Genomic DNA, 57671 nt, shown 5'->3' with positions numbered 1-57671 from the left:
TCCGTATATAGTTTACAGAGTATGATAAAGCGTATTGTATTTCGCATGAATGGTAAAAAGGCAAGGCTAAAGGTCCAATTATGGATATTAAATTCTGTCTATCCGTACATTAACAACAGAGTTCATCTTAACCTGCCCGGACTTCAGAGGAAATGTAAAAAAATGATTATTAATGCTATGTTCTTTCTTTTACTCGGCGTGGCGTGTACTTCCAATTACTATAAAAAAGCCGGCAATTTGCCGGCTTCTTATTCTCTCTAATTGATCCTTACAGGATTTGATTGATCAAATCTGGCGTCAATGCCACATCATAGATGGCAAAGTCATCGATCTTTCCTTCAAAGTGTTCCCCACTGCAATAGATTGTCTTGCCTATGAACAAATCCAGAGTGGTCGTAAAATCTGCACCAGCAGCAATTGTCATGGTTTGCTCCAAATTTCCGTTTAGATACAATGAGAGCGTATTTCCCTCACGAACCATTACGCCATTGTTCCATAATCCGTCACTGACCGAACCTTGAGAATAAAGCCTGTATTCCCCGGATGATCTCGCGAATCCTGTAAATGTGTTTCCATTGGCCAAATTGGTCTGCGCAAAACCTGTTGTTGGACCAGAGGCGGAACCGCAACTACTTGTATTGCGTTTATTCCAAATCACTGCCTCCTCTGTCGTTGTACTCAAAAACCAAACGGAAACAGTCCAATCACTACTCGTAAAAAGATTCTGAGAAGCTGACGGCACTTGGATGAAGTCATCCATTCCATCAAATGAATAGGCGCTATTGGAAAATCCAAACCGATCCGTGGCAAGTGCCGCCCCGAAGACAGTTCCGTGGTTTCCATAGCCTGATTCATCATCTGCGTTCCCATTAAAGGGGTACCAGGCCAAACGATGTAGTTCATTAATACTGTTGGCTAATGCACCTTCCTCAATGCGAAACTTTATTGATAGCGTACGGTTATCCGTTAATGGGATATATTCATTGGTGTCTACATTCTTAAGTTCACTTCCATTAGCTACTATATCCACATCCGCAAATCCAAGGACTAAATTTGAAACCTGTATTTCGATTCGATAGGTTACCTGCGGGTCAAGCTCATAATCGCGTAAACTCCAATTAACACGGTAATGTTCCTCCTCCAGGCTCACGACCAGCCCGCTATTAAGATCAAACGTTGCCAGAGGAGTCTCTGTGGGAACCCCATTATCCAATACAATAATCCTTACCTCCGGACTTTGATCCGCGTCAAATATCCCACTGGTTGTTGGACTAGGCACCATAGGTGGTAAGAAGTAAAAGTTGCCATTTCCGAGATTAGCGCCATCGCTTATGAGTGGAATCCCACGCAATTCATTCTCAGCGGTCATGTCATCTCCGTAGTCCTTTTGACAGGAACTAAAAATGAGTAATAAACCCAGCAAAGCAGCCCAGGTACTTTTTTGTAAATGCTTTTTCATGAGGTGGTATTTAGATTAAACATAACTTTCAAAACACTTTTTTGTGCCTTGAATTCTATCAAATCTAAAAGCCCCCTATTGGAGAGTATTCACTATCTACTGGTAATCTTGGACATAACAACTGAGTATTTTCATTACTCAATTGCTTGCACCACTTAGCGCATAGGCGATAAGTTCTGCTGTGTTTTTGCAACCTGCTTTGGAAAGCATGCGTCGTCTATGCGTATCAATCGTGTGCTTGCTAAGATGTAGTTTCTGAGCAATCAGGGCACTGCTATCTCCTTTTTGAAGAAGTTCGATAATTTCCAATTCCCTTTCGGTGAATGCCAACTTCTTCTCATCCAAATATCGTAATACCGTATTCTTGAGTTTATCGAGTCCGACTGGTTTGACCAGATATCCAAAAGCAGAAATATTAATCGCTTCAATGGCATAATCCTTATGAGCCGTTACAAAAACAACCTTAGTCTTAACCCCAAGTGAATTAATTTTTTGTGCCAAATGGATCCCATCCATATGGGGCATCTCAACATCAACGAAAGCTAATTCAGGATTCGTTTTTGATATAAAAGACAGAGCTTCTTCAGGACGCTGAAAGCCACCTATACACTCCAGGTCATCGATGTACCTTATAAGTATTTTAAGCCGATTGATCGCCCGGTTTTCATCATCAACGATTACTACCTTCAGCTTACTCTTCATATCAGTATTCGATTGTCTTCTAAATTTCCCCAGAATCTTTAAAGTTTCATTACTCATTAATGAGTAAATGCGCTTTCCTTTTGGAAAAAGTCAACGTTACCCTCGTACCATATTCTTTTTCAGACTCAGGAAATTCAACGGTTTGAACTTCTACCTGAACTTCAATATTGTTCAGTGATTTATGCAAATCGAAAACATCCTGCATGATCTTAATTCCTCGACCAGACGTTTTCATGTCATTGGTTTGAATGGTTTGATACCCGCCCCCATTATCACTCACAATCATTTGAATGAATCCACTGTCAACAATACCCTCAATCCGGATCCTTAGCACACCAGTGGGTGGCGCACCATGTTTTATGGCGTTTTCCACATAGGTAAATAGCATGTTTTTCGGGACGTGTATCTTCTTGTCTAGACCAAGGTCCATCTTAAAGTCATATTGGATTTCACGATCCATACCACGGGCTATAAGGTCCAGATAATTCTTAACATAATGGAGTTCGTCTTCCAAAGTATGCGTAATTTCATCTGAGCTTCTAAGGGTGTGACGCATGAAATCGGTCAAATTACAAAGTAATTTATCGGCTTCGAGTTCATTGCCTGTTAGATTCATCTCGCTTAGGTTATTCATGATATTAAAGACAAAATGGGGATCAAACTGATTTTTTAAGGCTTTGATTTGCAAGGAAGTTATCTCCCGCTGTAATGCGGCCTTTTTCCTGTCCTTATAGGACTGGATACGCATGATTCCCCAAACGATGATAAAAACCAGTGCATATAGCCCAATGTAGATCGTATACTTAGTATAATAAAGCGGATTAAAGGCATAGCCTAAAGTAAATAGCTGATCTCCCTTTTGAATTCCCAAAAGTAATTCGGAGCTGGTCTGATCAAGGATGTTGAAATATATATTGGAGGTATTATCTGTTTCAATGGTATAGCTAACTGGGTTTTCAAATTCAGAGTCATAGATGGTTAGCCTATCAAATCGATTAGAAATGATTACCCATCGCCTTTCTGAAAGCAAATGGGCATTAATGATTTCATCCCCTTCTAGAAGAGTAAATGTGTTGCGCAAATTTAGGTCGCTATCAAACCCCTGTATTGTCGATCCACCTATTGTATTGATATAATATTCCTGATCTTCTGGGACATAAAACATGTAATTGGATGGAAAGGGAATGGTCCTTCGAGCAACTATCTTTCCTTCAGAGTTCATTTTGAGCAATGCCGAAGGGATTGAATCGATCTTTGACTTGTATCCAATTATAAAATTTGAATCATCGGAGTAGATTCCGTAAACGGCAGAATAAGGTCCAGGGAGCTCCATTTGCGGCAGATAGAATTCCAAATCCTCATTCAAGATTGTTAGATACACCTTGTAATCTGATTTTTGAGACAAACTGGAGTCAATGGAATTGGCTGCAGATATTGTCCTAATGAGGATTTCCTTTTTACTGTCCTCATCTATGTCGGAGAACCCATATACCCCGGAAGTATTTGTAAGAAAGGGTGATCGGCGTATCACACCGCTAAAGGGGTTATAGGCATAGGTGTTCCTTGGATATTGCGAGTAACCCGCATTCAAAGTAAACACTAGGCTTCTGGTAGAGTCGGCAGAATGTTTTGTGACCCAGGGATCAGATATTTCATTTAGATCAGACATTCCATTGTAGGAACCGATTGAATCCAGAAAGACATCGAGCTGCTTAAATCCATTCTTATTTAGCGGCTCAATACCATTTATTAGCACTGAATCGCCTTGGGTAGTAAATGCCCATACTTCTTTAAAACCGTTTTGATCGAGATCCGTAAAGAAGAGGCCTGGTCCTTGGTCAGGGTATCTGGAATCAAAATTCCACTGGTCTACTAGCGTCTTATTCGTATTGTATACAATAAATGAAGAAAGTCCCAAACGATTGTCCAGAGCAACGATTCGTTCTCGCGAGCCGTCACCATCCAGATCTTCAAAATAGAGCCGGGAACCTTCCTGTAATTGTTCTTGCTGGACTTTACTTATTTGGTATTTGGAATGCGTTATTGGCAGAAAATAACCAATAAAAATCGCTAGGATCAAGGACACAAAAATGGGACTCAATGCCACCGTTTTCACCGTAGGTATTCCCATATTATAAAATAATGCCTGGAGGATAACTTCTAATTTAACAAATTTTAGAAACGTGCCAGGATTCTATCTTGTTGATGCGAGTGCGAATCAATCCAGCTTCATCCCCCCCGTCTTAGTGTTTTGGGGATATCCCCCCGAGGTAGTAATAACTTTTAAAATGTAGTACTATGGTAACAATCAAAGGATTTAAGACCGTGCAAAAGGATGATGGGGAAACTTTCAATGTGTTGCTCGTCCAGGGAAAGACCGAAGCTGTAAAGAGTCAGCTAACCGGAAAGATCTATGTGACAGCCCGCGTAGCGCGGGTCCCTACAACATTGGATGCAGAGGCTTGTGAGAAGCTCATCGGAGTTGAACTGGAAGGATCTGTGGAACGCATCCCCTGCGAGCCCTATGACTATACCAGTGAACAAACCGGTGAGATGCTCCGGTTAAGCCATCGCTGGGAATATGTAAATCCCAACCTGTTGGCTGCGGGTTCCAAACAGAAAGTACCCGATATGCTCGCTGTCTAGGTCAACCGACCCATTAGCAACCTTAAAAGCCTCCCTTATCCGGAGGCTTTTTCATTTCTGCTATCAACCGGTAGCACTTCTATCAATTAATCGTATAAAATCAAACAAAATGAAATTACACATCGCTAAAAAAAATGTAGTGAAGCTTCGAGTCGGTATATCCGGGGCTTCCGGATTCGGGAAGACCTATTCTGCCCTTTTGCTAGCCCATGGGATTACTCAGGACTGGTCCAAAATTGCCGTTATCGATACCGAGAACGCCAGCGCGAACCTGTATTCGGACCTTGGTCCCTATCACGTACTTCCTCTGAGAGAACCGTATGCTCCTGAGCGGTACATCCAAGCCATTGAAGCTTGCGAGAAAGCCGGAATGGAAGTAGTCATCATCGATTCGATCTCCCATGAATGGATTGGGGTTGGTGGATGCCTGGAGATCCATCACTCCCTGGGAGGTCGATTTCAGGACTGGGCCGTTATTACGCCACGCCACCAGCGTTTTATTGAAAAGATCCTTTCTAGCCGCTGCCATATCATCACCACTACGCGACGCAAGATCGATTACTCCCTGGATTTAGGCCAGAACGGAAAGACCCAGGTGGTCAAACATGGCACCAAGGAAGTAACCCGGGAAGGATTCGAATACGAGCTAACGGTGAATTTTGAGCTGGTCAATGATCAGCACTTGGCTAAAGCCTCCAAGGACCGTACAGGTCTTTTCATGGGCAAGCCGGAGTTCGTCATCAATTCAGCTACGGGCAAGAAACTCCTGGAGTGGTCCGGGGATCATGGATTGCTTGAGCAGGTTGAACAGAAAATCAGCCAATGCCAGGATTTGGAGGAACTAGCGAATCTCTATCGGAAGCACCCGGCAGTCCAGCAATCGCTTCAAGAATTATTTAAAAAACGAAAAATCGAACTCTCCCGGCTCAATGGACAGGTCACCAAAACGAACGATTAACTTATAAAACAATAACTATGGAAACAATCAATAATCTACTGGATACCCCACCTGTGACACAGCCAAATAAAGCTAACGTAGGAGAAAAACCCTTTATCGTGGCCAATACCAGAGAAGTGAGCCTGGATCATTTGCGCGACCAGTGCATCATCCCCGTATTTAGCAAGGACAACGAGACCACGATCGCACATCACGAGTTTATCGAGGTGGTCTGCAAGGCTGCCCAAGCCTATTGGCCCGGACTGGATATCAGTATCCCACAAATACGCGTATCCCATGTGGTCAAGGGACGCATCCCTTCTGCCATCGGTAAACCGGCATCTGCACTACTCGATCACGAAAAGACGATCTATTATGAGCGGTGCGCCTTTCAATTCGAGATATCGGGCGAACACGCCATGGTAGCTGGTAATCCGATGCGATTATCCATCGGTGGTGTTCGTGCCTACAACCAGGAGAACCTGTACAGCCGGAAATCGTTGGAGCGCTTTAAGGTGTTCGTGGGTTATCGAAATCAGATCTGCATGAATCTCTGCGTAAGATCGGATGGATTTGTGGGGGATTTACGGGTTGGATCGAAGGGAGACCTGCTCAATGCGGTATTTGAGTTGATCGCTGGCTACGATCCGCAAGGGCATCTGGAGGAATTGGGCGACCTGGAGGCTTTCGAACTGAGCGAGGAGCAGTTTGCCCACCTGATCGGAAAGCTTCGGATGTACCCGCACCTGAGCAGCGAGGAAAAGGATGGATTGCCCGAGATATCCCTGACCGACGGCCAGATCAACACGGTAGTCCGCGATTACTATAGCTCGGAAGCGTTCGGCAGGGATACCGATGGACAAATCAACCTCTGGCGGCTCTATAACCTGCTTACCGAGGCAAACAAGAGCTCCTACATCGATAGCTTCCTCGTCCGGAGTCTGCAGGCGCACGGGCTGGTGAATAATCTGGCCAAAAGCCTCAGAAATGGCGTAACAAATTGGCTATTAAATAATTAAATGATCAATAAAACCACAGTTTCTGCCATCCCTGTGCAGGTAAACAGTTAGAATTACCCCCCCCCTGTCAATTTCAAAAAAATGTTGTCAACTTGTCAACTTTTGCTGAGATATCTGATAGGGAGGGGTGATTTAACCATTAATTTTTTTAATGTATATTTGTTTTTGCATATATATTTATTTATATTTGTATGAATGTTAGAGATGGCTACGCGATTACGATCCTGTGGCTGGCACTTCACTGTTATGTCCCCGTCCGGGGAAATTTTCCACCCTTAAGCTAACGACAGCAGGATAGACTGCGGATTACACGCCCGCTTTGGGCATCCCGGTTCAACCCGGGCTTAGAGACAAGCAATCTTAAAAAAAAGAAAATGAAGATTGTAAAGGGAGCAAACGCTCCTAAAATACCGGTTTTCTGGGCGAAGGATGCCAAGGGAAACCTAACGATCCGCCACTACGAACTGAAGGTGGCGTTAGAGATGATGGGGGTAGCCAACATGGAGCTATCCAATGGGAATACCTGCCTGGTATATACCAAGAATAATCGCGTGAGAAGGATCACGCAAGATGATGTTGACCGGCTGATTATCAGCTACCTGGAGGAGAATGGGGAGATGGAGGTCCTGGAGAAATACCTCAAGGGGATAACCACCTACGCCTCCAGCCGAAAACTCAGTACGTTAAAGCGAATTCCACAGCTAACCCCCGCTGATGACCGAGGTGTAATCTGGTTTTATTTCCAGAATACCGCTGTTGCGGTTACCAAAACGCGAATTGAGCCGGTACCTTACGAAGACCTGCCCCACCTAATCTGGGAGGACGAGGTCCTGCCAAGACCATTCGTGATGCGGGTAAGCAGGCCTGGTCAATTTGTCAAGTTTTTGGAAAATGTATCCGGGGGGGACCCTAAGCGGAATAAAGCTCTACGAACCGCCTTGGGTTATATGCTAAGCGGATATAAAGATCCCAGCATTACCAGAGCGATCATCTTGCAGGATGAAGTCTACACCCCTGGAGTGGCCAATGGTAGAACGGGGAAATCACTGATTGCAAAAGCCCTTGGGGAAATGCGCAAATCGGAATCCATTGATGGAAGGCATTACCGGACTTCCGATCCGTTTGCCCATGCCAGCCTTGAGTTGGATACACGGATCATCAATTTCGATGATGTGGGCCGAAAATTTACCCTAGAGGACATATTCTCGATGCTCACCTCAGGAATCACCGTAAACCGTAAATTCAAGGACGCGTTTTACATTCCCTACGAACGGTCTCCTAAGGTTCTGGTTACCAGCAACTATCCCATACGGGGAGTTGAAGGGAACTCTGGCAGGGACCGGTCCTGGTTTTTTGAACTGGCGCCACACTACGGACTGAGCCACAAACCCGAACATGAATTCGGAAACCCATTCTTTTCGGGATGGGATGATCAGGAGTGGAACCGATTCTACGGATTTATGATTTACTGTGCGCACGAATACCTGAAATACGGGTTGCTGGCAGTATCCAATAAGTTCCTTCAGCAAAATCAACTGGCAGCTGAAACTTCACCAGAATTTGTGGATTTCATGCAGCGGGAGTTGGTGCTAGGGACCCGGATGGATAAACGTAAGCTTGAAGACCAGTTCCGGGCCGAATATGGCTTCAGCAAAAAGCAGTTCTCCAATAAGTCCTTTGGGATGAAATTGAGGGCGTACGCACGGATATTGGGTTACCAATATGATCCGGCATCTTCTGGTGGAGGATATTTCTTCACCATTTCTGACAAAAACACTGAAAACAGTGGTCAGGATGAGCCAGATCAACGGGATTCTCTACAAAGCGATGAACCGGATAACCGGTGAGGTTTATATCGGTGCAACCACCTCCACCTTGGAAGCCCGCAAGCAAGATCACCTGCAGAAGGCATCTCAGGGAAAAGGAGGCATCTTCCAGGAGGCTATCGGGACCTATGGTCCCGATGCCTTCACCTGGGAGGTGATCGATTCATCAGGTAACCTGGATGAACTGGCTGAGAAGGAACGATACTATATCGAGCACTACGACTCCCAGAAAAAGGGCTACAACCGCGATCAGGGAGGAGGATTTGCCAAAACCATCTACCAGTACTGCCCGGAAACAGGAAGGCCTTTAGGGAACTTTAAATCGCTCGAGGAGGCTGCAAAGGCAGTGGGATCATGTACCAGGACCATCAGCAACGCCTGTCTGGGGTATAACCGCAGCTGCAGTGGATATTTTTGGAGTTATTCCGAGTATACCTCCTACCCTATTTCAAGCGATCAGCGGAAGAAATCCGTGATCCAGCTTACAATGGAAGGACTTTTGGTAGCCAGCCACCGATCTGTTGCCGAGGCAAGCCGGGCAACAGGACTGAGCAAGACCTGCATTGCAAGGGCGTGCCGAGGCGAACGCGATCATTCCGGAGGATATCGATGGTATTACATCAAATAAGGAAGAAAGGGCTGCAGCGATGCGGCCCTTTCTATATTACCTGGCAAACGTAATGCGGCTGGTTAATGCAGATAATCTCATGATTTACCGTAATTAGCAATCCCCCTATCGGGACAGGACCTGGCTTCGGACGATCAGCAGATTCAAGCGGTGCATCTTTAGCAATAAAGTAGCCTTGCTCCTTACTCATTGCCAAACAGACGTCCCTGGGTTTATTAATTCGCTTTCCATAGCTCCAAAATCGGGCAAGCGCCTTTAGGGACGCCTCGGAATAGCCCATATCGGCTTCTTCCTCCTCATCTAAAAAGTATCCTTCGTCGAATTGATCCTGTAGGTTTGCGCGATGCAAGGGGACCTGGACATACAGGGCTGGCTTTACACGAATAATGAAATACGGGAACATGAGGTATCCCCGCTCCTGGAAATGGATCAAGGGTTTGGTTTCCATTGCGTTATGCGTTTAAGGTTAACGCATCTAGAAAGCAGAACGAAATTCATGAGATCATTTTTTTGACGATCGTCCGCATGCTAAACCACCGTGGCTTCTTTGCTCGGTTGGTACGCTAAAAGCGTTCCGGATGCCCTATAAATATATTATTTCTTATCTAAAAATAAATGATAACTATGTTCAAATCTCCTTGTAAATTAAATCTTACACCTATATTTTTCGGAAACCTGCTCAATTCGCATTAGGCCGCAATAGCCGAACTTTACATCTTAATGACCACATGATCAAACTGAATCAACAAAAAAAACAGCTCGAGTTAAAGAACATTACGATCTCCAACGAACTGGTTTTCGAATTCTTTGACAAAAAAGTAAAGAAGGAAGATTATCAGGAGGTTTTCCTAAAGGCCTTTTATATAGGGGTCCTTGCACTGATGGAGGATCGCCTTTCTGCCTTCCTAGCCAAGACGCAAAGCGAGCTGGGTGTTGAACTAGAAAGCCTCAAGCAGATCTTTGACCTCAAACAGGAACTTTTCTACAAAAGCACGATCAAGGGAGTAGCGGCTGAAGAGGATGTGGCGGCATTCCTGAACGATTACTTCGATCAAAAAAAGATCAAGGATGATGCCTTTCTGACGGGAGGCGACGCCGGAGCCCTGCCAAGAAATAAGACTGGGGATATCCTGGTCCATATCGACGGCACCCAAGACCTACGCATTGGGATCGAATGCAAGTTTGATAAGAGTATCAAGTTGGGTGATATTGCAGATAAGGACGTGTTCACTCGAAAAATGGATACGGCATGGTCCCAACTAATCGAAACACAAGCGAACAGGGAATCCAAGGTTTCCATAATGGTCTTTGATCGCTCTTTAGTAGATAAGTCGATATTGGATTTTACAGAAAATGTGGGCTTTATTCCTTCTATAGGTTTCATTAGCGTGATTGATGTACAGCGGGGGGATTACAGCAATTTGGTGATTGCCTATAACCTGGCTCGAGACATTGCTGTAAATGCCTCCACCCCCGACTTGGATTTGGATTTACTACTTGTGATTATAAAACGAATCATTCACACAATTGATGAGTTTAAATCCATTCGTAAGCTCGTAGAATCCAATATCAAGACCAACGAGAAGATATTACAGCAGCTTGAGAAATCCTTTTTACTAATGGATTTCAACCAGAAATACATGGAGAAGCTCCTAAAAGAAAAGACGCTCACTTCAGCAGATCTATTGGCTTTTTACATGGCGGAGGATGTAAGGGATAAATATTCGGTCATCGAAAAGGAGATAAATGATTTATCCGGTTCTTAGCCTAGAAGAGATTATTTTCGAATATTGGTTTTCCATTTTCTTAGTATTTTTTGAATCATATCCCATAAGAATTCACACACTAAATGATTGACCTTACTTCTAGTGAACTTGGTTATCCCTGGCTTGCCCGATTAACACCACAGCAATGGGATCATGCCCTAAATGCATGTAAAAGACTTCTTGAAGGAATAAAACTTTCACGAGAAGATGAAAGGATAGCTCTTACACTTAGATCGGACAGTTCCAAAGAACGCCTCGGGATAATTTTAGGAATGAAATACATCGGAGGATTCTACATTGACAAGGATGAGGTCTATCTACGGTTTTATTTGGGTACCGACATACCAGCGAGTGTACTTCCCAAAGAGATCACTCACGGAAGTACCCAATTCAAGGATGGCAAAGGTGAACTAGTATATTGCCCGATCTCGGATTGGCCAAAAGTCAACGACATTTTAATGCCGTTGGTTATTGATTCAGTCGAAAAGGAATTAGAATCTGCCAGAAAAGTAGTCCATCGTGGCAAGCATTTACCTTTTTTATTTGATGTTATTTTTGACTCCACTACACGAAAGGAGTTCATAAATTATACGCAGTTACCACCTCAAGCGAAACTCATTGCGGTTTATAAAGAATACCTTCGAGATACCGGAAATTCCAAAGAATGGTATAAATGGGAATTGGCCAAAAGGTTTAGGGAAACATGGAGTTTACAGGATAATGACTTTTCACAGGCCCTGGAGCAACTCAAATTGGATAATTTAATTTCTCAACAGGCTACTTCCTTCATTAATTTGGCACGAAAACATCCAGAAGAGGCCTGGGATCATTTCAAACTGATCTTCGACAAGGAAGTACCTCTGAATGAACGCATCAAGCAATCGAAGATCAAAGGGGATGAACTACTTGTAAAATGGCATCCTAAATGGAAAGTTGCGCAACAGGACGAGCGTTTCCTTTCCGTATTGTGGGCATTCAATGATCCTAATAATTATGGTATTTATAAGGATTCGTATTATCGTAAATACTGTTCTTTAATAGGTGTTAGGCCCAAAAAGCCGGGAAATAAGTATGAACACTACCTATCCCTACTTAAGGATTTTACGGATCAATATGTAATCACAGATAAGGAATTGTTGGAACTTCATGATGAATTTATTCCCAAGGACTTAAGTGAGGTCGATCCAAAGAAACTATTACTTGCCCAAAATATACTTTACATTGTTTTAGATAACCTCTGGAGTAAAGACAATGAGGAGCGGGAAACAAAAGAATTAGATGCCAATCCCACAGAAAATGAACCCAATGAAAAAGTTAGACTTGAATCCATGGACAAAACCTTAAACACGATCCTATATGGCCCTCCTGGGACTGGAAAGACATTTAATTCAATAAATCTTGCACTTCAGATCTTGGGAATTAATGTCGAAGAATTATCTCGCGAAAAGGTCATGATGCATTATGCGGAAAAAGTGGCAGAGGGAAGGATACTTTTTACGACTTTCCATCAAAGTATGAGCTATGAGGATTTCATCGAAGGCATCAAGCCCATTACTGAAAATGATCAGATTGCCTATAAGATCATACCCGGAATCTTCAAGGAATTTTGCACAAACTCATCTATTTTTCAAATCAACGACACTTTTGGGAGAAATGATAAATACAAGATCGTAAGTGTTACCGATAATTTCCTGAGGATTCAAAGGGATTCTGGCGTCGTGGACCTTTCTAGGGATTTTATAGATGAGATCATGAATGCCTATTTCGATGGCGAAATTCAGGATGAGGACTTTTCACAATCCGGCAGGGAGGTCTTGTACAAGAAGCTTCCAACAAAATGGGACAAATATTTGTTGGGCTACGAAAGCCTCTATAGGTCCTTATTACACTATGTTAAGGAAAAAAGGGAATCAACTAAGAAAGCTGATCAACCAAAAGTATTGATCATAGATGAGATTAATCGAGGTAACGTATCCTCCATTTTTGGCGAGTTGATTACCCTACTAGAACCCGATAAACGTAAAGGCAATATCAATGAAATAGAGGTCGAATTAGTCTATTCCAAGGATAAATTCTCGGTCCCAAATGATTTATATATCATTGGCACTATGAACACGGCAGATCGCAGTGTTGAAGCCTTGGACACAGCCCTTCGCAGGCGTTTTTCCTTTGTCGAGATGATGCCCGATCCCGATTTGCTAGACCAAACAGAAGAGATCAATGGGATACACCTAGGAAAACTTCTTCGAACGATCAACGAACGCATTGAATTGCTTATTGACCGAGATCATACCATAGGTCATTCCTATTTTATGGAGGTTACCACTCCAAAAGGACTTGTTGAAGTATTTGAGAATAAAATAATACCCCTTCTTCAAGAATACTTCTATGGGGATTATGGGAAGATCGGACTGGTCTTAGGGGAGGGATTCGTAGCGTTGGATTCGAATGAGAATAGTCAATTTGCACATATGGAATATCCCAATTCAGATGATTTAAGAAAGCCTTCCTACAGGCTTCTACCGATAAATGAGAACACAATCATTCCAGCCCTAAAAAAATTGTTCAATACGTCTGAAGAAGCTTAATTGAGGTCACTAAAGGAAATATCCGTATTTGAACACCAGAGACTTCTCATAGGAGAAAATGGCTTCAAGTATTCACATTTGGAAGCCCTGCTTCGATTAAATGAATTCCATAATGGAAAGTATTTCGAACCCATTGCCAAAGGCCTCAAGTTCAAACAGTACGTTGGGGTCATCCAGGTAGATGGACTGAGCATTGAGATACATCCGAAAGCAGACAAGAATGATCCAGATAGGAAATGGAAAGGCGTGCTATTAAAGATGCTTCAATCCTGTGGAAAACTCAAGGCACAATCAGCTGGACCAGCTCATGTCAATAAGCAGCATCTTAACCTACTGGAAGTTTATTTTGAGATGTTCTTAGGAGAGTTGGAAGATCTAATTCGCAAAGGGTTCGTGAAGAAATATCGTAAGCGTACAGCGAATCAAAAAGCACTCAGGGGCAAGTTAGAATTTGCAGGTCATTTGCAACGTAACCTAATACATAAAGAACGATTTTACACTACTCATGAGGTATATGATCCCGAACACTTGTTGCATCAAATCCTTCTTAAGGCATTGGATATCGTTGATCAATTCTCAATGGGCTCAAGGTTGAGCGATGTTTGCAAACGCATTCTATTCTCCTTTCCCGAAATTGAAAGAAGGTCCATTTCCGTGTCAAAGCTTGAAAGTATCACCTTAAATCGAAAAACACGGGCCTATGAAAATGCGCTTCAATTGGCGATACTTATCATAAAAAATCATTCTCCGGATATTTCCCACGGTCAAGAACGAATGCTGTCCTTGCTTTTTGACATGAATCAACTTTGGGAGGAATATATCCTTAAGAGTTTACATAGGGATACAAGAGGAACTGGAATTAAAGTTAATGGGCAGGAATCAAAACCCTTTTGGAGGTACAATTATTTGAAACCAGATATCGTAATCCGAAAAGGGGGAAAGACCTTCATTATTGATACGAAATGGAAGCAACCTCATAACGGAACGCCCTCAGTTTCAGACCTTCGTCAAATGTATGCGTATTGTCGATTTTGGAATGCGGATAAAGCCCTTCTGCTATACCCAGGAAAGCATGTTGAAAAATCATTCAACCCGTATCGAACCGACGACTTTTTTGAAGTAACTGAGAGTATAACCAGGGTGAATCACCAATGTAAAATGGGCTTCGTTTCCGTGTTCAAAACAGAAAGTGATGAATTAGATCCAGAAATTGGCAAACGTGTTTTAGAGCTATTAGAAATAGACTAGACAAAATGACCTCGACAAATAAAACTCATGCGGATCGCTCTTTGGCTGAGACACCGCTTTAAAAGATTTGGATACAGGTCATTGAACTATTAAAAGTAGATGGGTAAGTTATATATAAGGGATGGAAGAGCGCCAGTTCCAGAAGATGAAATGGTAAGCAGGAGGATGAGTGCAATTAAAGCTAAGGATACCAAACCCGAGCTCCTACTCCGAAAAGCACTTTGGAATAATGGAACGCGAGGATATCGTATTCAATGGGGAAAGGCTCCAGGAAAGCCAGATATTGCATTCCCTTGTAAGAAAATTGCCATATTTGTGAATGGTTGTTATTGGCATAGATGTCCCAAATGCAGATTGGACCTTCCCAGAAAAAATACATCCTTTTGGAAAGAAAAATTTGAAAAAAACGTCACTAGGGATAAACGTAAAATAAAGGAGTTAGAGGATCTAGGTTGGAGGACCCTAACGATATGGGAGTGCGAAATCATGAATCAATTAGACCGATGCCTAAACAGAGTAACTAATAAACTTTATGATCAATAAGCTAACCGTTGTAGATTTTTTCTGTGGTGCTGGAGGGTTTTCAGAGGGCTTCAGGCAGCAAGGGTTTACAATTTTAAGGGGTGTTGATAAATGGATTCCTGCCGTCCGCACCTTTAATCATAATTTCGATTTAAATGATCCTCCTCGGGATATTCTCGACTACTGGGATTCCATAGAGCTGATCAATGAAATTCCAAATTCTGATGTGATAGTTGGTAGCCCACCATGTGTAAGCTTTTCCAACTCCAATCGTTCAGGGAAGGCAGATAAGTCATTGGGTTTAAGATTGACCGAGACGTTTTTAAGGATTGTGGCAGTTAAGAAATTTCAGGAACGATCCAAGTTAAAAGCTTGGTTCATGGAAAATGTCACCAATACTCTAAAGTACTTACCAAAATCCTATTCCTTTGAGGATTTGAATTTATCCGAATGGGCACTGAATCAAAATCTGCTTCCAAGCGATATTGCAATTAGTATCGAGGGAAATAGTACAATGATTAACTCAGCACACTTTGGTTCTCCTCAATCAAGGAAAAGGGCTATAGTAGGCGAAATTGTATCAAAAGGCAAATTGATAGTACCACCAAAAACACATTCTCAAAAAATTAGCGAAAAAGGAAACCTCCTACCTTCAAAAACACTAAAATCAGTACTTCGGGGACTCCCCAGACCAAACGTTAAGAAAAGTTCGAGAAGGATTCGAGATCCTTTATACCCTGAAATAAATATACCCCTTCAAAGGATTACTGATCATTTCTATGATTCAGGGCTATATAAGACCCAATGGAATAGTTCACTCTTCATGAAAAGGAATCATCCTTATATGGGCCGAATGTCTTTTCCGGAAGAAATTAACAAACCGAGCAGGACCGTAACAGCAACAAAAATTGGCTCCTCCAGAGAAGCATTGATATACCGTTCTGAATATCGACGAAAAGGAGATGGTGAATTTCGGATTCCAACGGTTCGCGAAATGGCCTGTCTAATGAGCTTTCCCATAACTTATCAATTCCTTGGGGACAGTGAATATTCAAAGTGCAGACTTGTTGGAAATGCCGTATGTCCCACTGTTAGTGGGGCATTGGCCAAAACAGTACTAAAGCAATTGGGATTGCAAGAAATCTCAACGCCAATTGTAGCCACAAAACCAAAGTTGAAGGGTGTAAGGAATCTCAATACATATGAGGCAAGGACCTTTGACCATCCTCCTAAGAAGAAGCCAGGAGCAAGGTTCAGGCGACATCCATTCAAATATGGAAATATAACGGTAACCTTATCCAATTATGACATTTTAAGTGGCAAGCAAAGTAAAGGCTGGATAACTTCAGTTCAATATGGAAATGGCGAAGGATTTCCATGTAGAAATATAGCCGATGGTTTCTACAAGGAAATAGAGCCGATCATTAAAGACTTTAATGGAGGTGAAGAATTTATTCAAATCGTAAATAATGGATTCACAAATAAGATTGCCTCTGCTAGTGAATTGCAAAGAATGCACGAATTACAGCAACAAATAGAGCAATACCTTGACCCCAGCTCACTGATCGAGGAAGTTGCTGAGCTCATAGATGAATTTGAGTTCGAAAATCCATTTTACGATCAAGGAGATTCAATAGTTTTCAATAACAAAGAGATTGTTCCTAAGAAACAAATAATGGCATTATACACAATAAATAAAATAACCTCTGTTGCAAATAAAAAATAGTCATGGAGAAAGAAGCTAGGATAAAATATTTTGAAGGGTTAAAGAAGAAAAAGCCTTATTCCCACAAGGATATTTATTATAAGGGTAAAAAGCAAAAATTGCCTGTCTACGAAATCGATCTTGATTACTTAATTTATAATCAATGGAATGGTAGAATAGCAAGTCTGGTCAAATCACATGCCCAAGAAACCGGTGAAGAAATTGATGCTTCCACCGAAGAAGGAGCGGCCATTATTGAAGACTTTCTGTGGAGATCAAATATTCCTGCAAATAAGGCAACGGAAAAAAGCATATTTGACCAAGGACAAAATGAATATGGTATAGTTACTAAGGATGGAGTAATTATTGACGGAAACAGAAGGTCAATGATACTCCGTAGAGTGGCAGAAAAGAAAAAGGAAAGCCCAGTATATTTTCTAGGTGTCGTTCTCGACGAAGTTTTGGACGATGATCCAAAGGAAATAATGAGACTTGAGACAACCTACCAAATGGGTGAAGATGCAAAAGTCGACTACAATGCAATTGAAAAATATCTCAAATGTCAAGATTTGATTGAATTAGGATTTTCTTCGAAAGAAATAGGAAAAATGATGGGGGAATCAGAATCTAAGATCAAAGAATACCTGTCCATAATGGATTTAATGAATGAATATCTTGAACAAGACCAACTTGGATACGGAGGAATATATACGCGTTTGGATAAGACTGAAGGTGCATTTGTTGATCTTAATGGCTATTTGAAAAGATATGAAGGGGGTAAGTCGAAAATGGTTCAATGGAAATACGATGAAACAGACTTAAACGATCTAAAAATGATCTATTTCGACTATATCCGTGGAATCTATAATAGTAGCAAATCGGCAGATAGCGGAGATTCAAAAGACTACAGATTTATTGGCCGCACTAGTAAAAAAGGTAGTTTTTTCAGCAATGAGAAAATTTGGGAAAAGTTTCGAGATAAGCACTTTGATGAGATAGAAGAAATCAACCAATCTGAGCCCTCAATAGATGAGATAAGGAAAGATCATCCATCCGAGAGCTTAGAAATTCTTTTGAAAGGAAGAGATGTCGCCTGGGCAAATAGGGCAGACAGTGTCCTGAAAAGAAATATGGGGCGATCTAAAAGTGCCCTAGAAAATAAAAATAACAGAGACAGACCACTTGAGCTCTTAGAAAGTGCGAAAGACAAACTAGACTCAATTAATACAAAATCCAAATCCTTCTTAGAAGACGATGATGTGTACACAATGGTGAATGAAATAAGAAAGCTTTCCGAAGAATTCAAGCGTATAATTCTAAAACACGATAAACACAGTAAGTGAGTATTATAATTGACATAAATCAAAGTGAGACTTACTTCTTACTTGTAGATAGCTCAGGCGTAATAGGAAAGAACAGAAGGGCCAAGGCCTATTTTGAAAGTTACATGGATGCCGAATTTAATGATTCTGCTGTCCTACTTGAGATCAGAAATGTCGAAAAGGAAGAACTTTTAATCTCCATTCATAATGCGTTAGAAAAATATAAGATTGAATATCAGGAATCAGAGAGAATTAAGAAGATATTGGCTTCCTATTTTAAGCGACGCAAAGATTTCGAAATATTCAGCCAAAAAGCTAGGTGTATTTGGAATAATGAAGTTGATCCTAATGAATTCAAAGAATTCAAAGAATCACTGGAAAGGAATTTAACTAATAGAACACTATACGATAAGCAACTATTAGCGGCTTTCCATTTAGCTTTTGCAAAGAACGCCTGTAATTTTTCTGTGCCTGGAGCAGGGAAGACCTCCGTGGTATACGGAGCTTATGCATACTTAAGCAACTTACCGGAAGATCATCCAGATTTTGTCAATAGGTTATTAATTATAGGACCCTTGAGCTCTTTTGGTCCTTGGGAAAACGAGTATGAAGAATGTTTTGGAAAAAAAGTATCGTCAAAACGTTTATCCGGAGGCGTAAGTCCCGAAGAAAGAAATGATTTCCTCTTTTCAATCGAACCTCCTGAGCAGACCGCTGAATTGTCCTTAATGTCTTATCAAAGTGTCCAATATAATCTTAAAGGTCTTCAATTTTTCTTAAAAAAACCATCCAACCATGTGATGATAGTATTGGATGAAGCACATAAAATAAAAAGCACCAATCCCGATAGCACATGGGCTCCTGCTGTTCTATCGCTTTCAAAATTACCAAGTGTAAAGTCTAAGGTTGTTTTGACAGGAACACCTGTACCGAACGGATACGAGGATATTTATAATCTGTATGAGTTTATATGGCCAAATAAAAATATCATAAACTTCAATGTTTTTCAATTACAGGATATGTCAAATAATAGATTTGACGATAGAGTTGACGAACTCGTTGAAAGTATTTCTCCGTTCTTTATTAGGATAAAGAAAAATGATTTAGGCCTTCCGCCTATCGTCAATCACGATCCCATCAAAGTAAAAATGAGTAAAGTTCAAAGAGAAATTTATGATTTCTTGGAAGATCGATATATCTCATACTTTGAGGATAATCAAGATGCCTTATCAGCCACAACAAATTTAAAGAAGGCACGATTTGTTAGACTTATGCAGTGTGCCACTAATCCCGATTTATTAAGACAATCGTTAGAGGACTACTATCAAGAACAGGGATTAAGTAACAACCTATACCTAGATGATAATCATGTTCTTGACAAAATATTGAACTACCATAGCCATGAAACTATTCCTGCTAAATTTGAGACTATTAAGTCATTGGTATCAGATTTAGTTTCAGATGGACAGAAGGTCATCCTTTGGGGCACTTTTATATTGTCGATTAAACAACTTCAGCAATATCTCAATTCTTCTGGAATTGATTCTAGGTTATTAATTGGTGAGGTTCCCGTTGAAAGGGATGATATGCCCGAAGAAATTGTTACAAGGGAAAAAATCATAAGGGAATTTCATGAAGAAGATTGTCCGTTCAGAGTAATTATTGCAAATCCTTTTGCGGTAGCAGAATCAATATCTCTTCACCATGCTTGTCACCATGCCGTCTATTTTGAACGAACTTTTAATGCCTCAAATTTTATTCAATCCAAAGACCGAATTCATCGCGTTGGCTTAGAAAAAAATCAGTTGACACACTACCACTATATCCTATCAGAAGACTCAATTGATGAAACAATTCACAGAAGATTAATGGACAAAGAAAGAAGGATGCTTGAATTAATTGAGAGCCAAGAAATTCCTTTAATTTCTGAAAATCTTAGTAGGGATATAGACTTAGATAATGACATTAGGGCTATAATTAGAGACTATGTTAGAAGATCTTCTAAAGCATAGATTACTTGGCACAAAGGATGAAATAACTTTTATCCTATTCGAGGTTTTGCCTTTGTCTGAATCCCAGGCCATAAACAAAATAAAGAAGTACGTTAAATCCAATAGGTTTTCCATCTACAATTCAATAGAAGGAATTCTGGAGCTTTTAGATTTCGTGTCTTTCGTTAAAATCAAGAATGAAAGAATAAGTTTAGATTTCAATCATTTTGATCCTAATCTTCACAACAAAAAACTCTACTTCGAAACAGACCACTTCTACAACATCTTTTTTCAGAGATTATTCAATGAGGGCGCAATTTCTAAGTTATTTAGTAACGACGGTTTGAAATTTAATGTGGAAAGAAATCAGTATTATGTTCTTGACAATGAAATTTCAATAAAATATTTTTCAATAAGAAATCTCCTGATTTCAACTAGTTTCTTTTACAGAGATTCAAGAATAAAGAATCATATCTGGGTTAATAAGTTTTTCAATAGTCTATTAAACACCTCAGTGATACAAAGGCTTAATTTAATTGAAAGGAGGAAGTCTAAACTAAGTCTTAAGCGTTTAAAGCATCTGCTAAAACAAAAAGAAGAAGCGGGAAAAAGGGCTGAATTATTCGTACTCGAATTCGAAAATAATAGGCTCTGTGGACATCCAAATGTCGAGCAAATTCAACTTGTATCTGAAAATGAAACCGATGCCGGTTATGATTTAATTAGTTTTAATGACATTGATTCTATCTTTAACAACCGTTTTATTGAAGTCAAATCTTACGAGGAAGATGTTAAATTTTATTGGTCTAAGAATGAAATAAGGGTTGCAAAGGATTTAGGGGATAAATATTTTTTATATCTGGTAAATAGGTCAAAGATGCATGAAAAAAGCTATAAACCTCAAATACTTAGGAATCCCTTTCATAAAGTCTTTAATAGCGATCTTTGGAGAAAAGAAGCTGAAAGTTGGAAATTTACTCTAGTCGATTAAATTCTATCCTAATGTTCCTATTTGACAATTTATATTGCTTAATTTAAGAATCAAAGGCATACAATTCGGATACCTAAAATGTTGACAAGTTGACAAGAGTCTGGTAATTAAATAGTTGAAATCCTGGGTTCGAGCCCCAGCCAAGTCACGATCAAGCGCAAAACCCCCGCCAGAATTGGCGGGGGTTTTTGTTTTCGGGGTAAGGCCAAGTCTACTTGGACCTTTCGACGGAAACAAAAACCCGGCAAGCGCAGCCTGGCAGGGTTTGGCATTTGCAGGATGGGACGGCTGGGTCCAACGAGCGAAGCGAAGTTAACCCCGGCGGTCTTTGGTCTATTTGCAGTACTGGACGGCTGGGTCAGGCGACCAAAGGGAGCCAACCCCAGCCGCATACAGCAGGTACTTGCTAAACCAGTTTTAAGTAAGGAGGCGTTGGCGGAGCTAACGGAAGAAGCGGAGCATGGGCTGCAGTATTTTATTTCTTACTGGATTTGTGATATTCCCGCAAAGTTTTTTGTATGCCAAGAAGTGCTTCTAGTTCTCTTTGGGCGCGAATGACCGGTGCCCCCATTCGACCCCTATTGCTTTGTAGTTGTGCCATAAACTTTTTATTTAAATTCATTTTCTCTGAAAGACAATCAAAATCAGAATCCTGGGAATCGGCATTCCAATTACGAATGACCAAGTTTGGAAACTCGTCTACTAAAACGTTTGGTTCCATAATGGTCTGACCGAGTTCTTCTCTATTGCTGCCGCTGTTATTTCTAAAATCCAGTAAGGCGTTTCTCAGCCGTATATCTTTAATGAAAGAAATTTTTCCCGTGGTCACCATTTCATCCAAAGTGGATAGGGTGAAAGGGCTCCACCTTATGTAATGAGAAAATGCTACCGCCTCGCACTCCTCCTGAGAAAGTTTTTTTGGAGGTTCTGAGGTTATTTTGTCGAGAGCTAAAGCCAGTTTTTCTCGGCTATCCATATACAGACTAATGATCTCATGCCGACTTGCCACCGCGACTATTATTTCGTCCTGAAGATCACCAATTAAACGACTTGTCTCAATTTCAGATTTACGCTCTTCATTCCAACTATCTACCTGGAACGCGATTAATATGCCAATAACCACCAGCAGGATCTCCCCCACCGCGTACAGCAGGTACTTGCTGAACTTATTATCAGTCAGAAGTCGTTGACGGAGCCGGCGGAAGAAGCGGAGCATGGGGTGAGGTAGGTTGTTGCTCCTTTCAAGATAGGGAAATAATTACATGAAAAAGGGTCTGCGTAAAATTCCTAATGATAGAATAAAAGACGGACTTCGGGCTACGGAAGATTGGAAGGTGATAAAAAGGAGATGGCCCTTGGCAAAACCCTGATGGTAGCCGGCAGCTGGCCCACGTACTCCCCGTCTGCCTCAATACTGCATGGGTCGTTGCTTTGGAGTGTAACTTCCCGGGTTATGTGATAGTGTACCTGTTGATGGGATATTTTTAAACCTTTTTTCAGCCTCCCCAGGTTTTTCAGATAATCCCAAATACTTAGATCCCCAAAAATGGCCAACTGAAACATCCCGTCTGAAAGGTTCGCGTCGGGCGCAATACAGAGGGCATTCCCAAAATAACGGCCATTGGCTATCGCCATCTGAAGCAGTCTGCCTTTCCACTCCCAGTCGCTTCCATTGCACACGACTTCCTTTTTATCGTAATCAAGAAACCCTTTCAGGATATGCCAGGAATAATTGACGGCTGGTCCGAAGAAACTTTTGGATTGTACCATGGATTGCACCACTTCGGCCCCAAGACCAACCCCTGCTATATTAATAAAGTAGCGGGTTTCCCGGGTCTGATGTAAGATTATTTTTCCGAGGTCTGTTTTTTGGATGCTTTTAGATTTAATCAGCCCCATTAGCTCTTCAATAGAATTTGTGATCCGGGCTGTCCTGGCAAAATCATTACCCGAGCCGCAGGGTAGCAGCCCCAAAGTTGGATATAAATTTGAGGGCAGGTTGCTCTGGAAAACACCATTGATTACCTCGTTCAGGGTGCCGTCGCCCCCAACGGCAATGAGGTAATCGCAGTTGTTTTCAGCGGCCTGTTTGGCGAATTGGATAGCGTGATTTTTACGCATTGTTAGTAAAAATTGCGCGCTGCCCGGGCTCACTTTTTGACAATACTGTTCCACCCTCTTGAGATAGGCCATGCGGTTTTTCCTGCTGTTGACTATAAATACAATCTTCATTGATTCGGGCAATCAAATCATTTATCTGGCTCTTTACAGTTACATGGAAATCATACGCGAATTTGTCGGAAGAAGCGGAGCATACTGTTTTATTCTGAAAGGAGAAGTTCTGAGTTTATGACCTCAAGAATAGATTTCATTCGATCCCTAAGGGATTCTTCCTTTTTTATTATTTCCGTTTGCTCATAAAGCGTGAGCATGTAAGCATTCTCTAGGACAATGTCTTTAAAAAATGCTTCATAATCCGATTGGGCGCTTACCCCGGTTAGATCTACTCCCAACCATTCATTATTAGAGTGAGCACGATTTATTCTGCGGACATATAAATTTTCAAGAGGCCAAAGCTGTGAGTTCCATACCCCAAGAAGTCTATTAAAATCGTCCGTAGGGTCATTAAGTGCATCTTCGTACATAGTAACAAACTGAATAACCGAATCATTCCTGATGTATTTAATATCCCCAGTTGAAATAATTGACTTGACATTTCCTATCTGCGGGTTCAGAGTTATTGGTGCAGTGGCATTCTCCACTAACGAATCAAGAATGACATGATTTATTTTCCTGTCTGGATCACTAAAATTTCTCAGCAGATCAATACACATTTTTCTTGAGTCCTTGTGAAATTGTATTATTTCATTAAAATGCTGGATGTTTGTGGTAACCTCTGCATGGATTACTGACAGCCATTTTCTTTCAATCTCACGATCTTTACTTTGTTCATTCCAGTTGTTGATTTGCAGAGCAATCAGGATCCCGATCACCACCAGCAATATCTCACCCACCGCATACAGTAAGTACTTGCTGAACTTGTTATCAGTAAGGAGGCGTCGGCGTATTTGGCGGAAGAAGCGGAGCATGGCTGAGGTTGGTTGTTGCTCCTTTCAAGATAGGGAAATAATTGGTTTTCAGGGAAATACTAGGGCATTTAGAAATGTACTTTTTTGAGAATATCTAGTCCACGGACGATGTTTTTTGGCAAACTTACAAGATAACTTCAATGATATTAACGTTTGAACATGTGTTTAAATTTAGAAAGGTTTCAAAATCCAGTACCCTAAATAATGGACCTAGGTTAAACCTCTAATTAGTGGACACTTACATCTTGTATTCACTCAAGTCGATGGTAATTTCTGTTTCTGTATTTCTTGAAATGTAGACAACTTTGGATATCACTTTTGATACAAGCCTCCAAGGAACTTCATGATTTTTTAACCAAACTTTAAGGTGAATATAAGTATCTCCAATAGCAAATACACTAAGTTCTGTATCTGCCTTTACATCATAATTCGGGGGTGGTTCAGAAGGGCCCCAGCCCAAATCCAACCATCCATTATACCCTGAGGAATCAGAGAAGCCATCATTTTGATTCAGACAAGGGTCTCCAGGTTTTTGAAAACCGCAATATTCACATGCTTCCTTAAAAAAGCAACCCGCAAGGGCATAAGCCTCAATCTCCTCTTCATATGGATTACCAATTATTCTTAACTTGATTGATGCTTCCGGAAGCATTTGGTACTCCCTGAGTTGGGGAGTTTCCATATTCATTCTATAACCGTGATAATACCGCGACTTAAGTAATGGATGATATCCCCTCGCCCTTATTTCAAAATCATCGTATTCACTGACCGAATATATCTCTACAAACCCATTGTCGTTTGAATGTAATGCTTCACTAATTAAAGTGCAGTCATCACCTCTACACTCAGCCCGATAGACTTCTGCATGGGGTATGGGTTGGCCGGTTACATAATCGGTAATCAAAAATTGAATGTTTGTGACGTCTTCCTCCGACTTTGAACATCCTTCAAAAAAGAAAGTTAATCCAGCTAAAACAAGAACAAATATTTTTTGTGACGATTTCATCTGTCTTGAATTTTAATTGTTTCCAAGATCAATATAGCTCCAACCATGCGTGTCGATATCCGAATATCTGCCTGATGCATAATACCGGACATTCTCCTGAGTTTGCCGCATTATCTTGTTTTCAGATAAATCAAGTACAATAAAAAATAGGGAGTAGAATAATTATACGGCTGATGATAATTAAGACCTACGGATAATTACAATCGGCTCAAAATAGGGTTGATACCATCCCAAAATCTAATTCTTGGATATGCGAGTACAATTAATTTTAATACTGACAATAGCTGTTTTGGTGAATGGTTGCAGCTCGGATGACGGCAATATTGATAAACATTATACCGTCCTGGATTCAGAAAATAGGTCGCCAGCTGCTAACGTAAAAATCACTCTATATGGCGAAATAATATGTGGAGGAACTATTTATGGAGGAGCAGGTGCATGTGGAAGAGTTTCTTACGGATATGGGTTCACTGACCAGAATGGGGAAGTTGTAATTACAATAAACCAAGACGAAGAAAATAAAGTTGAAGTTATAAGTGCTTATGGATGGAAGGATTCTGATAATTTATATCCCTTTCAAGAATTTAGCTACTCTCCGAGAATGACGACATTATTCATTGATCCCTATGATTGAATAATTTCAAAAGAAGTTGATACGACTTACTTATTCCAACTATGATCGATACACCAAAAAAAGTAACCAATGAAAATTTTAAGATCATCAATCGTTTTAAGGAATTTGTTCTCGGCACTCCTATGCTTTTGCTTGTCATCTCTATTGAGCTGCTCGAAAAGTGATGCCGGATTTACAGAAGTAGTAGGCACCTGGAAAAGCGTTAATAATCCGAATGGGAATTTTACCCGGTATTATTACCAAAATGGCAGGTATCGCTTTGAAATAGATGGCACATCACAGTTTGATGAAGGCACCTATCAAAGGATCAATACGATCAACGCCACCACATTTACCATCGAAGAATTTAGCGATTTGGGGGGATACGCGATTTATGACCTATCTATTGTGGGGGACACCTTAACCCTTTTAGGTCTGGATTATAAATGGGTAAGACAGTAAAATCTTCTCGATTCTCCCTTCCATAATTCCGGGTATAAATCATCATATTTTTTAAGCAAAAATCGCAATTATCTATTATCTACTATCCTGATATTTAGTATCTTGATGGTGCATGGACTTTAAGGAGTATTTTCAGGAATTGAAAAAGCGAAAAGTCTTCAAGGCCGCAATTGCCTATTTGGTCGTCGCCTGGGTGATCATTGAAGTTTCTTCCGCAATATTTCCTGTATTCAACATACCACCCTTTATTCTTCAGATCTTAATAGTCTTTTTGGCACTTGGGTTTATTGTTAATCTGATTTTTTCCTGGGTCTATGATGTAACGCCAGAGGGACTAAAGAAAACCATAGATATAAAGGAGACTGAATCCCCTTCCAGAATAAAAAATCGTCGGCTAAACAGAGTTATTATTGCCTCCCTTTCACTAGCTGTTGTCCTGCTTCTCTACAATCAATTCGGACGTTCACAATCAGGATTATCACAAAGTGTAGATTCTGATGGATCTACTGATGCATTAACAGCCTCAATCGCAGTATTGCCTTTTAAAAACTGGAGTGGTGATCCGGGATTGGAATATGTCAGTGACGGGATGGCCGATGAAATTGCGACAAAATTAGAACGGGCGGAAAACATGGAAAGGGTAGTTCCATTTGCAGAAATGCTCCAGTATAAGCAATCACAAATCAAATTAAAAGAACTGACAGACAGCTTACAGGTTCAGTTTATTCTGGACGGTAGTGTCCAAATCGCTGGTGAGGAAATACGGGTAAAAGTTCAATTGCTCGACGGCTATTCCAATCGTTATGTCTGGTCAGAGGAATTTACAGGCATCTGGGATAGTAAGGATGTGTTTGAAATACAATCTAATGTGACCAATAATGTATTGGAGCGAATTCACAAAGACATTCGAGGTGATATCGAATCCGATCAGGATTATGTGTTGACAGAAAGCATGGAAGCTTATCGTTATTTTCTAAAAGGTCTTCACCAACTAAGAACACAATCTGAAGAAAACGTCAATAAGGGGATTGCCAATTTCCAAAAGGCCGTCGAACTCGACCCAAACTTTATTGAAGCGTGGTATAATTTAGGCATGAACTGGATGTTCAGTGGACTTTATTGGGGGATCAATCCAGAACGTCTTGCTTGGGAGAATACTAAGACGGCATGGGAAAAAGTAATCGAATTAGCTGAAGGTGAATCTGATTATGAAGAAGTAAAAGTAATTGTGGAAAATGCGCTTCTGTGGAATTACCTTTTCTATGACTGGGATTTTGATCGAATCGAAAAGGTTTATGGAGAGGAATTTGTTGACCCTGTCGGCTTTAGGTCTGTTTATGAGCTTTATACGGGAAGGTATGAAGAATCTCTGGAAACAAATGAGGAAGGAATTCTTCGGGCATCTGAGAATGGTATTATGTCGAGCAGGGGGATACCCTTAAAAGCGGCATCACTTTTTTTCCTGGGCCGAGAAGCAGAAGCAGAAGATCTATTGACAGAATACATAGAAATACTGTGGGACAGTCCGGCTTTTTTGACCGAGGCTGCCAAATGGTATTACTATCTGGGCAACTATGATCAATCTAGGAAGGCGTTAAATCGTCTTAAATCAGCGTTTGGCGATAACTCTCCCCTGATATTATTTCTTTCTGCAGTTCATGCATATGAAGAGAATATGCAAGACGAACTTAAAGAATCCCTTGTGGAATTGGAGTCTAAATACAGGTCCCAAAAATCTGGTTCACCAGCTTGGCACCTTGCGCTCTATTATTCCCATGCTGGGGAATACGAATCCTGTATGGAGTGGCTTCAGAAATCATTCGAAAAACACGAAACCGAAATGGTTTGGCTCAGGTCTGAGCCTTTGTTGGCACCGATTCGAAATGATCCCCGCTACTTAAATATGTACAAAGAAGTCGGCTTTCCAGTGCCTCCTTTAGCAGTTCCGGAAGACCTGCCTCAAAGCATAAATTAATCTAGAAGGGATTGCTATCGCTATATAGCTACTTGGAAATTGATCAAAACAAGCTACCTAAGTACAAAAGGAACTATTATGGCTATTATTCCCGTTAACACGACCACCAACATAAATAAGTTATAGCGCGTATTATAATTTCCCATTAATGTTGAATCATAGTATTTTTCAACATTCTGGTCTTTGTACATTTTCAGTAGTCCGGATAGTAACTTTGACCTTGTTTGTTTCCCTTTGTGCAATCCCACAATAACAACGGCATTTAGCAGAATCAATAACACTACAAAGAGAATCATCACCACGAGAAAGGTTTGATCATCTTTCGATTCCTCGGACATACCAGAGTTTACCGCAAGTACAATTAGGTTAAGCACGATCGAGGTGATAATGAAAATAATATCAGTCTTCGTGTTTTGTTGCAATTCCGAGGTAATATGTTTGTGAATGAATTCAATCATGACCCTGATTTTTAATGATTTAAATGTCCTACCTCTCAGGCCGCGGCAAAATACATTTTCAAGACCTGCCCATTTTTAACCTCTACCTCACCTCTGAAGGTGAATTGATATTTATCTTTTAGCAGATTATAGGTATTCTCCGATACATTGATCCGGCCAGGTTCTGAGGATGATTCCATCCGGGCCGCAAAATTTACAGTACTTCCCCAGATATCATAGGCAAACTTCTTTGTTCCCACAACCCCTGCAACAACAGGTCCAGTATTCAGGCCAATACGTATTTCAAATGGGATTATATCCTTTGGTGGATTTATCTTGGTTATTTTGACAAACTGAAGGATTTCAAAAGCTGCATTCAGTGCATCTTCCGCGTGGGATGTATTTGGACTCGGGATTCCTCCAGCACACATATAAGCATCACCTATGGTCTTTATTTTTTCCAGCCCATGTTTTTCTATAATACCATCAAACTGCTTAAAATAGTAATCTACGCTATGCACCAACTTTTCTGGGGAGACACCCTCAGATATTAATGAAAACCCCTTAAAATCAGTAAACAAAACCGTAATTTCATCAAACTTCTTTGGGGTAACCAGTCCATTTTGTTTTAGCTCAATGGCCGTTTCACTGGGCAGTATATTTTTGAGGAGATTATCAGAACGTGACTTTTCTTCATTAATGATCTTATTGGTCCTACTGATATACCTATACCTCCTGAACAAGCCGAACCCTATCAGAAATACTACAATCAGCACACCAATAATAATATAGATAAGAATCTTTTGACGTCGCTCTGTGAGTCTTTGAATTGTAGCCTCTTTTTCTAATAAATCAACTTCCGTCTGCTTCTGTGATATTTCAAAGTCATTTCTGATCTTGGCCATTTGATTGACCTGGTTCAGATTTTGAATACTGTCCTTGTACTTAGTATATAATTTATAATGATCAAAAGCCTCTGATGTCCTTCCAGATAATTCTAACAATTCAGACAGCAAAAGGTGTGCATCACGAACAGGCCTTCGCATTTGATACTTACTCGCTATTTGAAGTGTTTGGTTCGCAGCCTCTATGGCCAGGTGATACTCGCCACGGCTTTTGTAAACATCCGATAGATAAGGTAAAAATGAGGCTACGGCATATGTGGCATTCTCCTGATTCAAGATGGAGATCGATTCTTTCAGCTGGGAAATGGCCTTGTCTCCTTCCCCCTTCAATGCATTGACAATGCCTAAAGAACCGACATAATATCCAATGCCTAATTCATAAGAAAGCGCCTTATATATTCTGCCGGATTGTTCAAAATAAAACGCTGCGGAATCAAGTACGTTGCGCTTCAGGTAATTATCGCCAAGATTATTGTATGAGGCGGCAAGAACGATTGAATCACCCCCGTTTTTGAGGATTTCAATGCTCTTTTGATAATACTCTACAGCATTGGCCGGATTATCCATTTGAGAATATGCATTGGCAATGTTTGAATAGGCAGCTGCTACATCACGCTCATTACCAAGTTTTTGAGAAAGCTCCAAGGCCTTGAAATAAAATTCGAGAGATTCAGGATATCTTCCCTGGATGTAAACAGCATTTCCCCGCTCAAAAAAGGCACTCTCTAAAATGCTGTCTGAACCAAATCTTAAGGCAACCTCCAGAAACAATGCAGTGTATTCTTCATGCATGTTGTCATCTTGGGTATTTTGAACAATAGACTCTATTATCCTAAGACTGTCAGATGTACTATTTGATTCTTCTTGGAGGACCAGAATAAGGCTATCAACTTTAGCTGTAGCCTGGCCCCTGATTGAATGCATCGAGCAGGCGGCAATTGAGAGTATCAATACGAACTGTCGAAGTAACGAGTTACGTTTTGTTTGAAACTTTAAAACCATTCTAAATCAAAAAGAGTTACCTCATTCCTATGTTGTAATCCAACCAAAGTGACCAGTTGGAATACATTGACATTGCCTTAATCAACAAGCATGATTAAGCTAAATACCCATGAATATTAAAGTGTAAAAGTTCTATCAGTCGTTTGGGGAAAGAATTCAAATATCCCACAAGGGATCAGCAAATTGACATTAAAGTCAACTACGAGTTACCAGCGTATTTCCTAATGCCTTTAAATTATAAAATTCTGAGTAAATAACCGCTAAGTAGTAGCCGTTAGTCCTGCAATTCTTTACTGATATCCCCCAGGATACTCTCAGCTTTCTTTTGCATATTGATCATTGAAATCTCCCTATACCATCCCGAAATATTCCGTATGCGTATGAGGGAATAATGGTATTCGGAATCATTCTTTAATTTTTCAAAATCCAGGGGCCTGGCATAGCCTATCAGATCTCCCGGATTAAAATTGCCCCAGCTATCATAATTGTTTCTTTCTTTCCAGTCTTCATAGTTTGATTCCCAAAATCCATCAAACCGGGTATTCCAAACATTCCTGGAAGCTTCTAACAATTCGCGGGTATATATGTCCCTTTGTTTTGTCGTGAAGTCCGAAGTCCTATAATAACCAATCAGTTTTTGTCTTAATTCTTTACTGCTAATGATGCTCCAGTCAAAAGTTAATTGCAGATTTAGATAAATTTGCCGCCGGAAGAGCCTTTTCAATGGCTGCCAGGTCGTTTTCCAAATCAATTTTTAATACCATTCAGAATTTCCCTTTCCTGCACCTTTCTTTGTCTGTCTTCATTCCAGTTATTCACCTGAAGGGCCAGGAGCAGTTTGGTTTCCTGCTCATCCGTATTACGCTTCTCATTCAGGTCATCCAACTGAAGTGCAATTAAAATACCGATAACTACCAGTAAAATCTCTCCAACAGCATACAAAAGGTATTTGCTGAATTTGTTACCTGAAAGGAGGCGTCGGCGTATTTGGCGGAATAAGCGGAGCATGGCTGAGGTTGGTTGTTGCTCCATTCAAGATAGGGAATTATTTGGTTGGCACGGAACGGTTAAGGCCCGGGTGGCACTGCCCTGAAATAGGGCCGCAGGTGCATGCAGGGGAGGAATGGCGCGGCGGTTGAGCGGACACTGAAAGGCTGCCATCATCCTTCCGGACCACAGAGTGCACCGTAGGGATCAAAAACCGAATTACGACCACATGTCCGTCACAGAAGGACTCCTATTACCAGGATTATGTAGAAAAGTGATGTTGCCGCCAGTTCCAGGGTAACGTACTGTTTATGGGCCTGGACAAATTCCTGGGAAGCATTTTCTTCCGGTCCCGGAGCTAACCGTACAAACTTGGGTTCGGCAACATTGTCAATAATGGGCCCCAGCACCCAGGTCAATGCCACTAAAACGATCTTGGCGATGAGTAAGGGTGTAAAAGTGTAGCCCATGATCAACCACCCAATCCCGGATAAAGTCAGAATAACCAAGCCTGAGATTATGAGCCGGGTGATGGGTTTGACCACCTTGAGAAAGGCCAGGATGAACGTATGGTCCGATTTGCTTTTCAAAAGCAGAACGAGCTTTACGGTGGCGGCCCCGACTCCCAATGCGACCCCAACAACGTGCGCTATATACAGAAACGTTGAAACAAGAACCATAGACCTTGTGATTTTTATCTTAAAGGTACAAAATTGATGTCATCCCATATCCCGTTAACGTATTGATTTTTAGTTGGATCGCCTGTCGGAATATACCCTGCCTGACGATGTTTTTGGCGAATATTTCGGAGCGCTTACCCGGTTTATTGATAAGGAGAAACCCTACCTCGAATATGATATTACGCTAAAGGAACTTTCCGACAAACCGGGGATCTCCCCTATTGCATACAGCAGTTACTTCCTGAACTTATTATCAGTTAGAAGTCATTGGCGGATCTGGCGGAAGAAGCGGAGCATTGGTTGAGGTTGGTTGCCAAATCAAATTACAAAAAATAATCTTTCAGAAATTGAATGTGCTAATTATCAGAATAGAGTTTCTAAAACCGGGCATTATACTCCAGGGTTGCCGGCGACCGTCTGATAATGTCGTTTTTTTACAATCACAGCGGTTTATTTGGTAATACATTTTGGCTCAGGTTAAAATGACCTGATAAGAGTTAAACGATTATTAACCATAAAAACCGAGTCAGATGATCAAAGTTTCAGAAATCGCGCCAGATGTTTACCGGATATCGGTATTTGTCAAAGACTTTAATTTACAGTTCAATCATTTTCTGATTGATGATGATGAGCCCATGCTGTATCATGCCGGGATGAAGCAAATGTTTCCTGTTTTAAGGGAAGCGGTAAGTAAAATTATCGATCCCTCAAAATTAATGTGGATTGGTTTTAGTCATTTTGAAGTGGATGAGTGCGGGGCGCTCAACGAATGGCTGCAGGTAGCGCCCAACGCCAAAGCGGTATGCAGTGAAGTAGGCGCCATAGTAAATATGGGGGATTTTGCCATCAGACCAGCATTTGCCATGGCAGATAATACCGTATTAAATACAGGAAAGCATAACTATCGCTTTATCAAAACACCTCATTTGCCCCATGGCTGGGATGCTGGTGTAATGTTTGAAGAAACCAACGGAACGTTGTTGTGTTCCGATCTGTTCCATCAAAATGGGTTAACGGATGATATTACAGATAAAGATATTCTGGCCGCGCATAAAAGTTCATTGCTCGATTATGAAAAGGGGCCATTAATGGAATATTCACCGTATTCAACACGAACACCGAAATTGCTTAACTCCCTGGCAGATCTAAAGCCCAAAACCCTGGCAACTATGCATGGGGCTTCCTTTAACGGGGACTGTAGTCAAGCCCTGAGAGACCTCAATATCGTGATGAGGGAACTATGGGGAGGTGAACCGAAGTAAAACCAGACAGGAGCCCCAAAACCACTCGCGGTAAAATTTTGGGGCCCTGTCAAATAGGAAGATCCGGTTATATTATTGTCTGTAAATTAATTACCTTGGGAATACCCGGTTAGGCCAATATGAATAATCTGATTATAGAATACCTGCCATGCCAGAAGCTCAGGCCCTTCCTAGAATTGTACTGGGAAGGAAGTTTTAATGCAGATGCATCCGGGCGAATATCCATGCAAACGGTTCCGAACGGCTGCCTGGAACTGATATTTCATCTTAACGATTTGCATTGTGATCTTGAAAAAGACCATACGTGGTCCCAGAGTCCGGACTATATGGTAATTGGGTTACACACCAAGCCCTATGAGGTCAGGTTTAAGAATTTCGTCAAAGTCTTTTCTATACGCTTTAAACCGGAAGGTCTTTATGGCATTTTTGGGGTGCCGGCCTCAGAACTGAAAGACACCTACCATGATATGGCACTGATATTAGGTGACCGATTCATGGATTTCAGCAATAGGCTGAAAGAAGAAAAAAGTGTTGTTTCCATGATCAGGCAAACCGAACAATTTTTGTTAAAGAACCTGATGGACAGTAAAATTGACATGAACTACATCAATGTTGCTGCGGAACTGATCAGGAACAAAAAAGGGGTTAAGATAGAAGATCTCCCAGGGCAGGTATGTATCAGCCAGCGTCAGTTGGAAAGGGAATTTAAGAATAAGGTTGGTATCAGCCCGAAACACTATCTGCGCATTATCAGGATAAACGAAGTACTTCGCTTGCTAAAAGGTAATAAGGCCATTGATTTAACAAGTGTTGCTTACCATTGCGGCTATTATGACCAGGCTCATTTTATAAATGATTTTAAGAATATAACCGGTGAGAAACCCGGCATTTTTGTCAGGGATAAAGGTCAGTTTATTGCCGTCCCGGGGCTGGCACACTATACCCATTAATCGTGTAACACCATCCTTTATCTCCATTTACAGTCATATAGATTTTACACATTACAATCTAAGATTCACACTTAGATTTATATGAAAACAAATAAAGTATTATCCTTAAAGAGCCACACAACCCGGATACCATAAAAGTTGACATCATGCCACCCGACTGGTTATAAGTGACTTAGATTCCCGGGTCCAACTAGCGAAGCGAAATTAACCCCAGCGGAGCCCCACACAACCTAATTTGGTTAATCTTCACCCTGAAGGATCCTTATCGCATCCTTACTTTTCTCAATAATTTGATTGTGCGTTTCGATCATTACCACATGGTAACTCGCCAGGCTATTGAACTTGTTTTGTCTGTGTAAAAGCCCCTGGGCCATTGCTTCAGGGTCTTTTTTCATGCCAATTGCTTCATAGAAATCTTTTTTGTTCGGCCTCCAATTACCCAGGTATTTTTGTTCTTCATTTGCCTCGTGAAAAAACACGGTCATCAATTTTTCGGCAACCAGCTGAGCCCTTTCCTGGGCTTGGGACAATTCTGACATGATATGTTGTTGTTCCTCATTTAACAAATTCATATTGCCCGATGATTTCATATCCTCAAAGGTGTAATTGACTGGAAAGTAGCGGTTGAGTTCAATGTCAACCTTGGATGAGATATCGAGGTTCTCCTCTATGGAAACCCTGTTCGAATCAAAAAATCTATAATAGCTTTGTATATTGGCTATGGTCTTACGTCGCAATTCCATAGCGATTTTGATGTTGGTAGTATCCTGGACAATGTCGCTTATAAGCCTATCGCGATAGGCCCCTGCACTAATATCCGACTTACGGCCCTCGTTCCAGTTGTCAATCTGCAAAGCAATCAGAATCCCGATCACCACCAGCAGGATCTCCCCTACCGCATACAGCAGGTACTTGCTGAATTTGCTATCAGTGAGGAGGCGTTGACGAAGCTGGCGGAAGTATCGGAGCATGGACCCAAGGTTGGTTACCTTATCAAATTACAAAAATTAGATGTGATAATTATACGGAAGAAAGCGGCCTTGTTTATGTGCTGTAGGAGTCTTGTACTAGTCAAATTTCCCGTCGAGCCAGTGAATGATGTTTAGGAGCAGCCTATAATTTTCAGGAGCAACCGGGTTGTTCATTCCCATCTTTCGTTTCTCTGATCCTGCGAGCTGAGCGCTAAACATTGCCGCTTCCCCAAAAGCCACTACTCTGCCTTCGCCAAACTTCATGTAGGCCCCCTGGCACATTCCCCCAACGTTAAACCTTTCGGTAGTGTTGTCGAATTCCCAGGCTACCTCAGGAAGGAAATTTATATACCTTTCGTCGAATACCAGGATGGGTGTTGCATTTTCGGGGATCTTAAAGGCCTGGCCTGTAAAACTTGCTATTTGGCTAACGCTTTCCGACTTCTCCCGTCCTTTTGTAATAGAGCTCGAAATAAGCGTTTCATCTTCATAATTGAAAAGAGCCGGGCCCCGGGAAATTGTGTCAAAGACAAAACCATTGGTAAATTCAAAGCCAAAGACAAGGGCGAGGTCCTCCGCTGCACCCGCCATCGGCATATGGTCAGCGATCAAAAACAGGTTCCCTCCGTTATTTACCCAGTTTTGCAGCACCTCAATTTCCTCCCTTGAGAAGGCCGATGGGTTGGGTAATGACCAGTCTTCAACATTTGCCTCATTCAAAGCGTTTGAAATAACCAGGATCTTTCCCTGCTCCAGTTCCTCCATTGTGAACGCTCCTGTGTATTGCTCAACCTGATATCCATCTCGCTCCAGTAAATTGGAGAAGGATTTGTACCGCCCGTTCTTTGTGTGAAAGTTATGGTGCCCTTCATCTATAAAGATCACAGGACCTTCTCCAGTTCCATACTCAGGCGCTGGAATTTCCGGATTATAATTAATGTCCGCCACTTGTTGTGAAAACAATATGCTGCTGAAAAAAAATAATGCCAACAGGCTTAACACTGCCCTTAAATTCAAATCATTTGGCTGTCTCATGTTCATTCTATTATAAAGTAGTTGGTATCCTTGTAAGGACGGCTAATAGTGGTCCATAATTGACGAATCTGGCGGAAGAAGCGGAGCATCGGATTACTGTATGGTATCTGATTCCCTCCCGATATTATCTGAGAAGTAGAAACGTATTTTCAAAGAATCTTTTTCCCTGACCAGGAAGGCACTTTCCAACCATTGATTTTTGAGCTTGATTCTAAAGGAATCTGACCGCACAATGAAGGTTCCCTGATTAAATAATCGCACATGTGCCGAATGTTCATCTAAAGACACCTTAAAATCGCTGAGTTCCCAATCGGTTTTAAGAATCGGCCCTGCCTCCGACACAAATTCCCTGAATTCCTCCCGGTTCATTTTCAAGCCGTCCTCGAAGATCATGAAGTCTCCGGTGATATAATGATCCAGGAGTTCAGGATTGTCATTCTCCACATCCAAGGCCTTAAAAAAACCCTCGATAGTTGAAATTACTTCCGATTCGGTAATGGACTCCTGAGGGGAGGAACATCCCGCCATAATAACCATTAGAATTATAAACCTAGTCTTCATGATCCATGGTTAAAAATTGGTTCTGTACTATTCAGAAGGGAAGAAAACTGCCCATTCCCTATTAAGTATTCCATACAAATAACAAAATATGGATTTAATTCCTATACAGGCGTGATTGATAATTCCAACCAAGTACATTATGCTGGATTTCAAATGTTTTGAATCAATGAATCCCCAAATCAGGATATTCAGGAAGAACAGGAATCAATCACCTCTTCAATGCGATTTAAGAGCCCCTTGTTAGTCTCCAGAAGATCATCCGCCAGGGACAGATGTACCATGCTTATGCGATAGCGATAATGTATCTGATTTACTAACTCTAACTCTTCAAGGGGATGGTTCAGTCGTTTGGCAACGTAATCGAAATAATCAGATTCGAACTCCGGGGGTCGATTGAACTTTTCCTTGATGTATCCCTTTTCCAGGATGTTTTTACTCCATTTTATCTGGGCATTTGGAACGTAATGGGTGCTTACCTGCAAGGCCAATGGAGCAAAATGATTATCTATGTACTCATTGTTTTGACGGATGATGGTCTCATACTGCTCAACCGTTTGAAAGTACAGCATGATGCTTTGTTTCAGTTTTTGATCCGTCAGTAAATTTAATTCTCCTGTGGAAAGGAGTTCCATATAGGTCGAATTGTGCTTACGAAACGTGCTCCTGTTATTCAAAATACTAAGCTGTCTTGAAAACGCCTCATCCACCGAAATCGCTCCCCGGTCATAATATGCCTGTAAAAGTGCTTCTGCATTAAAGATTACATCCTTGTCGAACCCGGCATAGGTTTCCAGGAAATTCTTTTCGGTTGTAAGATCGGCCAACAAGCTGGATAGGTATTCGCATTCCTTTGAGCGGGCCATTTTATTTTCCTGGTAGGTGTTGACCTGCAACGCAATCAAAATCCCGATCACCACCAGCAGGATCTCCCCTATTGCATACAGCAGATACTTGCTGAACTTGTTATCGGTGAGGAGGCGCTGACGAATCTGACGGAAGAAGCGGAGCATCGGTTAAAGTTGGTTATTGCTCCTTTCAAGATAAGGAAATAATGGGACTGCGGTTAACTATCAGGTCTCAGGAGTTTATGGCGAAGGCCCTTGAATAATATTGCCGCAGGTCAGTTGATCAATTGGGCATTGATGCGCTCAAGCAACTGTTGTGATGAAGCTGCCTCCGCCTGCAATTTTCCAATCAGGTCCCGGCTGTTCAAAATACAGAGGGAAAAGCCATTCTTGAAAGCAGGATCTGCAAGCAAGGTGGCAACCACACCAGGGTCTATTGGTTTTGAATCCGGTCGGTCCCCTTCATTGTCCGTAAAGGCCTGGTAGCTCCTGTAGGATTGCCACACATCTCCTATTCGGAAAAAGGGACCGTAGAGGTACTCCTGGTAGTCGAATCGCATGTGCTCCTGGGCCACGTCGATCCTGTCGAAGGCGAACTCCATCTTCAGCAGTCCACTTTTCAATTGCTCATCCGAAAGGATGCCCAGGCTCCCGGAGCTGATAAGCTCCTTCAGGGTGCTGTTGTTGCGAAGGAAGGGGTCCCAGCGCATCACCTCCATGGCGTGGTAATTAAAGGAATTCTGATCCGGTACGCCGGCATCCTCAAAGTAAGCGATCATTATCTCCGCGGAACGTATAACTTTTTGGTAACGGGCAATACAGCGCTCCAACTCATTTAGGTTGAGCTGGAGGTCCGAGCGCAACCCCTGCAGAAATACCAGCTCCCGGGACCGGGTTTGTGCTGATTCGCTGTAGTTGTTGACCTGCAACGCAATCAAGATCCCGATCACCACCAGCAAAATTTCCCCCACCGCATACAGCAGGTACTTGCTGAACTTATTATCGGTGAGCAGGCTTTGTCGGATTTGTCGGAAGAATGAAATCACTGGAAAGTTGGCTGGTAATTCATTCTAAGATAACATATATAAGCGACTTAATACCTTTATCTGCCGGGCTTTGGAAAATGTCATGGGATCCAAGGGTATTAATCCCAAAGGTGAATGCGCTGCATGATTTCCCGGATTCTTGAATTCTCAAAAAACCATTGGGGTTTACTGGGATGCCTGATGGCCCAGTAGGGAAGGTTCGGATCCCTGCGGATATACATGCGCTCGATCCACTGGACGGTTTTCTCCCTGTTTTCAGCAAGTTCATAAAACGTTGTAATCAGAGATGCAGGCACATAGTGTCCGGCGGAGATGGATTCCAGAGAATCTGCGGTGACACCAAGGGCGTTTTTTAACCCCTCCTTTTCAAAGGTGGCTTCCAGCAACAGTGCCATGTCGGGCAGCCCCAAACCTTTAAGCTGCCCGCTTTTGAAGTGTATCAGGCTGTCGTACTTGTTTTCAACAAAATATAAATAATCAATACCCCATTCGTTTTCCGCACCTTTAAACGTTTCGCGAAGGGCTTCCACCTGTCCGCTATGAACCAGCATGGCCCTGTAGAAATTAAGGATAAGCGGGTTTTTCGGATCCAGTTCCTGTGCCTTCCCAATGTGTTCCCAGGCGCTTTCCCACCGGCTCTGCATCATCAGGAAGTGGGCGTTAAACGCATGGGCCTCGGCAAAATTCGGATTCAATTCCAGGCACCTGTCCAGGGCTTTGTTGCATTCCTCCCATTTGTAATCGTAAGCCAGCCTGGTGGCGTGCCAGCGCCAGATCTCGGCATCGGTACTGTCCAGCGCAAAGGACTTTTGAATATACTCAGCTATTTTGGGTTCCGTAACCTCCGGCGGATAGTTGAAGAAGGGCAGCTGCTTCCGCGCCACCCATACCCCTGCGAGACCCGCATAGGCCGGGGCAAACCCCGGATCGATTTCAAGCGATTCCCGGAAGTTTTCCGCTGCGGTTTCTATGAGTTGGGGTGTGAGAAAAGAAAGATTGAATTTGCCCCTCAGGTAATATTCATAGGCTTCAGGGTCAATGGCTTTTGATGTTTCCAGTTTGTCCTCTTCCTCCGGGGACAGGGCCATGTTGATCTCATCGGTTATGGACTGGACGATATCATCGTACAGGCTTAATACCTTTTCCTTTTCGAGTTCAAAGGATTTGGTCCATAACTGGAGCTCCCGGGGCATATCCCCGATCAGGCGGAGCTGGATTTTAAGTTCTGTCCCCGCTGCCGGAAGCATGGACCCCTCGACAATTGCATCCACCTGGAGTTCATCGGCAATTTCGTGGAGGCTTTTATCCGTGCCTGCATAGTGTTCCGAAGAGGTTCTTGAAATAATCCTAAGGCCACTTACCGTACCCATCTGACCAATGAGCTCATCGTGCATCCCCCGGGCCATTACTTCCTGATCGGGATCTCCAGTGAGATTTGCAAAAGGCAGGATGGCGATCGATCGTACCGAGGAAGCCAGTTCCTTCTGACTTTTGCGAAACTGTAGCAACCGGAGTTCCGTTGGCCGCAAGTGGTTTGGATTGAAGTATCCATAGGCAATAACGCCTATTGCAATGGTCAGGTTCAAAAGGTGTATCCAAATGGCTTTCCGCGTGAATTTCCGGTTGTGCCATTCGTGGATCAGGGCGGCGGGCAGCCCGAATATAACGAGGATGACCAGTACATCCGGAAGCGTACCCTGCAACTGGTACTTATCGACAATAAAATTAAAAAGTTCAATGAATACGCCCGCCGTACCGAGATATACGACCAGGGTCTTGCCCAGATTTCTATTTCCGGAGGCAGAAGCGTCCATGGGCCCCTAATTTCCAATTGATAAGCAGTACCTTCAAGTTACGAATTTCAACCCAATTGCTTCAGGTTTATTATTAGGAGGGAAAATAGCCATTCAATAAAATAGACAACATGATCTGAATCAGCTTTTCTGGAGATCGATGCATTACCGTTCTAGGGAATATCGGATTCGCCTGTAGTGATCAATTTCCGATTCGCCAACATCCGGATAAGGGCCGAGGGAATGCTGTGATTGTCCGTCAAGAATCTGCACGGTGGGCGTATGGAGGGACCGGCCGGATGGTATCCTCACAGACCCGGGCTACACGGGATTCACACAAAGTGCACCTTTATTCCTTCCGAACGGTAAAGTATATCAGGCGAATGAAGAGGTATATATTGAAGATAAAAGTGGCAAAAAGCAACACCAGGTAGTTGGTTTTATGATTATTCCCCAAAAATCCCAGGGTTTGCAGAAGCGCGAAAACCATGATGACATGCGTGTATAAAATCACGATTACCGTGATGTTCCCCCCGATGGCAATCTTCCCGGAATGCCTTTTGTTCCTTTTCAGCGCAAATACCTGATAGAGTATCATGGTAAGCAAATAGAGTCCGGAGGACACCCGGAAACTGGTTTCAATCTCAAAGTAACCCTGTAGGATAACCGGGAGAAAGCTAAAAATTGTGATGATGCTCGCCACCTCGATCATCATGTAGAACCGGATCAGGTTCAGACTGTCCCGGACAGTCCAGTTTTTGTGGCCCGGCCTGAGGATGGAGAAGAGGGCGGCAAAACCGGCAATACTAATGGTAATCTCGCCCAATGCGTAAAATTCTTCCATGGCATTCTATTTAAAAGTATACAATCAGAATTCCTGTAAATCCTATATAACAAAAGTTGGTGTCTCCACTCCAATCTCATTGGACCGGTACTTCCGAAAACCATTCTCCCCTGCCCATTGTCTGCCTGTTTTCCTGAACAAGTTGATCAAACGGATGATTGGCTGAATAGCTATCTCGTTAGCTCCTGTTCCAATATCCGGCTTATATCCAGTGTATACCCATGCAGTTCCCTGCACCGATTCAACAGGCTTGTGTTAAAGCTCCTGATACCAATGACCGAATTGAGGTACTCCCTGTTTCTTAAAAGGCCTTCATAATCGGATTCCGGAGCAACCGCCTTGTACTTGTCGAATCGCGGCTCATCCAACAGGAAATCGGATAAAGAGACATAGGACCTGAATAATGGCCGCTGGACCCCAATTACGTATTCGATCAGGTCATTTTCAGATTCTTTGTAATTCTTCAGGCGGGCAGGGTAAGAGGTGAGCAGCCTTTTCAGGGAATCATTGCGTATCAAATCAAGGGTGCTGGAGCCAAGCACGGAAGATAGGGTGCCATCAACCAAAACGGTACGGATAAATCCTGTATTCAGGATGTCCGCCTTTATCTTCTCGGACAGCCCGTTTTTCACATCCCCTGCGTGCTCGACTACCAGGCTGTATTCTTCAATTATCCGGGGGATTTCATCCAGTGAAGTTTCGAGGGAGACCAGATTGTACTTGAAGTCCTCCGAAAGGCTTACCAACAATTGTTTTTCACTCTGGCGCGCTTTCCGGCCTTCGTTCCAGTTATCGATCTGCAAAGCGATCAATATCCCGATCACCACCAGCATTATCTCCCCAACGGCATACAAAAAATACTTGCTGAACTTATTATCCGTAAGGAGGCTTCGGCGGATTTTTCGGAAGAAGCGGAGCATTGGTTGAGGTTGGTGGTTGCTCGTTTCAAGGTAAGGAAATAAAACAGGAATTTAGGAAGCGGAACGCAGGCGTGTTGGCATGCGGCTCCAATTCGAATGAAATTAATGGAAGTATGGCGAAATTTTGCTACCTTAATGAAGGTTAATAGGCTGTATTTTATAATGTTAGGCGCTGTAACGACGTACTCTTGCTGCACCCAAAAATCACTTTCATGGGATTTTACAATAAAATAATTCTGCCGAAAGTAATCGACTGGACCTGCGGGCAATCCCCCACGATGAAACAGCGGGAAAAAGTAATTCCTCAAGCCTCAGGTGACGTGCTTGAAATTGGTATCGGATCCGGACTGAACCTTCCCTTTTATGATGCGACAAGCGTAAAAAGCGTCATCGGTATCGATCCTTCTCCGGAAATTTGGAAAGAAAGAGACGGGGATCCGGATAACTTACCCTTTCAGTTCCGTTACATTGAAACCGGTGCCGAGGATATACCGCTGGGTAACAATAGTATGGATACCGTGGTGGTTACCTATAGTCTTTGCACCATCCCCGATCTGGCTGCTGCCTTCTCAGAAATCAGGCGTACCCTGAAACCTGATGGCAGGTTAATTTTCTGCGAACACGGCAGAGCACCAGACAAGGCCGTGGCGCGATGGCAGAATCGACTCAACCCCTTATGGAAGCGTCTTGGTGGCGGTTGTAACCTCAACCGGGACATACCGGCAATAATCACAAATAATGGATTTGAGATAACCCGTATGCAGACCATGTATATCCCCGGTTGGAAACCGGCCAGCTTCAATTTCTGGGGGACAGCCAAAATCGGTTAGGCCTTTCACGGATTACGCCCCACCCTGAATCTCCCCAAAATCCCTACATTTATTACAAGCAACCAAAACCTTAACCATGAGAGCATCCCTCCTCTTCCTCCTGATTTTGGCCCTGGCAGTGGCCTGTGGCGAAAAAAAAGGCCCCCAGACAGGGGAGCCCGACTTGGAGGAGCCGGAGTGGATCCAACTCTTCAACGGCAAAGACCTTGGCGACTGGCAGCCGAAGATCCGCGGATTTGAACTGGGGGATAACTACCGGGGTACCTTCCGGGTGGAAGACTCCATCCTGAAGGTTTCCTATGCCGATTACGACACCATCGGGGAGACCTACGGGCACCTGTTTTACAAAACCCCGTTTTCCCGCTACCGGCTCCGGGCCGAATACCGCTTTGTGGGCGAACAGGTGGCCGATGGTCCGGAATGGGCCTATCGCAACAACGGCTTCATGCTGCATTGCCAGTCCCCGGCCAGTATGGGCCTCCACCAGGACTTCCCTATTTCCCTGGAAGCGCAACTGTTGGGCGGCAGGGACGAAGGAGAGCGTTCCACCATGAACCTGTGCACGCCCGGTTCCAACGTTGTGATGGACGGGGAACTCCGCACCGAACACTGCATGAACTCCAACTCCAAAACCTTCAGGGGCGACCGATGGGTGACGGTGGAGATGGTGGTACTGGGGGATTCGGTGATCCACCACCTGGTGGAGGGAGACACGGTCATGACCTATTTCAGCCCACGGATGGGGGGCGGGGCCATCAGCGGCTACAAACCCGAAGCCTATGTCGAGGGCCAGCCAATGGCATCCGGGTACATCGCCATACAGGCGGAGAGCCATCCCACCGAATTCCGGAAAATCGAGCTGCAGTTGCTTGAGCAGTAGCCCTGTTTGGCCTGGTCTATTAAATTGACCCCTTTGCCTACAGGAATCCGTCGTTCGTCTACGAATCCGGCTGCGGACGCTTCCCGCGTGTAGCTTTACACGAAAATCCGCAAGATGAAAACGCTGCAATCCCTTATTCCGATCCTGGGCAGCCTGTTCCTGCTGACGGCCTGTTCCAAAGAAACCGATGAAGCTGAGGGGCCCGAGGGGCCCGTTACTGTCCCGGTCGCCACCAATTTTCCCGCCTCCCGGATCCTGGGTGGCCGTACCGGGCAACCCCTCCTGGTAAGCGCAGGCCAGACAGGTTTCTCCACTGTTTACAACGCTGAAGTCGAGGTGTTGAGCGTCGACTCATACGAAGGGCCCGACCGCGAAGAATTTGAAACGGTAGTGCTGGGCCTCTGGACCGGTTACAGTGCTACCACCAATACCTTTTTTGACCCTTCCGGAAATCGGATGTATATCCACTACCCTACTTTCGTGGAAATCGTCAGCATTTTCGGTAATTACCTGAATTTTGAATGGGCTACCACCTATCAGGTTGAATCGGACATCCTGACCTTTACAAGCAAAGCCCAGTCGGCCCTCACGGAATGCTACTGGGGCTATGCGGACTACAAAATCCACTTTGAGGGTACTTTTGAGGCTACGAATAACCGGTTCCTCGGCACCTTTGAGATGACGAGGAACGGGGGGGATCCAATAGAGTCGTCTCAAGCTTTGTTCCTCGATCCCAACGGCGTAACGGTAAAGGCTGCCTCCTGGGCCGAAGCCGGAGATACCGCAAAAATAAACGGCGTGGTGTATCGACTCGTGGATGAGTCCATGCTAAGGGATCTGGTGTCCGCTGACGCCGATTTAAGCCAGGTCTGTACCAGTCGCATAACCAACTTTAGGGGCTTATTCCAAGACGGTGGACCGGTAGGAAGTATCGAATCCTGGGATGTAAGCCATGTGACCGATATGAGCCAGGTTTTCCTCGGGCGCCCGTTTAACCAGCCACTGGAGCACTGGGATCTTGGGGAGGTCAGGTCCATGGAACGCATGTTTTATAAGTCCGGATTCAACCAACCAGTTGGCCATTGGAATGTGAGCAAGGTGCAAAACATGAGGTATGTATTTGCCTTTACCAATTTCAATCAACCCCTGGAGTCCTGGGATGTCGGCCAGGTATTATTTATGGAAGGTATGTTCTATGCCTCCCCGTTCAATCAGCCGATTGGAGACTGGGATACCGCCCAGGTCCTGGACATGAGTTCCATGTTTGGTCAGGCAGACACAGGCCAGGCACCGGATCAGGAGCGAGGTGAAACCTTCAACCAGGAAATCGGGAATTGGGATGTGAGTTCCGTGGTTTTTATGAATTTTATGTTTGTCAGATCCGGGTTTAACAGGGACTTACAAAATTGGGATGTCTCCCGAGTCATATCCATGCAGGGCATGTTTGAACAAGCAGGACAATTCAACCAGGATATCCGTTCCTGGGAGACACAAAGAGTATACAATATGCAGTGGATGTTCCAAGGCGCCCCATCATTTAACCAGGACCTGTCCGGATGGAATGTGCGGGCTGTTCAATTCTGCCGGGATTTTGCTGCAGCTACTCCGCAATGGGAGCTTCCTAAACCCGACTTACGCGATTGCCAAAAGGACCCCGGACAGGACGAGATTTGGTGAGCGGCCGCTGGCAATCCGGACGCGATTTAACTTAATCAAAGGACGCGGAAGGTTCTGGCTCTTTCAAGGGCCAACTCCGTCCTCAAATTCCCGCACAAACACCCGAAATATTACTACCCCGAGGAACACGGCGAGAACAAATGCTATCAGGGTGGCCAATTTGGCCTGTTGCAGCATGGCGGCCTCTTCAAAGGCCAGGTTTGCGATGAAGATCGACATGGTAAAACCGATCCCGTCGGGTGTTGGCTGGCAGTTGTTTCATAACAATCTGTGAAAGGGAGTATAGGAATATTTTCGCACTCTGGCGAATCCTAATGCGTAACTTATACTACCTTTTCATATCTATTGAAAAGACCATGGGACGCATGAAAAATCCATTCAATCCATTCTTTCTGGTAGCGGCCCTACTCCTGCCCTGGGTATTGCCGGGACAGGTCATCACCGTTCAGGGAGCTATTGATTCCCGGGATATGGGGCTGACGCTGATCCACGAACACATTTTGGTGGATTGGATCGGTGCCGACAGCACGGGCTATCACCGCTGGGATCGCAAGGAAGTGGTGGCCCGCGCTTTGCCGTACCTGCAGGAGCTCAGGCAGTATGGCGTTGGCACGTTCCTGGATTGCACCCCCGCCTATCTGGGACGCGACCCCCGGGTACTGAAGGAGCTTTCGGAGGCAACAGGCATCCACATCCTGACCAATACCGGGTTTTACGGGGCAGGCACAAACAAGTTTGTCCCCGGTTTTGCGCTGGATTCCTCGCCGGGGGAACTGGCTGCAATCTGGATTGACGAGTTCCGGCAGGGTATTGATAATACGGGCATTCGGCCCGGGTTCATCAAAATATCCGTCGAAAACCGTGATACGCTCCCGCCAATGCATGAAAAACTGGTCCGGGCGGCAGCGCTCACGCATCTGGAAACCGGTTTGGCCATTGTCTCGCATACGGGGGGAGACGCGCCGGCGCTGGCACAATTAAAAATCCTGCAGGAAATGGGGGTGTCTCCCGACGCCTTTGTCTGGACCCATGCGCAGAACGGGACCTTCGAAGGTTACCTGCAGGCTGCCAGGCAGGGGGCCTGGATATCGCTGGACCACATCCAAGCCGGGCAGCCCGGGCCTGCGGATGGTACCGGCAATATTCCCTGGTATGTACAAACACTTTCGAGGTTCAAATCCCAAGGCATCCTGGACCATGTCCTGATCTCCCACGATGCCGGCTGGTACGATGTGGGAGAACCAAATGGCGGTGGCTACCGGGGCTATACGGATCTGTTCACCCACCTGATCCCACGACTCCGGGAAAACGGCTTTAGGCAGGATGACCTGGACCTCGTGCTTAAAGAAAATCCCGGGAAGGCGTATGCGCTGAGGATCCGGAAAAATTGATCATCGGCTAGGTGTATCCTTTGCATCATGAATAAGGTAACACCATTGTTCGCTCTACCAAAATAGATTGAATCTGGGCTATGTAAGCCCGACTGGATGACAAACTATCTTCGAATCACAGAGTGACCCCGCAAAAGGCATTCAAGAGTTAACTGCCCACCCTCTTTTCTACCAGCAGACCCCCGTCTTTTCTGAAATAAGAATTAGGTCCTTGCGAAGACCGGTGGTTAATCGTGTTAAGTCACAGAAATAACAAGTTGGTCCGGATTATTGCTCGTGGCACATTTTCGGACACGGGTATGAACACCTTGTGATATTTTGTAACCCGTAAGCAAACCAACATCGCAGAATTCTATACTGTAATTAGACTTGAGGATTATTCATGCGGTGGTTTTGCCTGGCGGATAAAGGTCCTAATCATAAAATTTATAGCTGATGGCAACCATTCGGGAACTTGATACCTCATACAACCAAAGGATGCTCGAAATCATCGAGGCATCGCCCATGCGATCGCTGTTCTATGACCTGAAATTCGATTTTGGCAGCTGCCTGTTTGACCGGAACGGCCTTTTGAGCGGCACTTGTCGGTTTTATGGCATATTCAAGGAGAATGTCCTTGCGGGCTTTGGGAAGATAGTGGATCACCAGGGGTATATGGCCGGCCTTGGCACCAACCTGAGGTATTTCGGGAACTTTTTCATCCACCCGGATTTTCAGCGCCAAGGGCTTTTCACAAGGCTCATAGAATTTATGATCATGGAATTTGAATCCATGTACCCTCCGGGTGTAGGATACTTTGTTTTTCTGAACGGGAATAATCCGGTGGATCGATTCTTCAAAATCAAAGCGGGACAGGTAAAAAATATGCCCCTGATCCGGGAGTACAGTGAGTTTGTGACGAAGTCTTTAATAATAACCCGCAAGAAAAATTTCAACCCCAACGGAACAATCCGGTTGGCTGCCAAATCGGACAGGGCAAAAATTGAAGGATTCATGGCCAAAAACAGGGGGACGGGGAGTTTTATGCCGCTCGATTTTAATTATCATTCGGCATCGGAGTATGCCATACTGGAATCTTCTGGCAGGATAACGGCAATTTGTGAGTTACTGGACCTGGGTAATTATAAAAAAACCAGAATCACAAAATTCAAAAAAGGATCCTACCTGTTCTTCCTACTGATGCGAATCCTGCAGGCAACCCTAAAGTTGCCTCAATTTCCCAGGAAGGGGGAAGCCTTCAGGGAGCTGTATATCAATCAAATAATCCGCTTGGATGATGAGGATGCCGAATCTGCTTTGGACCTGATCCGGTGGGCCTTTAATTTTTGCTGTGAAAATAAATACAACCTGCTGCATCTGGGCCTTGGCAGGCGGGATCCTTTGATTAGCAGGCTAAAGGGATTTCTGTCAATTTCCATTACGGCCAAGGTCCTGACTGTCCATCCAACATCGGATAAGATTGAAAAGGACCCATGCAGGAACTTGAATTCCCCCTCGTTTCCGGACTTTAAAATATTGTAAGATTATGAACTCAGAAGATCCTATATCAATTCCGAACCACCTCCGGGATGGATGGCATGTTGCCGTCCTGAGCAAAGAGCTCCGCAAAAAGCCATTGGCAATGGAATTCTTCGGCGAACCGGTTGTCCTGTTCCGCAAAAGGGATGGCACCCCGGTTGCCATGCAAGACCGGTGCCCACATAAAAACCTTCCGTTATCAATGGGAAAGGTGCGCGGTGATCAAATTGAGTGTGCGTATCACGGCTGGCAGTTTAACTGTGAAGGAAGGTGCACCGCAATCCCCTGTCACGGGCCTGCGGAAAGAACCGGGAAACTTCGATTTCGTATTCCGACCTACCGTGTAATTGAGCAGGACGGATGGGTTTGGATAAAAGATATTTCAGGAAATCCCTTGGAGGAAAAATTGCCGAGGTCGCTTCCCAGGGATAAAAACCATCGATGGTTCGACATAAAATACCAAACCATTGCCTCCCCTGATCTGATACTGGAAAACGGTATGGATAGTGCACATACCTGTTTTGTCCACAGAGGCCTGTTCCGTTCCAATCCCGCGCAATTCATCAACGTGGTCATTCGGGGTACCAATGACCGGGTTGTAGCAGAAACGAAAGGCGAAAATCAGAAAAAATCCGGGGAGAAAGACCTTAGGGTACTAACAAACAAAAAAGAAATCAGGCATGTGGACGAGTACCATTACCCGGGTTCCCTGCAGATTGATTACTGGTTTGGAAAATCACACCTGGTAACGCATTTGCATGTTACCCCGAATGATACAGGCAAAACCTCGGTTTACATCCGGATGGGGTTGCAATTCGGGTTCTTTACCCGGGCCATCTACCCGGTTATCTGGCTGATCACCCGAAAGGTGGTAAAGCAGGATCGCGCAATCCTGGAAAATCAACAGCGTATGATCAGCCGGATGGGAAAGCGGAGTTTTCATCACTCCCTGGCGGATATGTCTGCCGTAATGCTTTCCGACCTTTATAAATCAGGCCCCAGAGCAAACAAGCCGGAATGGGAACAAGAGGAAAACGTATCGTTTAAATTATAATACCAGATCATGAAAGTCGCAACTCAGACAGAACAACCGCCGATTAAACACCGGGGGAAACCTCAACTCTCAATTCAAAGAATTCCGGTTCAAGAGGTATCAGGTACCCTCCTTGACAAGATGTGGCAGTTGTATCAGAAAAACTACGATGGGGTTAAAAAGGAAAAGTTCATTTCAGACCTGGCGGAGAAGGATTATGTCTTTTGCGGATTTGACCGCGTGAACCCTTCTAAATTGGGGGGATTCACCACGTCCAAAATCTACAGTATCCGCGTGGACGGAAAAAGGAATTGGGTCTACTTTTCTGGGGACACGATGTTCCGGAAAGCGTACTGGGGACAAAAGGCGCTGCACAGGAGCGTCGGCAATTATCTGCTCGAACACAAATTAAAATACCCCAAGGAACCCTTTTACTGGTTCCTTGTGGTCATGGGTTATCGAACCTACCTGACCATGGCCAGGAACACCCCTAATTACTGGCCCCGTCACGACAGTTCTACCCCACCTGAAATCCAGCGGATTATCGATGTCCTTGCCAAAGACCGTTTCGGGTTAAACTTCCAGCCGGGGCAAGGGTTGATAAAGCCCCATCCCGGATCGGGCAGCCTTGGCCGCCACGTAACCCCCATTACCCGGGAACTTGTGGACCAGGTTCCTGAAATAGCCTTTTTTGTCCGAAATAATCCAAATTACCAATATGGATTCGAAATGGCGTGCCTGGGAAAACTGGATTTTTCGTTTTTCATGAACGTCTGGAGCAAGTATTTGAGAAAAAAGGCGAAAAGTTTCATCCGGGAATTCAACCTGCCATGAGTTTCTCTCGAAACTTATTCCTTGCCACAACATACCGGGACTACCGTCGTTTCAGGTGCCAGTTGAAAAACCCCGAAAGGACGCTGAGACAAACCTACTCCCGGGTAATGCTTGAATTGTCGGGAAGCAGGTACGGCCGCTCCTTTGGTATCAGCAGGGCTGATACCATGGAGGAGTTCCGGAAAAAAATACCACTGATCTCCTATGAGGATGTCCAACACTTCATCGAGGATAGCCAAATAGGTAAGCCTTCCTTTCTTACCAGATCAAAAATTGTCGCTTTTGAGCAGACTTCTGGAAGCAGTGGCCCCCGGAAAATCATCCCGTATACGGCTGCTGCTTTACGGAATTTCAGGGGATATATGTCAATTTATATCCATGACACACTAAAACACCGGCCCAGGCTCACATCCCTGAAAACATTCTACAGTATTTCACCCCCTGCCCTGGAGGGGCTGAAGTCCGTCCCTGGTCGCAAGTGTTTTGAAGACGATGAAGATTTTCTTGGTTTTTTCGGAAAAATGATGGCAAGGAAGTTCAGTGTAAATACCCCAGGGTTGCAGAGTTTAAGGTCCTTTCAGGAGTTTCGGATGCAACTGGCCATTGAGCTATTACGGGCAAAAGACCTTGAAATATTTTTTGTTTGGAGCCCTACCTACCTGATCTCACTCATCGAGTTCATCGAAGCAAACCGGGATAAAATCCTTTACAATGCCGCGATAGGAAAAGCCCCTGCCCTGTCGCTATCCGAGCTTGAACGTCTCCGGCAACTGCTGGAAACCGACCACTTCGATAGCCGGGTGGTTTGGCCGCACCTGAAATTGATTTCCTGCTGGACAGCAGGAAGTTCCGCAATCTATGCTGAGCAACTCAAAGCATATTTCCCAAATGCCGAGATCCAGCCTAAAGGGATGTTATCCACCGAAGCGCCAATTTCGATTCCATTGAGGGAAACCGGGCTTGCGATCCCGCTGATCGGATTTAACTTTCTTGAATTCATCCAGGATAATGGCAGTGTGGTTGACGTAATGAATGTAAGGAAGGATGCGGACTACGAACTGGTATTATCAAACCAAAGTGGCCTGTATCGCTATAGAACCCATGATATTGTCAGGATAGAGGGATTCTGGAATGGATTGCCCTTAATGAAATTCATTGGGCGCAATAACCAAACCAGTGACCTGGTAGGGGAAAAAGTTACTGAATCAGATGCCCTCAGGCTTTTTACGGAGTTGGGACAACCTCAATTCAACCGGATACTGGTGCCGGATTACGCTTATAGAGGGTACCGGATCCTGACCGATCAGGATGGGGAACTACCACAGGCCGTGAAACTGGAGCGGGAATTGCTGAAAAACTACCATTATCGGTATGCAAGGGAAATTGGTCAATTGAATCCTCTAAAAATCAATCGGTCCCCAGGGCTTATCAGGCATTTCGAAATGATGTGCATCCGGCAGGGGATGAAATGGGGCGATATTAAAATACCAGCAGTAATTACGAATCGCGACACGGCAGATGCGCTTCTTGGATGTACGGAGCTCTAGGAACCCCAGAGAAGAGGCCCTGCCCAAGACCTTTGCCCAATATCGATTTGTCCTGGACTGCGTCGACGTCACCTTAATTTGACGCCTTTTGGCCCTATTGAAAAAGTAAGCAACTGCCGGCTCACGTCTTTCAGGTCCAGGCGGAACGTCCGGACCTCCCGTGTCTGAGAGGGTTGGCCAAAATCCCTGTATATGTACATTTTCAGATAGGTGGGAGACAATTTTTTGTTTCCGTAATAGGTACAACGCACTTGCCACTGCCCGGGAAGGGAATCATCCATTAAATACTCCTGGGAGGTATACCCGTGAACTTTCTCCCTGTAGATCCGGGCCGCATCGTTTTGCAGGGAATGCTTCCAGTTGTAATACTGGTTTCCCGGGTTGACAAACTGCAGCTCAAATTCCGCTTCGGCATCGCTCCAGGTAAAAAACAGACGGGTACCTTCCGGCTCCACCGATTCCGATTGGGTCCGTAGATTTCCCGATACGGATGCTACGGCGACGAGCTCATTGTCCAACAGCACCGGTAAATCGACCGTATCCCTGGCCACCAAATCCCCGTCGACCAGGTTCAGGTACCGCAGCAACAGCGCATATGCCTTTGAGTGGTCCCCGATCCCATAGTAACTGTTTGCCAGGTCAATATAGCTCTGGGCGTAGTCCGGCCTCAGTAGCAGCACCTGTTTGTACAGTTCATGTGCCTTTTCCGGCCGTCTCTGATGTTCGTAGGTAAAGGCAAGCGTCCTGAGGTAGATCGGGTTGGAGTAAAAGCGTTCCCCATGGCTGTCCAGGAGGGAATCGGCCGGTTCCGGCCCCCATTTTTCGAACAGCGACTTATAGCATTCCACCCAGAAATTGGGGTCACCGGAAAAAGCGCCGGCATACCCTTCGATGACATCCACAGCCTGGCTTTCGGATTGCGCATTGGCCAGTTCAACCAGGTAGGTAGGTGCGCTTTTCGCAGCATCTTCCGGTGTCAGATAATTATCCGATGCCAGGTTGTGCCGCAAACGCGCCTGGTCGTACCGCTCAAGGCTACCCTCCTCCCTCAGGCCGTGGACACTATTCCGGGTATTGATAATGACCAGTCCGCCGGTGGCAATGGCCCCATAGCGCCATACCGCCTGCAGGCCGGGGATGACCCCGATTCGCAAAATATTGTTCAATGGGAGCCAGGTCGGGGTATCCGTGTATAACACCCCGTCGATCTCATAAACCGGCTGGCTCATCAGCGACACGGAACCCGCGCCCCCGCGAAACGATACGACACGTTCGCCCGTGCTGTTCGAACGGACACGGGCCCCGGGTATGCGGGCCGCGATAACACTTACAATATCCGGGGCCGCCAGGTTGATCTTCTCCCCGTCTATCACGTAAAAGTGGTAGGCGGATTTTTCGTTGTCCAGGTAGCCAAAGGAGGTGTTGATAATGGACGGTTTGGTGAAATAATCCATGGCTAGTTGCTTTTGCATGGAGATTTTTGATTCGGTCACCACCACTTCGTCCAGTTCCTGAACCTGCCGGCGCATTTCGATATTCAGCCTCGAAGTCACATCCTCCACCACGATGTGCAAGGTATCCATACCGGCCCTTGAAAAGACCAGTTCATCCCTGGGGGAGGCGAAAATCTCATACATCCCACCGGCATCGGAAAAGACTTCCGTCGACGTCCCTTTCACACCTACCGCGACTCCCTGCAAAGGATCGAAGCCATCGGTAATCTTTCCGTATATCCTTTGTCCTTCCTGGGCTATGGCACACACTGGCATGAGTGCCATCAAAAGAAAAACCAATGCAAGCCCCGGGCGGGCGCATCTGTAATGAAGTTTTCCGGACATCCTGTTGTTTAACATCGATTTCTTTCCGCTTAAAATAACAAATCCAACCGAAAGAGGCGGGCATTCAACAGCAGCGTCCCTGCAAAGCATAAGGATCCCACAGATTTCAGGCAGCAGGCAACCTGTCCGGATTTTTGCCGCGGACACGATTCAGGACGTCTGTTTGGGAAGGTTGGGGGATTTTAGGGATAAATACAGCTTCCTATGTTCATCTTGCCAAATTCCCGGACAGCCCAGACTAAAGGACTTGCCTTTCAAAGCAACAGGAGCCCCGGGGCCCCTGCAGTCACCCAGCCGGAAAGGCTCGCCACGCAGCACTTGAATGCCGCTTTCCCTCTCCGGGATTCCATGGAGATTGTCCCTGACACAGCACCTTCCCGAAAAAAATTGAGTATTGTCATACTGACCCGCAATGAAGAGGATCATATCCGCGGGGTACTGGAAAGTGCCCTTTTTGCCGACGAGGTCCTTGTGGTGGATTCCTGCAGTACGGACCGTACACGGCAAATAGCCCAGGAGTACGACGTGCTATTCCTGGAAAAACCATTTACCAATTTCCTGGAGCAGCGTTTATACGCCGCCCGGCAGGCAACCCACGATATGATCCTGTTTTTGGATGCAGACGAGCGCATATCCGCCGCCTTGCGGGAAGAAATCCAACAGGTACTCAGCTCTGGCAACGTATTGTCCGGTTACAAAGTGCCCTTCCGGCATTACTTTATGGGTCGCTTTATGCGTGAAAATTTCTTCAGGGAAAGTTGCAAGCTCCGTATGATGGACCGTTCATGCTGCAATTACAAAAAAGAGGTGCTGGTTCATGAGCAGGGAAAAATCTGCCGTGGGCGGGCCGGCAAGCTGCACAACCCAATCTGGCACTATACCTACACTTCCTGGGAGCAGTATTTTAGGAAAAAAGACCGGTATGCCAACCTGCAGGCCCGGGAATACCATCGGAAAGGCATCCGGCCCACCCTCTATCATTTTACGGTGAAACCGCTTTGGCGCTTTATCCACCAATACCTGGTCCGGGGCGGTTTCATGCAGGGACTCCCGGGGTTTGTAGGCGCCGCAACCAATGCGTATTTCGTTATGCTTCGTTACGCGCGCCTTTGGCAATTGCGGAAAGGCCTCCGGTAGTGCGGGCCCGGAAAACCCCGGCATCATTATCCTGGCCGACAGTCCCTTCCGATGGCAAGAAGTTAAGCCGGCCGATCCCAACGCCCGTATCAATTGGCACGTCCCAGCTCCCTGTCCACCAGTTGGAGGATCTTCAGGTTCTGTTTCCGTACAAGCTGGAGTTCATTTTTGGCATCCCGGGTATGGCCGTATACTTCGGAGAGGTAATCCTCAAAAATAGGGTCGCGCACCAGACCCGGGTAATCGGAGGGAAATTTGCTTTTCACCATTTTGGGATAGGTGATCCGGTAAAAATCGGTGCTTCTGACGTAAGGGGCTATAACGGAAGGGGAACTGAGCTGACTGTCGATATGCCTTTCTTCGTTTTCCCCGGCATCCGCAACCACATCCTGCCAGCTGAAAAGCAAATTGATCAGTGAATCACTTTTGATCAGGTGGATATCCCCTGAGGAAATCCCCGATCGCAGCGCCCCGTTCTGGGGATTAAAGGTCCAGAGCCAGCTGGTATTCTGGAGCCAGTCCCTCAGCGTATCGGACGGGATGGAAAGGGCCGCCTCAGGCTCCAGCCGTATCAATTTAAGGGACGCATCGAGCACCCGGTCATTGAAGAGCATCACGCTGTCCAGTTGCACCAGGTTGGCGTTAAATTCCACGGAGAGGGCGTTGAGCAACTTATCCCTTCTTTCCCCTTCTTTCCGGTCTTCGCTCCAATCGTTCACCCACAGCGCGATCAATATCCCGAAAACCACCAGGGTGATTTCCCCGACGGCATAGAGCATATAGTTGCGGACGCGGTTTTCAGTCAGGAGTCTTTTACGGAGTTGGCGGAAGAAGGGAAGCATGAGTTGGTAATGGTTGGTTACGCCAAAGTACAAAAAAACAAACCCATAATCCGGGTTTAACACCAAACACAGCAGACCTTGCGAGGGTTCGGCAGACTATGGTATCTTTAAGGAGATATAGCCAGCACCGCATCCGAAACAGCACATATGTCACTGGCTCTAATGGACATCCTGGGCATTATTTTCCATTTTGGAGGGCCAGGTGGTCGTATTGGATTTTTTCGGTACCTGGTGCAAACCCTGTATCCTGGAATTACGGGAACTGGAACAGGTAAAAGCGGCTTTCGATGAAGGCGAGGTGTCCTTCTATGTCATCAATGCGGACCTGGGCGGTGATACCCCTCCTGGTAATAGAGAAGGATCAACGCTTCCGCTACCAGCATGTGGGGTGCAACCCGGCGGAAGCCCTCTTCAGGGAGGGGCTTATGGAAACCATTGAGGGGTTAAAATAGAAAAAAGGATCCCTCAGAGCTTCAAGCTGAAACTCCAGGGACCCTTCATCAAATCACCAAATCAAGACCTGCTTGTCGCCATGCCGTAACTGAGTTTCTTCCAAATATATTCCAGGGGGCCCTGGGAGTGCTTTTTAAGCCAGAGGTAACTAATCCCCGTTTGGATAACGAACAATACAAGGGCGAGCAGAAAGGTCTGGCCCATGGTAATTTTCCCAAATAGCTGAAACAGGTGGGTACAATGGTAGAAGATGGTTAGGTAAAAAACGGATTGCAGAATATAATTGCTTAACGCGGTGCGCCCTACAATGCTGAAGAACCTTAGGACAGCCTTGATCTTTGGCAATTGGAAGGCGCGTACAAATAGCGAAATATAGCACAGGCTCTGAAGGATCATCCCAGCGGCCAGGACAAACGGCACCCACAGGAGGGGAAGGTCCAGTTCGATCTCGCCTACCATGATTTTGTGGTAGCAATAACTCGAGGCCAATCCTATGGTACCCCCCAGTACAATCAAATACGTGGAGATTCTACGGGCTTTTTCGGAAAGGCGGAAAAAATCGAGCTTTCCCAGCAGGAGCCCAATGAGCATATTCCCAAAAGTAAAGACCAGGGTAATGGGCATGTCCTTGAAAAAATTCGTCCAGGGATTCATTATAAAATTAATGGTCAGATAGCGAGCAATGGAAGAAGTTAAGGGATACTCCCGGTCCAGGGCATAATCGTAATCGTAAATCTGCCATCCGAAAGCGCTGTTGCCAATAAAGAAGATCCCTGTCAGCACCACATTAAACAGTATGGCCAATAGGAACAATTTCTTAACCGACCAGTGGCGAACCCATAACAGGATAACACCTCCCAGGGCGTAGGACATGATGATATCCCCGTTCCACAGGCCATAGGAATGGATTATACCGATCAGGAAAAGCAGTCCCATCCGGATCAGGAAATAACTCCTG

General features: G+C 44.3%; 53 protein-coding genes, 1 pseudogene and 1 riboswitch (1 of these 55 only partly in view). Of the genes and pseudogenes, 29 read left to right on the top strand and 25 right to left on the bottom strand.

Translation table 11 applies throughout. The features are described from left to right. Nucleotides 1–268: 268 nt before the first annotated feature. From H7F20_RS12270 to H7F20_RS12260, 3 genes are all read right to left on the bottom strand, one after another. Nucleotides 269–1459, bottom strand: coding sequence for a LamG domain-containing protein (locus tag H7F20_RS12270; protein ID WP_185786471.1), 1191 nt, complete (start codon nucleotides 1457–1459; stop codon nucleotides 269–271). Nucleotides 1460–1597: 138 nt separating this feature from the next. Beyond that, a complete protein-coding gene (locus H7F20_RS12265; RefSeq protein WP_185786470.1) occupies nucleotides 1598–2161 on the bottom strand; it encodes a response regulator transcription factor in 564 nt (187 codons plus the stop codon). A 49-nt stretch (nucleotides 2162–2210) separates the two neighbouring features. After that, nucleotides 2211–4292, bottom strand: a complete 2082-nt coding sequence (locus H7F20_RS12260; RefSeq protein ID WP_185786469.1) for a sensor histidine kinase — start codon at nucleotides 4290–4292, stop codon at nucleotides 2211–2213. A 167-nt stretch (nucleotides 4293–4459) separates the two neighbouring features. Between H7F20_RS12260 and H7F20_RS12255 the strand changes: the two genes are divergently transcribed. From H7F20_RS12255 to H7F20_RS12235, 5 genes are all read left to right on the top strand, one after another. Then, the gene (locus H7F20_RS12255; RefSeq protein ID WP_185786468.1) at nucleotides 4460–4807 is read left to right on the top strand and encodes a hypothetical protein; all 348 of its coding nucleotides are present in this window, start codon (nucleotides 4460–4462) and stop codon (nucleotides 4805–4807) included. Nucleotides 4808–4916: 109 nt separating this feature from the next. Continuing rightward, nucleotides 4917–5765 carry an AAA family ATPase gene (locus H7F20_RS12250; protein ID WP_185786467.1) on the top strand — a complete coding sequence of 283 codons (849 nt, stop codon included), beginning with the start codon at nucleotides 4917–4919 and terminating at the stop codon, nucleotides 5763–5765. A 17-nt stretch (nucleotides 5766–5782) separates the two neighbouring features. Then, the gene (locus H7F20_RS12245) at nucleotides 5783–6763 is read left to right on the top strand and encodes a DUF3871 family protein (protein ID WP_255444084.1); all 981 of its coding nucleotides are present in this window, start codon (nucleotides 5783–5785) and stop codon (nucleotides 6761–6763) included. Between the two features lie 374 nt (nucleotides 6764–7137). Further along, nucleotides 7138–8610: a hypothetical protein gene (locus H7F20_RS12240; protein ID WP_185786465.1), complete on the top strand. Its 1473-nt coding sequence runs from the start codon at nucleotides 7138–7140 to the stop codon at nucleotides 8608–8610. After that, entirely contained in the window at nucleotides 8558–9217 is a 660-nt protein-coding gene (locus H7F20_RS12235) for an NUMOD1 domain-containing DNA-binding protein (RefSeq protein WP_185786464.1), read from the top strand. Before H7F20_RS12240 ends, H7F20_RS12235 begins: the two co-directional genes overlap by 53 nt. A gap of 31 nt (nucleotides 9218–9248) precedes the next feature. Here H7F20_RS12235 and H7F20_RS12230 read toward each other — a convergent pair whose 3' ends face one another. Further along, the gene (locus H7F20_RS12230) at nucleotides 9249–9665 is read right to left on the bottom strand and encodes a hypothetical protein (RefSeq protein WP_185786463.1); all 417 of its coding nucleotides are present in this window, start codon (nucleotides 9663–9665) and stop codon (nucleotides 9249–9251) included. Between the two features lie 48 nt (nucleotides 9666–9713). Continuing rightward, nucleotides 9714–9804: riboswitch (SAM-I-IV-variant riboswitch) on the bottom strand. Nucleotides 9805–9945: 141 nt separating this feature from the next. Between H7F20_RS12230 and H7F20_RS12225 the strand changes: the two genes are divergently transcribed. The 8 genes from H7F20_RS12225 (at nucleotide 9946) to H7F20_RS12190 (ending at nucleotide 21350) form a co-directional block, all read left to right on the top strand. Continuing rightward, nucleotides 9946–10983: a hypothetical protein gene (locus H7F20_RS12225; RefSeq protein WP_185786462.1), complete on the top strand. Its 1038-nt coding sequence runs from the start codon at nucleotides 9946–9948 to the stop codon at nucleotides 10981–10983. 83 nt (nucleotides 10984–11066) lie between these two features. Next, nucleotides 11067–13571 (top strand): McrB family protein, encoded by a 2505-nt coding sequence (locus H7F20_RS12220; RefSeq protein WP_185786461.1) that lies wholly within the window; start codon nucleotides 11067–11069, stop codon nucleotides 13569–13571. Between the two features lie 78 nt (nucleotides 13572–13649). Continuing rightward, entirely contained in the window at nucleotides 13650–14819 is a 1170-nt protein-coding gene (locus H7F20_RS12215; RefSeq protein WP_255444083.1) for an McrC family protein, read from the top strand. Between the two features lie 99 nt (nucleotides 14820–14918). After that, a complete protein-coding gene (locus tag H7F20_RS12210) occupies nucleotides 14919–15362 on the top strand; it encodes a very short patch repair endonuclease (protein ID WP_185786459.1) in 444 nt (147 codons plus the stop codon). Continuing rightward, the gene (locus H7F20_RS12205) at nucleotides 15352–17067 is read left to right on the top strand and encodes a DNA cytosine methyltransferase (protein WP_185786458.1); all 1716 of its coding nucleotides are present in this window, start codon (nucleotides 15352–15354) and stop codon (nucleotides 17065–17067) included. Before H7F20_RS12210 ends, H7F20_RS12205 begins: the two co-directional genes overlap by 11 nt. Nucleotides 17068–17069: 2 nt before the next feature. Then, the gene (locus H7F20_RS12200; protein ID WP_185786457.1) at nucleotides 17070–18389 is read left to right on the top strand and encodes a hypothetical protein; all 1320 of its coding nucleotides are present in this window, start codon (nucleotides 17070–17072) and stop codon (nucleotides 18387–18389) included. Continuing rightward, a complete protein-coding gene (locus tag H7F20_RS12195; RefSeq protein WP_185786456.1) occupies nucleotides 18386–20380 on the top strand; it encodes a DEAD/DEAH box helicase in 1995 nt (664 codons plus the stop codon). The genes H7F20_RS12200 and H7F20_RS12195 overlap by 4 nt, the downstream gene beginning before the upstream one ends. Continuing rightward, complete coding sequence (locus H7F20_RS12190) at nucleotides 20355–21350, top strand: DUF3883 domain-containing protein (RefSeq protein WP_185786455.1); 996 nt, start codon at nucleotides 20355–20357, stop codon at nucleotides 21348–21350. Before H7F20_RS12195 ends, H7F20_RS12190 begins: the two co-directional genes overlap by 26 nt. Before the next feature lie 475 nt (nucleotides 21351–21825). On the opposite strand, the gene H7F20_RS12185 is transcribed toward H7F20_RS12190, so the two are convergent. The 4 genes from H7F20_RS12185 to H7F20_RS12170 form a co-directional block, all read right to left on the bottom strand. Beyond that, on the bottom strand, nucleotides 21826–22566 hold the full coding sequence (locus H7F20_RS12185; RefSeq protein WP_185786454.1) for a DUF6090 family protein: 741 nt from the start codon (nucleotides 22564–22566) through the stop codon (nucleotides 21826–21828). 101 nt (nucleotides 22567–22667) lie between these two features. Continuing rightward, complete coding sequence (locus H7F20_RS12180; protein WP_255444082.1) at nucleotides 22668–23582, bottom strand: diacylglycerol kinase family protein; 915 nt, start codon at nucleotides 23580–23582, stop codon at nucleotides 22668–22670. Between the two features lie 89 nt (nucleotides 23583–23671). Beyond that, entirely contained in the window at nucleotides 23672–24439 is a 768-nt protein-coding gene (locus tag H7F20_RS12175) for a DUF6090 family protein (protein ID WP_185786452.1), read from the bottom strand. A gap of 238 nt (nucleotides 24440–24677) precedes the next feature. Further along, entirely contained in the window at nucleotides 24678–25445 is a 768-nt protein-coding gene (locus tag H7F20_RS12170; protein ID WP_185786451.1) for a hypothetical protein, read from the bottom strand. A 250-nt stretch (nucleotides 25446–25695) separates the two neighbouring features. On the opposite strand from H7F20_RS12170, the gene H7F20_RS12165 reads away from it, so the two are divergent. The 3 genes from H7F20_RS12165 (at nucleotide 25696) to H7F20_RS12155 (ending at nucleotide 28495) form a co-directional block, all read left to right on the top strand. Next, complete coding sequence (locus H7F20_RS12165) at nucleotides 25696–26079, top strand: hypothetical protein (RefSeq protein ID WP_185786450.1); 384 nt, start codon at nucleotides 25696–25698, stop codon at nucleotides 26077–26079. A gap of 69 nt (nucleotides 26080–26148) precedes the next feature. Further along, nucleotides 26149–26520, top strand: a complete 372-nt coding sequence (locus H7F20_RS12160; protein WP_185786449.1) for a hypothetical protein — start codon at nucleotides 26149–26151, stop codon at nucleotides 26518–26520. Nucleotides 26521–26632: 112 nt separating this feature from the next. Then, entirely contained in the window at nucleotides 26633–28495 is a 1863-nt protein-coding gene (locus tag H7F20_RS12155; RefSeq protein WP_185786448.1) for a hypothetical protein, read from the top strand. Between the two features lie 53 nt (nucleotides 28496–28548). Here H7F20_RS12155 and H7F20_RS12150 read toward each other — a convergent pair whose 3' ends face one another. The 5 genes from H7F20_RS12150 to H7F20_RS12130 form a co-directional block, all read right to left on the bottom strand. Then, entirely contained in the window at nucleotides 28549–28953 is a 405-nt protein-coding gene (locus tag H7F20_RS12150; RefSeq protein ID WP_185786447.1) for a hypothetical protein, read from the bottom strand. 35 nt (nucleotides 28954–28988) lie between these two features. Beyond that, complete coding sequence (locus H7F20_RS12145; protein WP_185786446.1) at nucleotides 28989–30629, bottom strand: adenylate/guanylate cyclase domain-containing protein; 1641 nt, start codon at nucleotides 30627–30629, stop codon at nucleotides 28989–28991. Nucleotides 30630–31113: 484 nt separating this feature from the next. Beyond that, nucleotides 31114–31563 (bottom strand): hypothetical protein, encoded by a 450-nt coding sequence (locus tag H7F20_RS12140; protein WP_185786445.1) that lies wholly within the window; start codon nucleotides 31561–31563, stop codon nucleotides 31114–31116. Nucleotides 31564–31586: 23 nt separating this feature from the next. After that, nucleotides 31587–31871 carry a hypothetical protein gene (locus H7F20_RS12135; RefSeq protein ID WP_185786444.1) on the bottom strand — a complete coding sequence of 95 codons (285 nt, stop codon included), beginning with the start codon at nucleotides 31869–31871 and terminating at the stop codon, nucleotides 31587–31589. 191 nt (nucleotides 31872–32062) lie between these two features. Further along, nucleotides 32063–32506: a hypothetical protein gene (locus tag H7F20_RS12130; RefSeq protein WP_185786443.1), complete on the bottom strand. Its 444-nt coding sequence runs from the start codon at nucleotides 32504–32506 to the stop codon at nucleotides 32063–32065. A 530-nt stretch (nucleotides 32507–33036) separates the two neighbouring features. Here H7F20_RS12130 and H7F20_RS12125 point away from each other — a divergent pair. Beyond that, nucleotides 33037–33768: an MBL fold metallo-hydrolase gene (locus H7F20_RS12125; protein WP_185786442.1), complete on the top strand. Its 732-nt coding sequence runs from the start codon at nucleotides 33037–33039 to the stop codon at nucleotides 33766–33768. A 119-nt stretch (nucleotides 33769–33887) separates the two neighbouring features. Continuing rightward, the gene (locus tag H7F20_RS12120; protein ID WP_185786441.1) at nucleotides 33888–34718 is read left to right on the top strand and encodes a response regulator transcription factor; all 831 of its coding nucleotides are present in this window, start codon (nucleotides 33888–33890) and stop codon (nucleotides 34716–34718) included. Nucleotides 34719–34957: 239 nt separating this feature from the next. Here H7F20_RS12120 and H7F20_RS12115 read toward each other — a convergent pair whose 3' ends face one another. From H7F20_RS12115 to H7F20_RS12080, 8 genes are all read right to left on the bottom strand, one after another. Further along, the gene (locus tag H7F20_RS12115) at nucleotides 34958–35689 is read right to left on the bottom strand and encodes a DUF6090 family protein (protein WP_185786440.1); all 732 of its coding nucleotides are present in this window, start codon (nucleotides 35687–35689) and stop codon (nucleotides 34958–34960) included. 96 nt (nucleotides 35690–35785) lie between these two features. After that, entirely contained in the window at nucleotides 35786–36724 is a 939-nt protein-coding gene (locus H7F20_RS12110) for a DUF4350 domain-containing protein (protein ID WP_185786439.1), read from the bottom strand. Between the two features lie 93 nt (nucleotides 36725–36817). Beyond that, nucleotides 36818–37285: a hypothetical protein gene (locus H7F20_RS12105; RefSeq protein ID WP_185786438.1), complete on the bottom strand. Its 468-nt coding sequence runs from the start codon at nucleotides 37283–37285 to the stop codon at nucleotides 36818–36820. A gap of 188 nt (nucleotides 37286–37473) precedes the next feature. Next, a complete protein-coding gene (locus tag H7F20_RS12100; RefSeq protein ID WP_185786437.1) occupies nucleotides 37474–38295 on the bottom strand; it encodes a hypothetical protein in 822 nt (273 codons plus the stop codon). A 110-nt stretch (nucleotides 38296–38405) separates the two neighbouring features. Continuing rightward, nucleotides 38406–39176, bottom strand: coding sequence for a DUF6090 family protein (locus H7F20_RS12095; protein ID WP_185786436.1), 771 nt, complete (start codon nucleotides 39174–39176; stop codon nucleotides 38406–38408). Between the two features lie 98 nt (nucleotides 39177–39274). Continuing rightward, complete coding sequence (locus tag H7F20_RS12090) at nucleotides 39275–40990, bottom strand: hypothetical protein (protein WP_185786435.1); 1716 nt, start codon at nucleotides 40988–40990, stop codon at nucleotides 39275–39277. A 328-nt stretch (nucleotides 40991–41318) separates the two neighbouring features. After that, nucleotides 41319–41813, bottom strand: a complete 495-nt coding sequence (locus tag H7F20_RS12085; protein ID WP_185786434.1) for a hypothetical protein — start codon at nucleotides 41811–41813, stop codon at nucleotides 41319–41321. 170 nt (nucleotides 41814–41983) lie between these two features. Then, complete coding sequence (locus tag H7F20_RS12080; RefSeq protein ID WP_185786433.1) at nucleotides 41984–42733, bottom strand: DUF6090 family protein; 750 nt, start codon at nucleotides 42731–42733, stop codon at nucleotides 41984–41986. Nucleotides 42734–42945: 212 nt separating this feature from the next. On the opposite strand from H7F20_RS12080, the gene H7F20_RS12075 reads away from it, so the two are divergent. From H7F20_RS12075 to H7F20_RS12065, 3 genes are all read left to right on the top strand, one after another. Next, the gene (locus H7F20_RS12075) at nucleotides 42946–43563 is read left to right on the top strand and encodes a class I SAM-dependent methyltransferase (protein WP_185786432.1); all 618 of its coding nucleotides are present in this window, start codon (nucleotides 42946–42948) and stop codon (nucleotides 43561–43563) included. 76 nt (nucleotides 43564–43639) lie between these two features. Beyond that, a complete protein-coding gene (locus H7F20_RS12070; RefSeq protein WP_185786431.1) occupies nucleotides 43640–44443 on the top strand; it encodes a DUF1080 domain-containing protein in 804 nt (267 codons plus the stop codon). A 114-nt stretch (nucleotides 44444–44557) separates the two neighbouring features. Further along, nucleotides 44558–46120: a BspA family leucine-rich repeat surface protein gene (locus H7F20_RS12065; protein ID WP_185786430.1), complete on the top strand. Its 1563-nt coding sequence runs from the start codon at nucleotides 44558–44560 to the stop codon at nucleotides 46118–46120. Nucleotides 46121–46183: 63 nt separating this feature from the next. Here H7F20_RS12065 and H7F20_RS12060 read toward each other — a convergent pair whose 3' ends face one another. Further along, nucleotides 46184–46351 (bottom strand): Na+/H+ antiporter NhaA, encoded by a 168-nt coding sequence (locus tag H7F20_RS12060; RefSeq protein WP_370588527.1) that lies wholly within the window; start codon nucleotides 46349–46351, stop codon nucleotides 46184–46186. 134 nt (nucleotides 46352–46485) lie between these two features. Here H7F20_RS12060 and H7F20_RS12055 point away from each other — a divergent pair, with 134 nt between their 5' ends. From H7F20_RS12055 to H7F20_RS12035, 5 genes are all read left to right on the top strand, one after another. Further along, a complete protein-coding gene (locus H7F20_RS12055; RefSeq protein WP_185786428.1) occupies nucleotides 46486–47511 on the top strand; it encodes a phosphotriesterase in 1026 nt (341 codons plus the stop codon). A 597-nt stretch (nucleotides 47512–48108) separates the two neighbouring features. Beyond that, a complete protein-coding gene (locus H7F20_RS12050; RefSeq protein WP_370588526.1) occupies nucleotides 48109–49032 on the top strand; it encodes a hypothetical protein in 924 nt (307 codons plus the stop codon). 4 nt (nucleotides 49033–49036) lie between these two features. Beyond that, a complete protein-coding gene (locus H7F20_RS12045; RefSeq protein ID WP_185786426.1) occupies nucleotides 49037–50083 on the top strand; it encodes an aromatic ring-hydroxylating dioxygenase subunit alpha in 1047 nt (348 codons plus the stop codon). A 120-nt stretch (nucleotides 50084–50203) separates the two neighbouring features. After that, nucleotides 50204–50896, top strand: coding sequence for a hypothetical protein (locus H7F20_RS12040; protein WP_185786425.1), 693 nt, complete (start codon nucleotides 50204–50206; stop codon nucleotides 50894–50896). After that, a complete protein-coding gene (locus H7F20_RS12035) occupies nucleotides 50797–52443 on the top strand; it encodes a GH3 auxin-responsive promoter family protein (RefSeq protein WP_185786424.1) in 1647 nt (548 codons plus the stop codon). The genes H7F20_RS12040 and H7F20_RS12035 overlap by 100 nt, the downstream gene beginning before the upstream one ends. A 68-nt stretch (nucleotides 52444–52511) precedes the next feature. Here H7F20_RS12035 and H7F20_RS12030 read toward each other — a convergent pair whose 3' ends face one another. After that, entirely contained in the window at nucleotides 52512–54221 is a 1710-nt protein-coding gene (locus H7F20_RS12030; RefSeq protein ID WP_185786423.1) for a carboxypeptidase-like regulatory domain-containing protein, read from the bottom strand. 264 nt (nucleotides 54222–54485) lie between these two features. Here H7F20_RS12030 and H7F20_RS12025 point away from each other — a divergent pair, with 264 nt between their 5' ends. Further along, complete coding sequence (locus H7F20_RS12025) at nucleotides 54486–55418, top strand: glycosyltransferase family 2 protein (protein WP_185786422.1); 933 nt, start codon at nucleotides 54486–54488, stop codon at nucleotides 55416–55418. A gap of 89 nt (nucleotides 55419–55507) precedes the next feature. On the opposite strand, the gene H7F20_RS12020 is transcribed toward H7F20_RS12025, so the two are convergent. Next, entirely contained in the window at nucleotides 55508–56260 is a 753-nt protein-coding gene (locus tag H7F20_RS12020) for a DUF6090 family protein (RefSeq protein ID WP_185786421.1), read from the bottom strand. A gap of 202 nt (nucleotides 56261–56462) precedes the next feature. Here H7F20_RS12020 and H7F20_RS16030 point away from each other — a divergent pair. Both H7F20_RS16030 and H7F20_RS15985 read left to right on the top strand, forming a co-directional pair. Continuing rightward, nucleotides 56463–56525: pseudogene (locus H7F20_RS16030) on the top strand (hypothetical protein); the annotation flags it as partial. A 43-nt stretch (nucleotides 56526–56568) separates the two neighbouring features. Beyond that, nucleotides 56569–56712 (top strand): hypothetical protein, encoded by a 144-nt coding sequence (locus H7F20_RS15985; protein WP_255444076.1) that lies wholly within the window; start codon nucleotides 56569–56571, stop codon nucleotides 56710–56712. A 61-nt stretch (nucleotides 56713–56773) separates the two neighbouring features. On the opposite strand, the gene H7F20_RS12010 is transcribed toward H7F20_RS15985, so the two are convergent. Beyond that, nucleotides 56774–57671, bottom strand: the 3' portion of a protein-coding gene (locus H7F20_RS12010) for a DUF418 domain-containing protein (RefSeq protein ID WP_185786420.1). Its footprint extends 254 nt past the window's final position; the window shows 898 of its 1152 coding nt (coding positions 255–1152); the start codon falls outside the window, past its right edge — the gene reads right to left on this strand; the stop codon is at nucleotides 56774–56776.

It is taken from the genome of Robiginitalea sp. SC105, assembly GCF_014243345.1.
Taxonomy (GTDB): Bacteria; Bacteroidota; Bacteroidia; order Flavobacteriales; family Flavobacteriaceae; genus Robiginitalea.
Note: the sequence above shows the minus strand (reverse complement) of the source record. Positions and strands in the feature narration are given on the sequence as shown.

Excerpts from the sequence above, each read along its gene's own strand:
- H7F20_RS12270 (WP_185786471.1), bottom strand. The coding sequence starts at position 1,459 with ATGAAAAAGCATTTACAAAAAAGTACCTGGGCTGCTTTGCTGGGTTTA.
- H7F20_RS12265 (WP_185786470.1), bottom strand. The coding sequence starts at position 2,161 with ATGAAGAGTAAGCTGAAGGTAGTAATCGTTGATGATGAAAACCGGGCG.
- H7F20_RS12260 (WP_185786469.1), bottom strand. The coding sequence starts at position 4,292 with ATGGGAATACCTACGGTGAAAACGGTGGCATTGAGTCCCATTTTTGTG.
- H7F20_RS12255 (WP_185786468.1), top strand. The coding sequence starts at position 4,460 with ATGGTAACAATCAAAGGATTTAAGACCGTGCAAAAGGATGATGGGGAA.
- H7F20_RS12250 (WP_185786467.1), top strand. The coding sequence starts at position 4,917 with ATGAAATTACACATCGCTAAAAAAAATGTAGTGAAGCTTCGAGTCGGT.
- H7F20_RS12245 (WP_255444084.1), top strand. The coding sequence starts at position 5,783 with ATGGAAACAATCAATAATCTACTGGATACCCCACCTGTGACACAGCCA.
- H7F20_RS12240 (WP_185786465.1), top strand. The coding sequence starts at position 7,138 with ATGAAGATTGTAAAGGGAGCAAACGCTCCTAAAATACCGGTTTTCTGG.
- H7F20_RS12235 (WP_185786464.1), top strand. The coding sequence starts at position 8,558 with ATGAGCCAGATCAACGGGATTCTCTACAAAGCGATGAACCGGATAACC.
- H7F20_RS12230 (WP_185786463.1), bottom strand. The coding sequence starts at position 9,665 with ATGGAAACCAAACCCTTGATCCATTTCCAGGAGCGGGGATACCTCATG.
- H7F20_RS12225 (WP_185786462.1), top strand. The coding sequence starts at position 9,946 with ATGATCAAACTGAATCAACAAAAAAAACAGCTCGAGTTAAAGAACATT.
- H7F20_RS12220 (WP_185786461.1), top strand. The coding sequence starts at position 11,067 with ATGATTGACCTTACTTCTAGTGAACTTGGTTATCCCTGGCTTGCCCGA.
- H7F20_RS12210 (WP_185786459.1), top strand. The coding sequence starts at position 14,919 with ATGGGTAAGTTATATATAAGGGATGGAAGAGCGCCAGTTCCAGAAGAT.
- H7F20_RS12205 (WP_185786458.1), top strand. The coding sequence starts at position 15,352 with ATGATCAATAAGCTAACCGTTGTAGATTTTTTCTGTGGTGCTGGAGGG.
- H7F20_RS12200 (WP_185786457.1), top strand. The coding sequence starts at position 17,070 with ATGGAGAAAGAAGCTAGGATAAAATATTTTGAAGGGTTAAAGAAGAAA.
- H7F20_RS12190 (WP_185786455.1), top strand. The coding sequence starts at position 20,355 with ATGTTAGAAGATCTTCTAAAGCATAGATTACTTGGCACAAAGGATGAA.
- H7F20_RS12185 (WP_185786454.1), bottom strand. The coding sequence starts at position 22,566 with ATGCTCCGCTTCTTCCGCCGGCTCCGTCAACGACTTCTGACTGATAAT.
- H7F20_RS12180 (WP_255444082.1), bottom strand. The coding sequence starts at position 23,582 with ATGAAGATTGTATTTATAGTCAACAGCAGGAAAAACCGCATGGCCTAT.
- H7F20_RS12175 (WP_185786452.1), bottom strand. The coding sequence starts at position 24,439 with ATGCTCCGCTTCTTCCGCCAAATACGCCGACGCCTCCTTACTGATAAC.
- H7F20_RS12170 (WP_185786451.1), bottom strand. The coding sequence starts at position 25,445 with ATGAAATCGTCACAAAAAATATTTGTTCTTGTTTTAGCTGGATTAACT.
- H7F20_RS12165 (WP_185786450.1), top strand. The coding sequence starts at position 25,696 with ATGCGAGTACAATTAATTTTAATACTGACAATAGCTGTTTTGGTGAAT.
- H7F20_RS12160 (WP_185786449.1), top strand. The coding sequence starts at position 26,149 with ATGAAAATTTTAAGATCATCAATCGTTTTAAGGAATTTGTTCTCGGCA.
- H7F20_RS12155 (WP_185786448.1), top strand. The coding sequence starts at position 26,633 with ATGGACTTTAAGGAGTATTTTCAGGAATTGAAAAAGCGAAAAGTCTTC.
- H7F20_RS12150 (WP_185786447.1), bottom strand. The coding sequence starts at position 28,953 with ATGATTGAATTCATTCACAAACATATTACCTCGGAATTGCAACAAAAC.
- H7F20_RS12145 (WP_185786446.1), bottom strand. The coding sequence starts at position 30,629 with ATGCATGAAGAATACACTGCATTGTTTCTGGAGGTTGCCTTAAGATTT.
- H7F20_RS12135 (WP_185786444.1), bottom strand. The coding sequence starts at position 31,871 with ATGGAGCAACAACCAACCTCAGCCATGCTCCGCTTATTCCGCCAAATA.
- H7F20_RS12130 (WP_185786443.1), bottom strand. The coding sequence starts at position 32,506 with ATGGTTCTTGTTTCAACGTTTCTGTATATAGCGCACGTTGTTGGGGTC.
- H7F20_RS12125 (WP_185786442.1), top strand. The coding sequence starts at position 33,037 with ATGATCAAAGTTTCAGAAATCGCGCCAGATGTTTACCGGATATCGGTA.
- H7F20_RS12120 (WP_185786441.1), top strand. The coding sequence starts at position 33,888 with ATGAATAATCTGATTATAGAATACCTGCCATGCCAGAAGCTCAGGCCC.
- H7F20_RS12115 (WP_185786440.1), bottom strand. The coding sequence starts at position 35,689 with ATGCTCCGATACTTCCGCCAGCTTCGTCAACGCCTCCTCACTGATAGC.
- H7F20_RS12110 (WP_185786439.1), bottom strand. The coding sequence starts at position 36,724 with ATGAGACAGCCAAATGATTTGAATTTAAGGGCAGTGTTAAGCCTGTTG.
- H7F20_RS12105 (WP_185786438.1), bottom strand. The coding sequence starts at position 37,285 with ATGAAGACTAGGTTTATAATTCTAATGGTTATTATGGCGGGATGTTCC.
- H7F20_RS12100 (WP_185786437.1), bottom strand. The coding sequence starts at position 38,295 with ATGCTCCGCTTCTTCCGTCAGATTCGTCAGCGCCTCCTCACCGATAAC.
- H7F20_RS12090 (WP_185786435.1), bottom strand. The coding sequence starts at position 40,990 with ATGGACGCTTCTGCCTCCGGAAATAGAAATCTGGGCAAGACCCTGGTC.
- H7F20_RS12085 (WP_185786434.1), bottom strand. The coding sequence starts at position 41,813 with ATGGAAGAATTTTACGCATTGGGCGAGATTACCATTAGTATTGCCGGT.
- H7F20_RS12080 (WP_185786433.1), bottom strand. The coding sequence starts at position 42,733 with ATGCTCCGCTTCTTCCGAAAAATCCGCCGAAGCCTCCTTACGGATAAT.
- H7F20_RS12075 (WP_185786432.1), top strand. The coding sequence starts at position 42,946 with ATGGGATTTTACAATAAAATAATTCTGCCGAAAGTAATCGACTGGACC.
- H7F20_RS12070 (WP_185786431.1), top strand. The coding sequence starts at position 43,640 with ATGAGAGCATCCCTCCTCTTCCTCCTGATTTTGGCCCTGGCAGTGGCC.
- H7F20_RS12065 (WP_185786430.1), top strand. The coding sequence starts at position 44,558 with ATGAAAACGCTGCAATCCCTTATTCCGATCCTGGGCAGCCTGTTCCTG.
- H7F20_RS12055 (WP_185786428.1), top strand. The coding sequence starts at position 46,486 with ATGAAAAATCCATTCAATCCATTCTTTCTGGTAGCGGCCCTACTCCTG.
- H7F20_RS12045 (WP_185786426.1), top strand. The coding sequence starts at position 49,037 with ATGAACTCAGAAGATCCTATATCAATTCCGAACCACCTCCGGGATGGA.
- H7F20_RS12040 (WP_185786425.1), top strand. The coding sequence starts at position 50,204 with ATGTGGCAGTTGTATCAGAAAAACTACGATGGGGTTAAAAAGGAAAAG.
- H7F20_RS12030 (WP_185786423.1), bottom strand. The coding sequence starts at position 54,221 with ATGGCACTCATGCCAGTGTGTGCCATAGCCCAGGAAGGACAAAGGATA.
- H7F20_RS12025 (WP_185786422.1), top strand. The coding sequence starts at position 54,486 with ATGTTCATCTTGCCAAATTCCCGGACAGCCCAGACTAAAGGACTTGCC.
- H7F20_RS12020 (WP_185786421.1), bottom strand. The coding sequence starts at position 56,260 with ATGCTTCCCTTCTTCCGCCAACTCCGTAAAAGACTCCTGACTGAAAAC.
- H7F20_RS15985 (WP_255444076.1), top strand. The coding sequence starts at position 56,569 with ATGTCATCAATGCGGACCTGGGCGGTGATACCCCTCCTGGTAATAGAG.